At 42.6% G+C, this 57,671-nt stretch carries 58 protein-coding genes and 1 pseudogene (2 of these 59 cut by a window edge); 42 read left to right on the forward strand and 17 right to left on the reverse strand.

Going from position 1 to position 57,671, the window contains the following annotated elements; translation table 11 throughout:
* The 21 genes from coxB to ACK8P5_RS03800 all read left to right on the forward strand — a co-directional run.
* Positions 1-81, forward strand: the end of a protein-coding gene (coxB, locus tag ACK8P5_RS03700) for a cytochrome c oxidase subunit II (protein ID WP_422659642.1). 972 nt of this gene lie to the left of the window's left edge; 81 of the gene's 1,053 nt are visible here — the last part of the coding sequence; its start codon lies beyond the left edge, outside the window; its stop codon occupies positions 79-81.
* An 83-nt stretch (positions 82-164) separates the two neighbouring features.
* Entirely contained in the window at positions 165-2,012 is a 1,848-nt protein-coding gene (gene ctaD, locus ACK8P5_RS03705; protein ID WP_422661363.1) for a cytochrome c oxidase subunit I, read from the forward strand.
* Positions 2,009-2,635, forward strand: coding sequence for a cytochrome (ubi)quinol oxidase subunit III (locus ACK8P5_RS03710; protein WP_422659643.1), 627 nt, complete (start codon positions 2,009-2,011; stop codon positions 2,633-2,635). Before ctaD ends, ACK8P5_RS03710 begins: the two co-directional genes overlap by 4 nt.
* A gap of 3 nt (positions 2,636-2,638) precedes the next feature.
* On the forward strand, positions 2,639-2,962 hold the full coding sequence (locus ACK8P5_RS03715; RefSeq protein ID WP_422659644.1) for a cytochrome C oxidase subunit IV family protein: 324 nt from the start codon (positions 2,639-2,641) through the stop codon (positions 2,960-2,962).
* Positions 2,963-3,158: 196 nt separating this feature from the next.
* On the forward strand, positions 3,159-4,067 hold the full coding sequence (gene ctaG, locus ACK8P5_RS03720; RefSeq protein ID WP_422659645.1) for a cytochrome c oxidase assembly factor CtaG: 909 nt from the start codon (positions 3,159-3,161) through the stop codon (positions 4,065-4,067).
* 18 nt (positions 4,068-4,085) lie between these two features.
* Positions 4,086-4,550: a DUF420 domain-containing protein gene (locus ACK8P5_RS03725; protein ID WP_422659646.1), complete on the forward strand. Its 465-nt coding sequence runs from the start codon at positions 4,086-4,088 to the stop codon at positions 4,548-4,550.
* 200 nt (positions 4,551-4,750) lie between these two features.
* Complete coding sequence (locus tag ACK8P5_RS03730) at positions 4,751-5,476, forward strand: hypothetical protein (protein ID WP_422659647.1); 726 nt, start codon at positions 4,751-4,753, stop codon at positions 5,474-5,476.
* A 61-nt stretch (positions 5,477-5,537) separates the two neighbouring features.
* The gene (locus ACK8P5_RS03735; RefSeq protein ID WP_422659648.1) at positions 5,538-5,945 is read left to right on the forward strand and encodes a GntR family transcriptional regulator; all 408 of its coding nucleotides are present in this window, start codon (positions 5,538-5,540) and stop codon (positions 5,943-5,945) included.
* Positions 5,945-6,847 (forward strand): ABC transporter ATP-binding protein, encoded by a 903-nt coding sequence (locus ACK8P5_RS03740; RefSeq protein WP_422659649.1) that lies wholly within the window; start codon positions 5,945-5,947, stop codon positions 6,845-6,847. The genes ACK8P5_RS03735 and ACK8P5_RS03740 overlap by 1 nt, the downstream gene beginning before the upstream one ends.
* Positions 6,848-6,865: 18 nt before the next feature.
* Complete coding sequence (locus tag ACK8P5_RS03745; protein WP_422659650.1) at positions 6,866-7,768, forward strand: ABC transporter ATP-binding protein; 903 nt, start codon at positions 6,866-6,868, stop codon at positions 7,766-7,768.
* Complete coding sequence (locus ACK8P5_RS03750; RefSeq protein WP_422659651.1) at positions 7,761-9,053, forward strand: ABC transporter permease; 1,293 nt, start codon at positions 7,761-7,763, stop codon at positions 9,051-9,053. The genes ACK8P5_RS03745 and ACK8P5_RS03750 overlap by 8 nt, the downstream gene beginning before the upstream one ends.
* A gap of 218 nt (positions 9,054-9,271) precedes the next feature.
* Positions 9,272-10,912: a nucleotidyltransferase family protein gene (locus tag ACK8P5_RS03755; protein WP_422659652.1), complete on the forward strand. Its 1,641-nt coding sequence runs from the start codon at positions 9,272-9,274 to the stop codon at positions 10,910-10,912.
* Between the two features lie 18 nt (positions 10,913-10,930).
* The gene (locus tag ACK8P5_RS03760) at positions 10,931-11,953 is read left to right on the forward strand and encodes an ABC transporter ATP-binding protein (protein ID WP_422659653.1); all 1,023 of its coding nucleotides are present in this window, start codon (positions 10,931-10,933) and stop codon (positions 11,951-11,953) included.
* Positions 11,954-11,997: 44 nt separating this feature from the next.
* On the forward strand, positions 11,998-12,738 hold the full coding sequence (locus ACK8P5_RS03765; protein ID WP_422661364.1) for an ABC transporter permease: 741 nt from the start codon (positions 11,998-12,000) through the stop codon (positions 12,736-12,738).
* Between the two features lie 35 nt (positions 12,739-12,773).
* Positions 12,774-13,571, forward strand: a complete 798-nt coding sequence (locus ACK8P5_RS03770) for an ABC transporter permease (protein WP_422659654.1) — start codon at positions 12,774-12,776, stop codon at positions 13,569-13,571.
* 24 nt (positions 13,572-13,595) lie between these two features.
* Positions 13,596-14,234: a dTMP kinase gene (locus ACK8P5_RS03775; protein WP_422659655.1), complete on the forward strand. Its 639-nt coding sequence runs from the start codon at positions 13,596-13,598 to the stop codon at positions 14,232-14,234.
* A gap of 103 nt (positions 14,235-14,337) precedes the next feature.
* On the forward strand, positions 14,338-15,000 hold the full coding sequence (locus ACK8P5_RS03780; protein WP_422659656.1) for a hypothetical protein: 663 nt from the start codon (positions 14,338-14,340) through the stop codon (positions 14,998-15,000).
* Positions 15,001-15,090: 90 nt separating this feature from the next.
* Positions 15,091-16,224, forward strand: a complete 1,134-nt coding sequence (locus ACK8P5_RS03785; protein WP_422659657.1) for an HD domain-containing protein — start codon at positions 15,091-15,093, stop codon at positions 16,222-16,224.
* A gap of 285 nt (positions 16,225-16,509) precedes the next feature.
* Positions 16,510-18,240: an ABC transporter ATP-binding protein gene (locus tag ACK8P5_RS03790; RefSeq protein WP_422659658.1), complete on the forward strand. Its 1,731-nt coding sequence runs from the start codon at positions 16,510-16,512 to the stop codon at positions 18,238-18,240.
* A gap of 48 nt (positions 18,241-18,288) precedes the next feature.
* Entirely contained in the window at positions 18,289-19,494 is a 1,206-nt protein-coding gene (locus tag ACK8P5_RS03795; protein WP_422659659.1) for a TraB/GumN family protein, read from the forward strand.
* A gap of 227 nt (positions 19,495-19,721) precedes the next feature.
* On the forward strand, positions 19,722-20,309 hold the full coding sequence (locus ACK8P5_RS03800; protein ID WP_422659660.1) for a YdhK family protein: 588 nt from the start codon (positions 19,722-19,724) through the stop codon (positions 20,307-20,309).
* A 91-nt stretch (positions 20,310-20,400) separates the two neighbouring features.
* Here ACK8P5_RS03800 and ACK8P5_RS03805 read toward each other — a convergent pair whose 3' ends face one another.
* Complete coding sequence (locus tag ACK8P5_RS03805; RefSeq protein ID WP_422659661.1) at positions 20,401-21,594, reverse strand: ROK family protein; 1,194 nt, start codon at positions 21,592-21,594, stop codon at positions 20,401-20,403.
* 273 nt (positions 21,595-21,867) lie between these two features.
* Between ACK8P5_RS03805 and ACK8P5_RS03810 the strand changes: the two genes are divergently transcribed.
* The 5 genes from ACK8P5_RS03810 to rbsK all read left to right on the forward strand — a co-directional run bounded on the left by ACK8P5_RS03810 (position 21,868) and on the right by rbsK (position 26,153).
* A complete protein-coding gene (locus ACK8P5_RS03810) occupies positions 21,868-22,503 on the forward strand; it encodes a chromate transporter (RefSeq protein WP_422659662.1) in 636 nt (211 codons plus the stop codon).
* 26 nt (positions 22,504-22,529) lie between these two features.
* Complete coding sequence (locus ACK8P5_RS03815; protein ID WP_422659663.1) at positions 22,530-23,063, forward strand: chromate transporter; 534 nt, start codon at positions 22,530-22,532, stop codon at positions 23,061-23,063.
* 77 nt (positions 23,064-23,140) lie between these two features.
* Complete coding sequence (locus tag ACK8P5_RS03820; protein WP_422659664.1) at positions 23,141-24,112, forward strand: formylglycine-generating enzyme family protein; 972 nt, start codon at positions 23,141-23,143, stop codon at positions 24,110-24,112.
* 178 nt (positions 24,113-24,290) lie between these two features.
* Positions 24,291-25,271: a LacI family DNA-binding transcriptional regulator gene (locus tag ACK8P5_RS03825; protein WP_422659665.1), complete on the forward strand. Its 981-nt coding sequence runs from the start codon at positions 24,291-24,293 to the stop codon at positions 25,269-25,271.
* A 3-nt stretch (positions 25,272-25,274) separates the two neighbouring features.
* A complete protein-coding gene (gene rbsK / locus ACK8P5_RS03830; protein WP_422659666.1) occupies positions 25,275-26,153 on the forward strand; it encodes a ribokinase in 879 nt (292 codons plus the stop codon).
* Positions 26,154-26,271: 118 nt separating this feature from the next.
* Here the strand turns inward: rbsK and ACK8P5_RS03835 are convergent, their stop codons facing one another.
* The 5 genes from ACK8P5_RS03835 to ACK8P5_RS03855 all read right to left on the reverse strand — a co-directional run bounded on the left by ACK8P5_RS03835 (position 26,272) and on the right by ACK8P5_RS03855 (position 31,455).
* Complete coding sequence (locus ACK8P5_RS03835) at positions 26,272-27,084, reverse strand: AraC family transcriptional regulator (RefSeq protein ID WP_422659667.1); 813 nt, start codon at positions 27,082-27,084, stop codon at positions 26,272-26,274.
* A gap of 75 nt (positions 27,085-27,159) precedes the next feature.
* On the reverse strand, positions 27,160-28,065 hold the full coding sequence (locus tag ACK8P5_RS03840; RefSeq protein ID WP_422659668.1) for an aminoglycoside phosphotransferase family protein: 906 nt from the start codon (positions 28,063-28,065) through the stop codon (positions 27,160-27,162).
* A 408-nt stretch (positions 28,066-28,473) separates the two neighbouring features.
* Entirely contained in the window at positions 28,474-29,577 is a 1,104-nt protein-coding gene (locus ACK8P5_RS03845; protein ID WP_422659669.1) for a Gfo/Idh/MocA family protein, read from the reverse strand.
* Between the two features lie 13 nt (positions 29,578-29,590).
* Entirely contained in the window at positions 29,591-30,268 is a 678-nt protein-coding gene (locus ACK8P5_RS03850; RefSeq protein ID WP_422659670.1) for a ThuA domain-containing protein, read from the reverse strand.
* Between the two features lie 23 nt (positions 30,269-30,291).
* Positions 30,292-31,455, reverse strand: a complete 1,164-nt coding sequence (locus ACK8P5_RS03855; RefSeq protein ID WP_422659671.1) for a Gfo/Idh/MocA family protein — start codon at positions 31,453-31,455, stop codon at positions 30,292-30,294.
* Between the two features lie 193 nt (positions 31,456-31,648).
* On the opposite strand from ACK8P5_RS03855, the gene ACK8P5_RS03860 reads away from it, so the two are divergent.
* The 6 genes from ACK8P5_RS03860 to ACK8P5_RS03885 all read left to right on the forward strand — a co-directional run bounded on the left by ACK8P5_RS03860 (position 31,649) and on the right by ACK8P5_RS03885 (position 37,152).
* On the forward strand, positions 31,649-32,314 hold the full coding sequence (locus ACK8P5_RS03860; protein WP_422659672.1) for a hypothetical protein: 666 nt from the start codon (positions 31,649-31,651) through the stop codon (positions 32,312-32,314).
* A 198-nt stretch (positions 32,315-32,512) separates the two neighbouring features.
* Entirely contained in the window at positions 32,513-33,052 is a 540-nt protein-coding gene (locus ACK8P5_RS03865) for a hypothetical protein (RefSeq protein ID WP_422659673.1), read from the forward strand.
* Positions 33,045-33,512, forward strand: coding sequence for a PspA/IM30 family protein (locus ACK8P5_RS03870; RefSeq protein ID WP_422659674.1), 468 nt, complete (start codon positions 33,045-33,047; stop codon positions 33,510-33,512). Before ACK8P5_RS03865 ends, ACK8P5_RS03870 begins: the two co-directional genes overlap by 8 nt.
* Before the next feature lie 120 nt (positions 33,513-33,632).
* A complete protein-coding gene (locus tag ACK8P5_RS03875; RefSeq protein ID WP_422659675.1) occupies positions 33,633-34,400 on the forward strand; it encodes a MerR family transcriptional regulator in 768 nt (255 codons plus the stop codon).
* A 183-nt stretch (positions 34,401-34,583) separates the two neighbouring features.
* Positions 34,584-35,999, forward strand: a complete 1,416-nt coding sequence (locus ACK8P5_RS03880) for an alanine/glycine:cation symporter family protein (RefSeq protein ID WP_422659676.1) — start codon at positions 34,584-34,586, stop codon at positions 35,997-35,999.
* Positions 36,000-36,138: 139 nt separating this feature from the next.
* Positions 36,139-37,152, forward strand: coding sequence for an anti sigma factor C-terminal domain-containing protein (locus tag ACK8P5_RS03885; RefSeq protein ID WP_422659677.1), 1,014 nt, complete (start codon positions 36,139-36,141; stop codon positions 37,150-37,152).
* On the opposite strand, the gene ACK8P5_RS03890 is transcribed toward ACK8P5_RS03885, so the two are convergent.
* Together ACK8P5_RS03890 and ACK8P5_RS03895 are read right to left on the reverse strand one after the other, a co-directional pair.
* Entirely contained in the window at positions 37,149-37,754 is a 606-nt protein-coding gene (locus ACK8P5_RS03890) for a class I SAM-dependent methyltransferase (RefSeq protein ID WP_422659678.1), read from the reverse strand. The genes ACK8P5_RS03885 and ACK8P5_RS03890 overlap by 4 nt on opposite strands.
* A gap of 76 nt (positions 37,755-37,830) precedes the next feature.
* Entirely contained in the window at positions 37,831-39,246 is a 1,416-nt protein-coding gene (locus ACK8P5_RS03895; protein WP_422661365.1) for an NAD-dependent malic enzyme, read from the reverse strand.
* Between the two features lie 263 nt (positions 39,247-39,509).
* Between ACK8P5_RS03895 and ACK8P5_RS03900 the strand changes: the two genes are divergently transcribed.
* From ACK8P5_RS03900 to ACK8P5_RS03920, 5 genes are all read left to right on the forward strand, one after another.
* On the forward strand, positions 39,510-39,788 hold the full coding sequence (locus ACK8P5_RS03900) for a hypothetical protein (RefSeq protein ID WP_422659679.1): 279 nt from the start codon (positions 39,510-39,512) through the stop codon (positions 39,786-39,788).
* Between the two features lie 452 nt (positions 39,789-40,240).
* The gene (locus ACK8P5_RS03905) at positions 40,241-41,143 is read left to right on the forward strand and encodes an ROK family protein (RefSeq protein WP_422659680.1); all 903 of its coding nucleotides are present in this window, start codon (positions 40,241-40,243) and stop codon (positions 41,141-41,143) included.
* Positions 41,144-41,163: 20 nt separating this feature from the next.
* Positions 41,164-42,162 carry a Gfo/Idh/MocA family protein gene (locus ACK8P5_RS03910; protein ID WP_422659681.1) on the forward strand — a complete coding sequence of 333 codons (999 nt, stop codon included), beginning with the start codon at positions 41,164-41,166 and terminating at the stop codon, positions 42,160-42,162.
* On the forward strand, positions 42,159-43,151 hold the full coding sequence (locus tag ACK8P5_RS03915) for a Gfo/Idh/MocA family protein (RefSeq protein WP_422659682.1): 993 nt from the start codon (positions 42,159-42,161) through the stop codon (positions 43,149-43,151). Before ACK8P5_RS03910 ends, ACK8P5_RS03915 begins: the two co-directional genes overlap by 4 nt.
* A gap of 181 nt (positions 43,152-43,332) precedes the next feature.
* The gene (locus ACK8P5_RS03920) at positions 43,333-43,677 is read left to right on the forward strand and encodes a hypothetical protein (RefSeq protein WP_422659683.1); all 345 of its coding nucleotides are present in this window, start codon (positions 43,333-43,335) and stop codon (positions 43,675-43,677) included.
* Positions 43,678-44,126: 449 nt separating this feature from the next.
* Here the strand turns inward: ACK8P5_RS03920 and ACK8P5_RS03925 are convergent, their stop codons facing one another.
* The 6 genes from ACK8P5_RS03925 to ACK8P5_RS03950 all read right to left on the reverse strand — a co-directional run bounded on the left by ACK8P5_RS03925 (position 44,127) and on the right by ACK8P5_RS03950 (position 50,158).
* Positions 44,127-44,963, reverse strand: a complete 837-nt coding sequence (locus ACK8P5_RS03925) for an undecaprenyl-diphosphate phosphatase (RefSeq protein WP_422659684.1) — start codon at positions 44,961-44,963, stop codon at positions 44,127-44,129.
* A gap of 47 nt (positions 44,964-45,010) precedes the next feature.
* Positions 45,011-45,622: a DedA family protein gene (locus ACK8P5_RS03930; RefSeq protein WP_422659685.1), complete on the reverse strand. Its 612-nt coding sequence runs from the start codon at positions 45,620-45,622 to the stop codon at positions 45,011-45,013.
* 58 nt (positions 45,623-45,680) lie between these two features.
* Complete coding sequence (locus ACK8P5_RS03935) at positions 45,681-47,624, reverse strand: ABC transporter permease (RefSeq protein ID WP_422659686.1); 1,944 nt, start codon at positions 47,622-47,624, stop codon at positions 45,681-45,683.
* A complete protein-coding gene (locus ACK8P5_RS03940; protein ID WP_422659687.1) occupies positions 47,599-48,369 on the reverse strand; it encodes an ABC transporter ATP-binding protein in 771 nt (256 codons plus the stop codon). The genes ACK8P5_RS03935 and ACK8P5_RS03940 overlap by 26 nt, the downstream gene beginning before the upstream one ends.
* Positions 48,370-48,467: 98 nt before the next feature.
* Positions 48,468-49,460, reverse strand: a complete 993-nt coding sequence (locus ACK8P5_RS03945; RefSeq protein ID WP_422659688.1) for a HAMP domain-containing histidine kinase — start codon at positions 49,458-49,460, stop codon at positions 48,468-48,470.
* 2 nt (positions 49,461-49,462) lie between these two features.
* Positions 49,463-50,158 carry a response regulator transcription factor gene (locus ACK8P5_RS03950; protein WP_422659689.1) on the reverse strand — a complete coding sequence of 232 codons (696 nt, stop codon included), beginning with the start codon at positions 50,156-50,158 and terminating at the stop codon, positions 49,463-49,465.
* A 185-nt stretch (positions 50,159-50,343) separates the two neighbouring features.
* On the opposite strand from ACK8P5_RS03950, the gene ACK8P5_RS03955 reads away from it, so the two are divergent.
* Positions 50,344-51,468 carry an NADH-dependent flavin oxidoreductase gene (locus ACK8P5_RS03955; protein WP_422659690.1) on the forward strand — a complete coding sequence of 375 codons (1,125 nt, stop codon included), beginning with the start codon at positions 50,344-50,346 and terminating at the stop codon, positions 51,466-51,468.
* A 96-nt stretch (positions 51,469-51,564) separates the two neighbouring features.
* On the opposite strand, the pseudogene ACK8P5_RS03960 reads toward ACK8P5_RS03955, so the two are convergent.
* A pseudogene (locus tag ACK8P5_RS03960) lies at positions 51,565-53,048 on the reverse strand (sensor histidine kinase).
* Positions 53,045-53,731, reverse strand: a complete 687-nt coding sequence (locus ACK8P5_RS03965; protein ID WP_422659691.1) for a response regulator transcription factor — start codon at positions 53,729-53,731, stop codon at positions 53,045-53,047. Before ACK8P5_RS03965 ends, ACK8P5_RS03960 begins: the two are co-directional and overlap by 4 nt.
* Positions 53,732-53,947: 216 nt before the next feature.
* On the opposite strand from ACK8P5_RS03965, the gene ACK8P5_RS03970 reads away from it, so the two are divergent.
* The 4 genes from ACK8P5_RS03970 to ACK8P5_RS03985 all read left to right on the forward strand — a co-directional run bounded on the left by ACK8P5_RS03970 (position 53,948) and on the right by ACK8P5_RS03985 (position 57,225).
* Entirely contained in the window at positions 53,948-54,718 is a 771-nt protein-coding gene (locus tag ACK8P5_RS03970; protein ID WP_422659692.1) for a pirin family protein, read from the forward strand.
* Positions 54,719-55,017: 299 nt separating this feature from the next.
* On the forward strand, positions 55,018-55,827 hold the full coding sequence (locus tag ACK8P5_RS03975) for a C40 family peptidase (protein WP_422659693.1): 810 nt from the start codon (positions 55,018-55,020) through the stop codon (positions 55,825-55,827).
* Positions 55,828-55,977: 150 nt separating this feature from the next.
* Positions 55,978-56,175: a YwbE family protein gene (locus ACK8P5_RS03980; protein WP_422659694.1), complete on the forward strand. Its 198-nt coding sequence runs from the start codon at positions 55,978-55,980 to the stop codon at positions 56,173-56,175.
* A gap of 288 nt (positions 56,176-56,463) precedes the next feature.
* The gene (locus ACK8P5_RS03985) at positions 56,464-57,225 is read left to right on the forward strand and encodes a MerR family transcriptional regulator (RefSeq protein WP_422659695.1); all 762 of its coding nucleotides are present in this window, start codon (positions 56,464-56,466) and stop codon (positions 57,223-57,225) included.
* A gap of 15 nt (positions 57,226-57,240) precedes the next feature.
* Here the strand turns inward: ACK8P5_RS03985 and ACK8P5_RS03990 are convergent, their stop codons facing one another.
* Positions 57,241-57,671, reverse strand: the 3' portion of a protein-coding gene (locus ACK8P5_RS03990) for a GAF domain-containing protein (protein ID WP_422661366.1). 49 nt of this gene lie beyond the right edge of the window; the window shows 431 of its 480 coding nt (coding positions 50-480); its start codon lies beyond the right edge, outside the window; the stop codon is at positions 57,241-57,243.

The following is a 57,671-nucleotide window of genomic DNA, read 5'->3' on the forward strand; positions in this document are numbered from 1 at the left end:
GCTCCTAAAGATCTCGGATTCAGTGATGAAGAGATTGAGCAGATTGCCGATTACTTGGCCAATTATAAATTGGAGTATTAATACAGCAAGAACTTTTAAAGGGGGTACCAATCTTGGCTCATGCTCATGCTCATAGCCATAGCGTCAAGCGCTACTCAGGGTTGATGGACTGGCTAACGACCGTTGACCACAAAAAAATCGGGGTATTATACCTGCTCGCGGGTGGTTTGTTCTTCGGTATCGGTGGTATTGAAGCGATTCTAATCCGGATGCAGCTGATCAAACCGATGAACGATTTCGTATCCGCGCAAGTGTTCAACGAATTGATTACGATGCACGGAACGACAATGATCTTCCTAGGCGTTATGCCGATTATCTTCGCACTAATGAATGCAGTTCTTCCGTTACAGATCGGTGCACGTGACGTCGCGTTTCCGTTTCTTAACTCGCTCGGATTTTGGACGTTTTTATTCGGCGGAGTCTTACTGAACCTAAGCTGGATTATGGGTGGAGCCCCAGATGCGGGTTGGACGTCATACACGCCATTATCGAGTAGTGATTACAGTACAACTCACGGTGTTGACTTCTATACCATAGGCTTGCAGATTGCAGGTCTGGGTACATTGATTGGTGGTATTAACTTTCTGGTAACGATCATTACGATGCGTGCTCCAGGAATGTCATTCATGAGAATGCCAATGTTCACATGGGCTTCATTTATTACTTCTGCAATGATCTTGTTCGCTTTCCCAGCGGTTACGGTTGGTTTGGTTCTCCTGAGCTTCGACCGAATTATTGGGGCTAATTTCTTTGATGTAGCAGCGGGGGGAAGTCCCGTACTTTGGCAGCATATATTCTGGATCTTTGGTCACCCTGAAGTATATATCCTGATCTTGCCTGCTTTCGGTATCATTTCTGAAGTTATTCCAACGTTCTCTCGTAAACGGTTGTTTGGATATAGCTCCATGGTGTTTGCAACGATCTTGATTGCCTTCTTGGGCTTCATGGTTTGGGCTCACCACATGTTTACAACAGGACTTGGTCCGGTTGCCAATGCGCTATTCTCCATTGCAACAATGTTGATTGCGGTACCAACAGGTATCAAGATTTTTAACTGGCTATTCACCATGTGGGGCGGACAAATTCGTTTCACCAGTGCAAACTTGTTTGCAATCGGCTTTATCCCGACATTTGTAATGGGCGGTGTAACCGGAATCATGCTAGCTTCAGCACCAGCTGACTTCCAGTTCCACGATACGTATTTTGTTGTAGCTCACTTCCACTATGTAATTGTAGGTGGTCTGGTATTTGGACTATTCTCCGGATTGCATTACTGGTGGCCTAAAATGTTCGGTACTTTGCTTAATGAAACGATTGGTAAATGGACGTTCTGGACCTTTGCTATCGGTTTCCATATGACGTTCTTTGTACAGCATTTCCTTGGTTTGCTTGGAATGCAGCGTCGTATTGTCACCTACCTTCCGAACCAGGATCTCGATTTGATGAACTTCATCAGTACAATCGGTGCTTTCCTGATGGGAGTCGGTGTTCTGTTATTCTTGTATAACATTGCTATTACATCACGTAAGCCGAAAGATGCTCCGGCTGATCCTTGGGAAGATGGTCGTACTTTGGAATGGAGTATTCCTTCTCCACCACCAGAGTATAACTTTAAACAGATTCCTCTTGTACGTGGTCTGGATGCTTTCTGGAAAGAGAAGATGGCAGGTAACAAAGAGATGACTCCGGCTGAGCCGCTTGGTCCGATCCACATGCCTTCGCCAACAATCTTGCCATTTGTTATGGGTCTTGGTCTTTTCATTGCAGGACTCGGATTTATGTTCAGTGACGAAAAGTTCACGAACTCATTCATGAGTTTTATCTTCAATAATTATCTTGTTCTGATTATCGGTCTTGTGATAACGTTCGGCGCAATGCTTGTACGTTCTCTGTTTGATGATCCAGGCTATCACATTGATCCTGAAGAACTGGAAGAGGAGGGGAAAGCATGACATCCGCACACGCAGAACATGTAAACGGAGAACTTCCTCACGAGCCTGAAAAAGCGACCTTGGAAGGCCGTAATAAAGTGCTCGGCTTCTGGCTCTTCCTTGGTGGAGAAGCTGTTCTCTTTGGTACATTGTTCGCAACGTTCCTAGCATTACGGAACCAGACGAATGAAGGGCCAACAGCTAATGAATTGTTCTCACTTCCGCTTACTGGGGTGGCGACATTCATCCTACTATTAAGTAGTTTGACCAGTGTATTCGCTATCCAAGCGATGCACCGTCACAATGTGAAGTCTCTAAAGATTTGGCTTGCTGTTACCGTCGCTCTCGGTCTTGCATTCTTAGGTATTGAGATTTATGAGTTCTATGAGTATGTAGTTCATAAGAATTTCGGAATGACAACAAGTGCGTTTTCATCAGCGTTCTTTACGCTGGTTGGCTTCCACGGTGCTCACGTAGCATTCGGGGTAGTATGGATTGGATTATTGATCGGTCAGCTGTTTACTAAAGGCCTTACGGTTGTTACAGCACCGAAGATTTATGTGTCTGCTATCTACTGGCACTTTATCGACGTAGTATGGGTGTTCATTTTCTCAGTAGTATACCTACTTGGAAAGGTGGGCTAAACAATGACTGCAGATCAACAGCAATCAGAACTTCATGGGGTTAAGCATCGTCATCGTCATGAAGGACCACAGAAACATGTTATCGTATTTATCTTCTCTATTGTGTTGACAGCGATCGCCTTTGCGATGGTTGCTGCCGGTGGGATAAACCCAGTCTTTACGGTAATACTCCTTTTGGTGATGGCCGTACTGCAGGTGTTTGTACAGATGGGGTATTGGATGCACTTGAAAGATAAAGGTCATCTCATGCCGATCCTGTTTATGGTTGGCGGATTCTTCGTCGCTAGTACAGCTATTGTCATGGCATTGTATTGGGTTTGGTGGTAAAATAAGAAGAGGTGGGCTTTGCGCCACCTCTTTTTTTCGAAATATTAAATTGGCATGAGACTCAGAATCAGTGGGCTGATGCTTCCCTTAGAAACGGTTACCGTCTGCGATTTGGACGGACAAACCGTTTCTCTCTGTTAGAAGGCCCTTGTCACAATTTAGACAGAATTTCCACCCATTAGGGGAGGTTTTTGGCATGCTGGGTTTAGAATATTTTTCGTTTGCAGCAAAATGGAGTCCGCTGTTTCTTGCATTCATGTTAATCGTAACAGCAGGTTACTTCTTAATTACGGGTCCGCTTAGTAATCGATTTAAGGGGAGTGAGCCTGTATCCGCTGGCAGAAAGACACTCTTTGTTTTTGGAATGTTAACGATGTATATGGCTCAGGGTGGTCCGATAAATCTATTGGGTCATACGATGTTCTCATTTCACATGGTGAGTATGGCGATGTCTTATTTAATGGCGACACCGCTATTGATCCTAGGCATTCCGGTATGGTTATGGCGTGAGATCGATCGGAAGAATCCGTTTAAGAAGCTTGCTTTTCTGACGCGTCCGATTGTGGCTGCAGTCGTATTTAACGGCTTATTTTCGTTCTACCATATCCCTGTTATCCATGACTTTGTCATGTTGAACTTTTGGGTTCACCGTTTGTACTATTTATTACTGTTTATTACATCGATCACAATGTGGTGGGCGATTATACAGCCAATCCCTGAGAAGGACAAGACTTCGGGCCTGATGAAGATGGGATTTATCTTCTTAAACATGGTTCTTCTGACTCCAGCATGTGCATTGATTATCTTCTCAAGTGAACCGATGTATGCAACTTACAGTGATCCTAACACATGGGCTAAAGCAATGGGGTATTGTGTGCCAGGAGATCCCTCCATCTTGCTGGAACAGTTCGGTGGACCTTCCTTTTTTGGATATTTGGAGCCAGGGATTGACCAGCGGGTCGGCGGAATCATCATGAAGTTTTTCCAAGAGATCATCTTTGCATCTATGCTGGCTTATGTATTCTTCCATTGGTATAAGCGTGAAAATAAAGAGGATGATCCAATGCCAACGGAGTTGCCAGTTAGTCGTATCAATCAAGTGTAATTTTTAAGGAGGATGTTCATGGATTTATTCTTTCTGTTTCCTACCATCAGCACCACATTTATCGTAATTAGTGCTGTGCTTGTAGCAATTGGATGGAGACTAATCATCAAAGGCAAGAGAGATGAACACAAGAAGGTGATGATCTGGGCTGCCATTGCAGCGATTATCTTCTTTATCATTTACTCATCAAGAACAGTGTTCATTGGAAATACAGCGTGGGGTGGACCGGATAACTTGAAACCATATTATCAGGTATTCCTCATCTTTCATATTACGCTGGCTACGGTTGCTGCCGTATTTGGGATCACGACACTTGTTCTTGGGTTCAAGGAGAAGTACTCGAAGCACCGTAAATGGGGACGTGTAACCGCGACGATCTGGTTCTTTACTGCGATTACCGGAGTTGCCGTGTATACATTGTTATACCTATTGTACCCAGGCGGTCATACGCAGCCGGTATGGAAAGTTATTTTTGGAATGTAGCATTAAAGGCTAGAGAACATAGGAGAGGCTCTTCCTTCTGTAGAGAATTCTACAGCTGGACGGCCTCCTTTTTTATGCGCAAATTTGGAATAATTAGGGTTGACAACGATAAAACAGGACTATATACTGTGTATAAAGATATACACAGTAAGCACAGATAAGCACACCTATATACACACCGAATGAAAGGGTGAACCGTGTTGCAGACCGTCAGCCAAGCGATGAAGATCATATCTAAAGATTTAAGGAACGACAAACTGCAAATCGTGTGGACCATTATATTTATGCTTTATATGGCAACGGTATTAAGTTTTTTTGTGAACAGTATGTTTCAAGAGCCTGAGTTTGTAAATCCTTTTGCGGACTTTTTGATGCTTGTATTCATTCCAATGCTTGGATTTATCTTCTCACGTAGATCATTTAAATACTTAACTGAAGATTCATACACACAGATGCTGTTCTATTATCGAAGTATTCCAGTGCCTACAGGGGCCGTTATTATGAGCAGAGCGCTTATGGGGTTAGGTGCTTTTATCGTGAATGGAACTATTTTTTTCGGAGTTACTTACGCGATTGCATCTGATCTAAGGGCCAACATGAGTCTGGCAAGTTATGTGGCTTTTGGACTTACATGGATCGGTATTGGAATTTTGATTAATGGGTCTTATGTATACTTCGAATGTATGAAGAATGGAAAATCATATTTCTGGACTAACTTTTTATTTACGCTGGTGTTTGCAATTAGCATTCTAGGATTGTTTTTGGTAGGGTTCCGATTTAGTCTGTTTAACTATCTAATAGACGTATCAGGTAAGTGGAAGCTTCTATCTCCCTATATGTGGGGGTCACTGATCATAGGTATTTCAGGATATGCACTGATGTGTCGTCTGACTTACAAGCGGATTAGGCTTAGAGATCTGTCATGATGAATGATTTAGGAATGCATTGCAAGTCCATGGAATATGTAGACAAGGTGAGGTGAAATAGGTGCGAATCCCGATTCAAATTAACGAGCACAGTGCTGAGCCCCTGTATCACCAGATTGAGACGCAATTAAGATCACTTATTATAAGCGGACAGATCGAGGAGGGGACACTCTTGCCATCGATAAGGGAGTTTGCCAGCGGACTGAATTGCAGTGTCATTACAGTACGTCGGGTATATCAGGATTTGGAAGGCGAAGGATTGCTGAGAACAAGACAAGGTACGGGGACATTTGTTGCCGGAGTAGGCGATCAGACGCGAGAAAGATTTAAGAGAGAAACGATTATCGAGGTTCTAGAAGCTGCTGTCGAAACGGGACTTTCCGTGCATTGCAGTGAAGAAGACTTGAAAGCCATGTTTATGGAGATTGTACAGCGTAAATATCATAAGCAAAAAGGTGGTGAAACTTAGTGGAACCCCAATTGATTGAACTACGTAATGTCACAAAGCGGCGGCGTACTAAAAATATAGGTCCGATAGATCTTTCGATTCCAGAAGGATATATTATTGCGCTAGTAGGACCGAACGGATCGGGAAAGAGTACGATCCTTAACATGTTAATTCAGACCGTGCTCCCAGATGAAGGTGAGATTACTTGGTTTGGCGAAACCAATTCTAATGGCCTTTCGATAGATATCCGTCAACAGATCGGCTTCGTTCCAGAGCAGCTAAGTACCGAAGAGAAGTATATGACAGCCGAAGAAGCAGCGGGCTTCCGATCCAATTGGTATAACAGTTGGGATGGTTATTATTTTGATGAGCTATTATCCAAGTTTGAGGTACCTCGTAGTGTGAAACTGCACAAGATGTCCAAGGGAGAACGACGAAAGTTCGAAATTGCTGCAGCTCTAGCTCCTAGGCCGAAACTTCTACTCTTGGATGAACCGTCATCGGGGCTTGACCCTTTTGCATGGAAGTTAATGATCGATCAGCTCCGAAACTGCATGAAAGACGGAAACACCACTATTGTATTGTCTACTCATGTAGTTGACGAAATCCGTAGGTTAGCTGATTTTATTGTCCTCATGCATCATGGGAAAATGCTCGGTATGGTAGAAAAGGATGGACTGCTAGACAACTGGAAGGAATGCTGGGTAACGGGGGACTCTTTATTGGTAAGTGAACTGCCGGGCATCGTGAGTTTTAAGCAAGAATCAGCAACCACGGTATCTTTTGTCACAACCGAATGTTTGGAAGTGGAGGAGATACTACAATCTGCTGGAATACCATTTATACAGACACGTAGTTTGGAGTTAGATGAAGTTCTAGGCTTGTGGATCAACGGGAATAAACCTGCCGGCGTGCGGGATTAAGAGAGAGGAGATCATACAATGCAACGATTGAAATTAGAAAACGTGGTTAAGGTTTATGCTGACAAAACAGCAGTCAATCAGATTTCACTTCAGGTGGAAGAAGGGGAAATATACGGTCTACTCGGAGCGAATGGCGCGGGGAAAACGACAACGATGCGTATGGTGCTAGGGCTGATCTACCCTGACGAAGGAACCATTCTATACAACGGACAGCAATATAGTAAAGATCTGCGCCGCATCATGGGATATCTTCCAGAGGAGCGTGGATTGTATCCCAAAGTAAAAGTAAGTGAACAAATTTCGTACTTGGCTCAACTGCGTGGGATGTCCGCTAAAGATGCAGATCAGAGTCTTCGTTACTGGCTTGAACGCTTTGAAGTACCGGAATATTACAATAAGAAAATCGAAGAGCTTTCCAAGGGGAACCAGCAGAAGATGGGCTTCATTGCTGCAGTTGTTCACAATCCAGAAATATTGATTCTTGATGAGGCGTTTAGTGGGCTAGATCCCGTGAACGTGGAATTGCTGAAGTCAACAGTGAAAGAGCTTCGTGACAAGGGTACTAGCATTCTATTCTCTACACACCGGATGGAGCATGTTGAGGAGCTGTGCCAGAACATTACGATTTTGCATCGTTCTAACACGGTCGTAAAAGGTAGTCTGAAAGAAATCAAGTCCCGCTACCCGCGTGAGGAAGTGGTGCTAGGTACTTCTAATGAAGTAAATGGGCTGGAAAAACTGCCAGGTGTAACGGGAGTTAACCGCACAGAGGATGGCTATTCTGTTCGAATCAATGATGTGAACGCAGCACAAGCCATTCTGAATACAGCGATGTCACAAAGTGTAATCCACCGGTTTGAAGTGAAGGAACCAACGTTAAACCAAATATTCATTAAGGCGGTAGGTGAATCCAATGAATAGTATGTGGACTGTAATTCGATTTACATTTATGAATAAGGTAAGAACGAAGTCTTTTATTGTCTCGACGCTAATTTTTGCACTTCTTATTACCATCGGTATTAATATTCCATTCTTCATTCAATTGTTTAGTGGTGATAAAGCAGAAGGACCAGCCAAGATTGGTCTTGTGTATGAACAACAACAAACTTTAGCCGAAGATCTGACCCAAGCGATGGGTGGTCTTACAACCAATTTCGAGCTGGTGGAATACGATAAGCTGGATGAAGCTGCCTTGAATAAAGATGTAGCTGATGGAGTTATCGAAGGGTATATTCAATTTCAAGCACAAGAGGGAAGTAAATTCCCGGCTGTAATTTATAGTTCAGAAGATGATGTTATTAGTCCAGAGCTTCAATCTACACTGCAAGCTGCGCTCCAAGGACCTAAGACCCGCAGTGTAGTAGAAGGGTTGACCCTCACAGATGAGCAGATTAAAGAGATTAATACCCCTGTTCAGATTAATGCTCAAAGTGTCAGCGGTTTAGGTACTGGAGAAGAGAACGGTACGCCTGCTGAAAAAGCAGAAGATGAAGCCATCAATTACGTAGTTGTATATGCACTGGTTATTTTGTTCTTCGTCACGCTGATGGGAACAGGAAACATGATTGCGTCGGAGGTTACAACGGAGAAAAGCTCCCGTATTATGGAGATTCTCATTACAAGTGTATCTCCACTAAGTCAAATGTTCGGTAAAGTCATCGGAATGTTCTTACTCGGACTTGCACAGATTGCTGCTTTTGGTGTGGTTGTCGCTGTGAACTTGATGCTTCCGCACAATGTTGATGCATTATCATCCCTGAATTTAGATTTGAATGCTGTTGATCCAATGTTACTCGTATTCGGGCTTATCTTCTACATTTTTGGATATTTCCTGTATGCCGTTATTTACGCAGCTGTTGGTTCCATTGTGAGCCGTACAGAAGATCTTGGTCAAGCGATTATGCCAATTACGATGCTGTCGCTTGCAGCATTCTACATTGCAATCTTCAGTCTCGGTGCACCGAACTCTACGCTGATGAAGGTAGCATCATACATTCCATTCATATCGCCAACGTCGATGATCGTCCGTATCGGTCTTGGGGAACCACCACTGTGGGAAATTCTCGCATCCCTTGCGATTCTGATCGTATCGATCTTACTCTTGGGTTGGTTGTCAGCGAAGATCTACCGCACCGGTGTTCTCATGTACGGTAAGCGTCCTAGCTTGAAAGAGCTTGGTAAAGCGATGAAAGCTTATAAGATGTAGAACATTGTGTGATGTTATGGTTAGATTAGTGAGAAAAGTGTACTAATAATTGAAAATTCAAAATATATGAGAAGTTATAGCAAATACACCAGATGCAATATTGCTCTTAATCAAAATCCCCATGTCTTTTGGGGATTTTTTTATTTTGAAAGTATGTAATTACAAGAAGAAAAAGAGCAAAAGAAAATATTAACTTTTATTTGAATGATAGTCTTAAAATGACAAAATTAGTAGATAAGTATAATTTATTTCGATTTACCATTAGTAAATATTTGGATATAATAGTATTCAAATATAAAAAAAGAAATAAAAAGGAAGTTATATGGGGGGTAATTATGAATACTCTTGAGGAAAAAGTAATGCTGTCATTAGTTAATAATCGTGCGGATGAGTTGCTTGAAATTAATAAGTACAAAATTGAATGGAGCAAGATGGAGGGAATCCTTAACAATCACAAGTTATTACCATATTTTTATCAGGATTATAATCAGTTTGTACCTCATGAACAAAAAGAAAAATTTGAAGATTTATACAACATACATTGTCGTAAAATAAACGAAATTTATCACACCTTGTCGGCCATTTCTGCAATGATCAGTGATGATAACTTAAATGCTGTAATTATAAAAGGTATCGTTTTGTCTAATATGTTACATAACAATCTTTACACTCGTAGTTGTTCGGACATCGACATTTTAATAGATATTAAAGATGTGTCTAAAATGCATACATTACTAATTGAAAAAGGTTATTTTCATGCTTGTGGTAAAAGGTCTGCTTTTGATTTTAGCGATGGATACAGATATCTTAACGTACCGATGAGGAAAGATTATGACCACCATGAATACTTTGAATACTATTACTATTACGAAAAGGATAAATATATAAAAATTGAATTACAAGTTAGTATTCACAAATCAATAATTCTTCCCGAGCTAATCAGTGAATTCATGAGTAATACCGAAGAAGTGACAGTTAAGGACCTTACTGTTGTGACTTTAAATAAGAATTACACTTTATTGTACTTACTTGAGAGTGCTTACAATGATGCGGAATGGTTTCATAGAGGACCTCGGTTAAATAAATACCTAGATATTTATTTGTTAACCAAGAGCATAGAAGTTAATTGGGATGAGATATTGAATTTATCTTATAAATATTCAATTACACTTTCAATACAAAGCGCCTTAAAAGCTATGAATGAAATTTTCGAAGATTTCATATCTGAAGATATTATTAGTAAGTTTAGTTCATCTAACAATATGCTTCAAATCAACTGGGAGATCGGAATAAAAGAACGCCTCTTTGAAGAGAATCAATTAAGACAAAATAGGCTGTTGAGGAATTTAAAACAAATTTGCTATAGCGAGAGTAACATCAATTGGGGCAGTCCATTACATGTTCAGGATAGGCCGTGTTTAATGGTGTCAGATGCTAAATATAATTTTAATAACAAATGTTATATAGATGGATCCGCGGAAGATACCCTTACTTTTATATTACAAATAGACCCTTTAATGATGAGTAATGTGGAAGATTACCAATTGGTTCTGAATTTTATCGATCCCACACTTGATTCCAATGAATTTTACTCAGTAAATGTAGAAATTTCATTTGAGTCTGGATATTACATACAAGTGGAGGAGCAGGGAAATGTTGAACATAAATATGACCTGGTGATTAAGAATAATACAATTGAAATTAAAATACCAAAAAAATCGATTTTAACAGTTGAGGGCAAGGCTGCATTTTCGATTATGTTAAAAGAGAAAGTTCATGAAGGTATTTTTCATTGGTTAAGCCCGTACTGGTTTGGAGATAAAAACATTTGGCGTACTGCTACTCTGCTCAAATTATAGTTATGTATAGGGGGATATATGATACAAGTCCAGAATTTACATAAAGAATATAGGCAATCTAAGCGTTATTCAGGTTTTTGGGGGGTATGGAGAACATTAGTAACAAAAGAATATACAAGTATTAATGCGGTGAAGAATATTTCTTTTACTTTAAATCAAGGGGAGTCAGTTGGATATTTAGGTCCAAATGGAGCAGGGAAGTCTACTATGATTAAGATGCTAACAGGTATACTGGTACCAACATCAGGGATTGTTGAAGTTAATGGACTAGATCCTTGTAAACACAGATTAGAAGTAACGAAAAAAATCGGGATTGTCTTTGGACAAAGAAGCCAGTTGTGGTGGGACATACCTGTCAGGGATTCTTTTGAAATACACAAAAAAATATATAAAGTATCTGATAGCCTATACAAAGATACCTTAGACATGTTTATTGAGTTGCTTGATATGGATTTTATTGACAAGCCGGTAAGGCAATTAAGTTTAGGACAAAGAATGAGGGCTGAAATAGGATTAGCTCTTATACATAATCCAGATATTCTTTTCTTGGACGAGCCAACAATTGGCTTAGATGTAATTGCAAAAGATAATGTACGGGGTTTCCTGAAACAGATTAACACAGAGAAGAAGGTATCCATTTTATTAACTTCTCACGACTTAAAGGATATTGAAGAGGTTTGCCCTCGATTGTTAATCGTGAATAAAGGGGAACTGATTTACGATGGTTCAATAAGGAAGTTAAGTTCTTTAGGGACTGAAGGAAAGTATATCACGATTGAGTTTTACAAGGATCCGGGAATTATACATTATGAAAATGTCACTGAGATAGCAAACATGGGTAATAAAAGGACATTTAAATTTAAGAAGGATGTTAATAACATAATTGATTTTATACATAATCTATCTAAGGAACATGTTATTGTTGACTTTTCTCTAAATGATTCTGATATCGAAGACGTAATACGTAACTATTACAATAGTTTGAATTCTTCAAAGAATAATTTGGTGGAGACAGAAAGGGCAAGTTTGGTGAGTATATGATTCGGTACTGGATAATTTCAAAAAAATCATTCAAATCTAATATGATGTATCGATCAGATGTATGGCTGCGTATTATAGGGAATTTTGTTTTCATACTCATACAAACATCAATATGGAAGGCAATATTAGGGGATAGAGTAGTCGAGGGAGTTCAACTTAACGAAATGATAACGTATTCAATATTGAATACAGTGATTTCTATTTTGCTAATGGATAATATTTTAAGAGTCATCGATACAAAACTTAAGACGGGTAATATTGTAAGTGATTTAACTAAACCTATTAAACTACCAGTAGTGTTATTCTTTCAAGAGCTGGGAAATGTAATGTTTCAAATTGTTTTTGTTTTAATACCAACTATTACAATATCTTTACTTTTATATGATATGAGTTTGCCCAACAACTCAATAACTATTTTTTATACACTTCTAAGTTTATTTTTCACACTGATGATTTCTTTTTTAATAGGCTACATAATTTCGCTTATTGCTTTTTGGTTTCTGACAACATTTGCGTTGGAATGGATGATTGGTGCTCTTATTGTGACATTCTCTGGTTCATTTCTTCCTCTATGGTTTTTTCCAGAAAACTGGCGAGTAGTTGCAGAGATACTTCCCTTCCAGTTTTTGAATTTTGTCCCGTCTGCAATATATCTCGAGAAGATCACTGGGACAGGAATAATAAAGGTGCTAGCAGGAGGTATGTTATGGATTCTCATTCTAGGAGGATTAGCAAAATTCTTATGGTATAAGGCAACGCGGAGATTAATAGTCCAAGGAGGCTAACAAATTGCTAGGAACTAAGTTGGGAGTGTAAAAATTTGAATTTAAGCCTATTTCTTCACTTTGTTAAATTGATCATTAAATCCCAAATGGAGTATCGGGCAGACTTCTTATTGGGTGCGTTAGGGCAGGTCATTGGTTATGCCGCTAAATATTTAGTTATTTGGTTATTAATCAGTACGTTTGAGGAGATCAATGGCTGGGGATGGAATGAAATCGCGTTCTTATACAGTTTTAATCTGTTAGCATATGCCTTAGGAGCATCTTTTACATATACACCGATGGGGTCCCTAGAACAATTTATTATTAATGGAAATTTTGACCAATATTTAACCAAACCATTGCCTCCTTTCATATATTATCTGGCACGTTTGTTTAACATTGGGTATGTGGCTCACATATTTATATCATTAGCTATTATGATATGGGCTATTTCACAATCTCATGTAGATTGGTCAGTAATAAAAATAGGTTATCTTGTTTTAGCTATAATAAGTGCTTCCTTTTTACATGGAGCTATTATTACTTTTATTGGAGCAATGTCATTTACGTTTATAAGAGTAAAATATCTATTCAGTATATACAGTAAAATGAGAGAGTTTATTGCTTATCCTATTTCAATATATGGAATTGCCCTTCAATTTATTCTCACCTGGATTGTTCCGTTGGGGATGATTAACTACTATCCAAGCTTAGTCTTATTAGAAAAAAGCGAACAAGGGATATCAGCAGATTTTTATGGCATAATCGCCATTATTTTAGGTCCATTGTGCTTTTACATTTCTTACAAGTTATGGAATAGAAACCTGAAAAGATATGAAGGTGCAGGCGGTTAAAACTAAACTAGAGGAGGCACTTTGATGAGAGGAAAGTTTGTAGTAATGATTGGTATGGATGGAAGTGGAAAGTCGACGGTTTTACAGTCTTTAATAGAACGAGGTTTAAAAGTTGCGGACTGGAAAGATCTCCGTGAATATGAGGAAATTAGTTATTCGGCTCCAGAAGAGCCTCATACAATAAGAAATCGTCTAAAACCACTGAGCAGGTCTTTATTTGTTGCAAGTCATATTGTTGCAGAATACGAGTATCTTATTGAACCAATCATTAATAAGGGAATATCAATTGTATTGGATTCTTATTACTACAGATCATTGGCTAAAGAGGCCATTTACGGGAAGAATGATCCCATATTTCATACAATCTGCACATCATTGCCACAACCAGACTATATCATTGATTTAAAAGTGGACCCGGAAATTGCCTTTGAAAGAAAAGTAAAGGCTAGAGCAGGAACTTTAGGAGTAAGTGAGTTTTTTAATGAACCAACGTTGAGTGATTTTATTAATTTTCAAAAAAGAGTGAGAGATTTGATTAGTATCTACACTAATAGAATTCCAATCATGGAGATTGATTCAAGTAAAAAACGTGAAGAAGTGCTAAGAGAGGTTATGAGCTGCTTGGGGGGAATTGGTTTTTCAGAGAGCTTAATTGCTACTTAATCATAATCATATACATAATGTTGACTATTGAAAGGAGGAGTGCTGTGGAAATTTAATATTATCTTTAATAACTTAAAACTAATATTAGGGAGTGTTTTAATTTATGATATGGGATGAATTTATAAGTAGGCTTGAGAATGAAATAGACTGGGATAATACAACATTGGAGGAATGTCAAAAGCTTGAAGTAATTCTGAAAGAATTTTCTCGTTTTCCTGAACAATTAGAATTGAGATGTAATGAGATTATCCATAATGATGAATTGTTTGAAGCATATAAAAGACATATGGAATATCCTCGTATTACAATGGACAAGTTTATACTGCATATGGACAAGGATGACAGATTTAGAGTTAGGTTACATAGAATAAAGGCAAAGAAGCTCAATGGAGATACAGTGGCCAAAGTACATAGTCATAAATGGGTATACTCAACAATAATATTAAAAGGATCATATTTAGAGAATACATGGGATGTTATATCCACGGATGATTTAACAGAAGAGGCTGAGTTAAAGTACACAGGAAGTAAAGTGCTTAAGGTAGGAGATACCAATTCCGGGCTTGTTAATGTTGCACATCAAACTTTAAATGAAAGTGATGATGAGCATTGTATCTCTTTATTTGTTAGAGGTAGATCTTTAGAGGATGCAGCGAAAATATATAATTTGGAAAACAACACCTTTTATTACACTTATAGTCCAGATGAATTTGTGAAGATGGGACTGGGTTATATCGGGAAATTAAACGCTGAATTTCATGGATAAATCAAATGATTAATTTCGAGGGTCAACCGATAATGGTTGGCCCTTTGAGTCAATAAAACTATACATATAAATTTAAAGAGGAGCAAAGAATTGAGAAAATTCAAGGATGTAATTCATGGGACTATTAATATTTTCGATGAGGATATATATGGTTTGATACTAACAAAACCCTTTCAGAGATTAAAGCAGCTGAAACAACAAGGGAACACATTTTATAAACTGAACGGAGCAGTACACGATCGTTACTATCACTCTCTTGGAGTATACGAGAATATGAGGAAGCTCATTAAAAACTTGAAGAGTAATGACGCGATCGATATCACTTTATATGAAGAAAAAGCTGCTCTAGTTTCAGCATTATTACATGATCTTGGTCATGGCCCCTTCTCTCATTGTTTCGAAAACATAACAGGAATATATCATGAAAAATGGTCCTTAAAAATCGTAGAAGAATGTAGCGATATTAAAAATATTCTTCAGAGAACGCCAGGTCTGATTGATGATGTTCTGTCAATAATTGCTCGTACTGATTCTAAGCCATTGATTCAAGAATTATTATTTTCCCAAATTGGTGTTGATAAATTGGACTATCATCTCAGGGATTTGTATTATTCAGGGATTAATTGCGAATCTTACAATCTAAATAAATTAATTAATGGACTTCGAACACATAATGATTTATTGGTTATTACGCCGGAAATAATTCAGGAAGTCGAAAAATTAGTAACGATAAAAAGGAGACTATTTGAAGAAGGTTTCGGTCATCCTGACGTAATGGGGAAAGATGTTCTATTAAAACTCCTATTTAATAGAGCAAACGTTTTATTTAGTCAAAATAAACTAGTTAGGATATCAGCTCCCTTGCTTCCACTGATTGAGGGGGGAATGTGGCCTATCAATGATTATCTGAGCTTAACAGATCAGACTATCGTTGATCTAGTTGAAGAATGGAAGGAAAATGATGACAGCCTTCTTTCGAATTTATGTAAGAAATATTTGCTACAAGATTCTATCGGAATATCTTGGATCGAGCTGAATGAGTGGCGAAAAAATACAGTTTATACAATTACAGAAGTAGTCACTCAGGAGTTAAAGTATGGATTCTATGAAGGGGGGATCAAGGTTCTTCAATCAAATGAATTGGCAGATATAGAGGAATTGTCCAACATAGTAAGAAAATATAAACATGAAGAAGTGAAAAGTTATTTGTATTATTTACAGTAGTGCATGTACTTGTATCCGTTACCTTTTTTAATGATTTTTTGAAATTCGTGGTGAACCATAATAAATCATAGATTAATAATATTGTTGGGTGGAATACATTAGAATAAAATACTAAGTGGTATACTATATACTAGCCAAACATGAAGTCTTATAAGTAAATCGCATCCGTCTGATGAAGTTTTTGTAATTGATTTTTAGTGATTTGGAATTAATTATAAAAAGTGAGAATGGCGATAGTTAGATTAGGTACCGTTGAAATAAAACAAGATCCTGGAGGGATTTTGCTTGTTAAAAAAGTGTTTTCTCATCTTTAAGTGGTGGATTGTTGCTTATATCGTTTTAGGATTTTTTCTGCAGTTTTGTAATACCTACGGAATAATGGTTTTTCAAAAAATACTAGATAAGGTATTGGTGGTCAATCAGCTTGAAGAACTTATGCAACTGCTTATTCTTTACGGGGTATTGCTTGGTGCCTCCACGATAATCAGTTATGTTGTTGAGTATCCCCAAGTGTACTTATCGAATAGTATTTTAGAGCGTCTTAAAGTCATGGCATTAGGCAAAGTCTCAAAAATTGATTACCGCTCCTATCAAAATATAGGTACTGGAGAAATGATCAAGGTAATTGATAATGGAGCCTCTGCAGGGATGAACATGATTTATTCCTTCTATTTGAGGATATTTCATGAGTTATTGCCAACGATCATTTTCAGTTTATTATTTATCAGTTTTTACAATATCAAGATCATGTTCGTTATTGCTTTTGGCTATCTTGTTATTTTTGTGCTTACCAATATACTGTTGAAATTCTTATACAATATCAAATCATCCTTACTAGTCAGCCAAGAGAAGATGTCAAAGTATTCCATAAGAGGCTTCATGGAGCTTGTCGTCTTTCGAGTGAACAAAAGATATGAAAAAGAAATCAATCGCCTGAATATGACGGCAAATGATATTGTTAAGAAAAGTGCTCAAATCAGAATGATTCATGAATCATTCTTTGCTATCTTCGCTCTTTTGGTGAACATCATTAAAATTATTGTGTTGATTGTCGGCGTGAATAATATTTTAGCAGGAAATGCTTCGATTGGTATGATCGTGGCACTGATTATGTTTATTGATAAAGTATATATGCCAGTTGCGATTTTCAATGTCATCTATGTCGATTACAAATTGAATAAAGTGACCTACAACAGATTTGAAGAATTCTTAAACTCACCTGAAGATAAAAACTTAGAGTCTGGAGAGGAATTAAAAAGTTTCTCTGGTGCAGTTAAATTCGAAGATGTGACATTTAGTTATGGAGATACCAATTTCCTCAATCATATTTCTTTTTCAATAGACAAGGGTAGTTCTGTAGCGATAGTAGGGTTAAGTGGAAGCGGGAAGTCGACGATTGTTAAATTAATGTTAGGGCTTTTGAAGAAGTCATCTGGGAAAATATTGATTGATAATCATGACATTGATAATGTTAAACTTAACAGCTTTTACGATCATATTTCATATATCTCTCAAGAAGCGCCGATATTTGACACTTCCATACGCAGCAACATTATTTTTGATGAGAAGATACCTGATGATGAAATATATGAAATAATGGATAAAGTTCATCTTAAAGATAAAATCCTGAGCTTCCCAGAAAAGCTTGATACATTAGTTGGCGAAAAAGGAATGAAGTTATCGGGTGGCGAAAGACAAAGATTAGCATTTGGTAGAATCATTGCACAGAGAAGAAATTTAATAATCCTTGATGAGCCAGTATCTGCGCTTGATAATATAACGGAAAAAAGTATTATGGATACGATTTTAACGCTTTATAAGGAGAAGACAGTAGTCATTATTGCGCATAGACTTGGTTTTGTGAAGAATGTAGATAAGATTCTACTTGTCAGAGATGGAATGATTGTTGGAGAAGGCAACTTTGATCACCTCTATAACAACAATAGTTATTTCCAAGAACTATGGAATAAAGATTCCAAGAACGAAGACGATAGTGAGTTGTTATCGAGGGTTTAATGTTATGCATTTGAAACTCTATTATGGGAAGATGAAGGAGAGTCTAATATGAAACATTGGAAAAGATCACTCTTATCGCTCATCATTTCTGCAGGCATGCTCGTATCAGCAGCTCCTGCATGGGCTGCTCCACAACAGATGGCATTGAAAGTGAATAATCAAAACGTTGAGTTTACGATGAATGTACCAATCGTTGATCAAGGTACTACCATGGTCCCTTTGAGAACAACGCTTGAGGCAATGAATGTCAAGCTGACGGGTGTGCAGGATGGAAACATCTCGGTTGTTATTAACGGCAAGAAGATTACGTTAAAGAGTAAGACCAAACAGATTAATGGCGTAACCTATGCACCGATTAGAATCGTTGGTGAAGCTGCTGGCTACGAAGTGCGCTGGGACCAGAAGTCCCGCACAGTGCTCCTGCTATCGAAATCAGTTAAGGAAGGCGCACGTGGCTTCATGTGGGAAGTGAAGAATAACGGGAATACCGTTTATCTTGTCGGATCGATTCATATTGCTGACGATAGCTTTTACCCTCTGCGTTCTGCCTTTGAAGAAGCTTTTGCGGAAGCGGATTATCTCGGAGTTGAGATTGACATCAGCAAAGCGGCAGACAAAGAGCAGCAGCAACTGATTATGAATAAGGGGACGTATCAGGATGGTACGACACTGAAGGATCATGTTTCCAAAGATACATATGCGAAATTAGGAGAAATTCTTAAACAATACGAGATGCAGCCTAATGCCTTGGACGCGTTTAAGCCATGGGTAGTTGAGACGACCATTAGTAGTCTGAAGTCGATGGCAGCTGGCTACAAAGCCGAAGCCGGTATCGATTTATATTTCATCCAGAAAGCGATTGAACGCAAATTGCCGGTCCTTGAGCTGGAGTCCTATCAATCCCAACTGAGCATGTTCGATGGCTTCTCCAAGGAGCTTCAAGAGAAGAATCTGAAATCTACATTGGATAATTTCGACACGCTGGATGACAGCGTAGGGCAATTGACGGATATGTGGAAATCAGGGAATGATCAACTGTTGCTCGAGTTCACAAACAGCATGGCCGTTGACCCAGAGTATAATAAAGCGATGCTGATTGACCGGAATCTAGGCATGGCTGATAAAATCGATGGTTATCTGAAGAGCGATAAGAAAGCAGAGTATTTTATCGTAGTTGGCGCAGGCCACTATCTGGGTGAACATGGAGTTATCAAATTGCTGGAGGACAAAGGGTATGCCGTCGTACGTAAATAGAGGAGAGTACAACCTTTATTAAGATAGATTTAAAAACCTTGATGACCAGACAACAATGGGTTATCAAGGTTTTTTTGTGGGGAAATATTGAACGCGCGTTATTACTAATCAATCGCTCAGAGATAAAGAGACAGCATCTCTTTTGTTCAAAAAGCACTAAAGCGGGTACTTACATTTAGTTGGTAAAGAGATTTATGATCTAAATTGGAGCAAGAAAGGTGACGAGGATGCGAAATTCAAAATTTTTAACAGGCATTATTTCGATAGCTGCTGTCTTTACACTATCTGCATGTGCAGAAAACGGTGATCATACACATACTCCTAATGAAGACTCGACAAATATTGAAATGAATGAAGGACATGGATCACATGATGGTATGAACCATTCTGGATCAGGGGAAGTGCCGAAGGATTTAGCTGTTGCTGAGAATCCAACCTATCCGGTGGATAGCCAGGCGATTATTCAGACAGATCACATGAAGGGGATGCAGGGAGCCGTTGGGATTATTACAGGTGCTTATACCACAACGGTATATAGCGTATCTTATACACCTACTACGGGTGGTGAACAGGTAAAGGATCATAAATGGGTCATTCATGAAGAGATTGACAAGCATGGAGAAGAACCTTTTAAAGAAGGAGACGAGGTTACTTTAAGAGCAGACCATATGGAAGGGATGGATGGCGCTACCGCGGTCATCGATTCTGCTGAGGCAACAACTGTTTACATGGTGAATTACAAGGATACGGAATCTGGTGAGGAAGTTACGAATCATAAATGGGTGACAGAAGCGGAGCTATCACCTGTTGAATAAGAGGGAGACACCTGAACTCATTAAGCATCTAAGTATCTAAGTATCGTACTTTTGTACAAGAGAGCTTGTATAAGAGATCAGGTGAACGTGTCTACAACTCCATAGCTTTCCATACATTCAAGGCGGCCCCGGTAACGACGGCGGCCTCTTTGAGTTGTCCTTTAGAGAATTGTGGGGTGTACTTGGGGTAGTAGTAGGCATTTTTCATAGCAATATCCGTAGCTGTCTCGAAATACATCTGACTAGAATTGATCAATGCTCCGCCCAGAATAACCTTCTCTGGATGAAAAATATTAATCAAGTTAGCTAGTCCAATGCCGAAATAAGTGGCAGATTGGCTGAATAGTTCCTGCGCGTAGGAATCACCCGAACGCTGAGCCTGCAGCAGTAGATCGAAGTTGATCTGCTCTGGCGGGACTTCTTTATGTTGAAGCAGAGGGAATCTACCCATCTTCGCTTGTGTCTGTGCTTGCTTCTCCAATGCTTCTATGGAGGCATAGGCTTCGAGGGCCCCGTAATTGCCAGAGTTGTTTAACCTTGGTCCATCCGTCTGAATAATCATTTGTCCAATGGAGCCTTCCATATCCATGGTTCCATGGACGATTCTTCCGTGTGACATCATCGCAGAACGCAAGCTGACTCCGGCATGAACATATAGTGCATGCTGAATATTCTCATGGCGAAGCGCCCATTGTTCGCCCATTAATGCAGCATTAGCGCCATTCTCAAGGCGAGTTTGCCATCCTGTTTCTTTCTGAAATAAATCACAAATCTGAATATGAGACCAACCCTTAGCTGGGAAATACAAAGGATCGAGAATAGTACCAGCCGAACGATCCAAGGGACCTACAGCTCCAATTCCAAGGCCGAGTACTCTCTCAGGTGCAATGCCATGATCTCTAAGAAACATTCGAATTTGACGAATGGTGTATTCGAAGAAACGCTCAGGGGTCATTGCTTCATCCATACGCCAGTGAATGAGTGACTTCGGGTTCAGATGCATATCAAACAGCCCAAGCGATGAATGAATCCTCGATACTTCGAGTCCGAAAATATATCCGTAGTCAGCATTAATTTGATACAAGATAGGTCGTCGTCCACCTCGGGATGGGCCTAAATCAGCAGCTTGAATCAAACCTTCCTCGATCATTTCCTCAAGCATACGGGTTAGAGTACTGCTGGTGAGATTCGTATATGCTAGCAGGTCAGCTTTTGCTGCCGTTCCCTTTTCAGCGATGAAAGAATAAATGAGTTTTTTAGACGATGGAATGTTTTCATTCTGCATTCGATTCTCCTGATTCTCCTTGAATTGAATTTGCGAATTGTTATCCTGATTATAGCGGATGAATAGTGCTTTTTCCACGGCTTACTTAATACCATATTAGTATAAAGTGCGATGAGTATAACAGTTAGTTATGTGAAATAGAATTTACATCATTTGTTTGATAGCCTTTTTTATCCATTTATTATATTTTGAGATCTGATTTTACTAAAGTTTATTCCAAAATGAAATAAAGGTGGTACAATGGAGTTAACGAATGAAAGGAGGTGGAGATTGATGAGTATGACGCGTGATAAATGGAGCATGGTTTTGCAGCTGTTTGCGACCTTTTTTCGGATCGGTCCTTCAACTTTTGGTGGCGGCTATGCGATGATTCCAGTCATCGAGAGGGAAATCCTAGAGAAGAAACAATGGATTGATGAGAAGGAAATGGCGGACATGGTTTCACTGTCAGGATCGGCACCAGGAGGTGTAGGGGTGAACGCAGCCGCATTTGTTGGATATCGAAAAGCTGGATTAGCTGGCGCTGTAGCAGCCGTTGCAGGAATTACGCTTCCGACATTTTTGATCGTAATAGCACTAAGCGTCTTCTACCTCCTCTTCCATGATAATCCTAAGGTCGAAGCGGCTTTGCAAGGGGTGCAAGGAGCAGTTATTGCCTTGATCCTTATGGCTGCTTATCGGATGGCGAAACAAGCGGTGTTTGATGTGGCAACAACTTTCATGGCGGTTAGTGTCGTCTTAATTTTGCTGCTGGTCCCAATCAGCCCGATATATATGATTGTGTTCGGCTTACTAGCGGGTATTGTGTTGGTTAAAGGAAAGGAATGGATCGGACTTAAAGTACGCACGGAGAAAGAGCATAAGTCTGTATCCAACCAAGAGTCGATCTATCCGGAATACTACATTTAATGGACTTATTGGAAAGAAGGAGAGTTATGCTCTGGGAATTATTTATTACCTTTTTAAAAATCGGCTTCGTTTCTTTTGGCGGGGGATATGCGGTCATTCCATTGATTCAATATGAGGTCTCTGGTAACGGATGGTTAACCATGACAGAGTTCCAAGAGGCAGTCTCACTTGCGGGTATGGCACCGGGACCTATCGCCACGAATAGTGCCACGCTGATTGGCTACAAAGCTGCTGGACCGCTTGGAGCGATCATGTCGACCTTGGGGATGGTACTTCCATCTCTAATTATTATCATCGGACTAGCGGCGCTTTTTTTTCGCGTGCAAAATAACAAATGGGTTAAATCGTCTTTTTATGGGCTAAGGCCTATTGTAACGGGGCTTATTGTCTATGCAGCTATTCACTTTGGTTTTTTGGGAAAACAGGAATCCGTTATTTCCTGGGTGAGTATCGGTACTCTCCTGATCTGTGGGGTTAGTATATTCCTCTTGTTAAAATATAAATTTCATCCATTTATGCTTATTCTTGCGGCAGGGGCCGCAGGCATCGTATTATTTTAATAGATTGAATTTATTTCGTTACTTTCAAAAGTTATGAGAGAATTCAGTGTACTATAACGATCCTTGGAGGCATTCAAGTGAACAAACCAACATCCTGCTGTGCAGGTACCAGAGAACAAGTCACATTGCAAAAATCGGGGAACACGCAGCAAGATGCAACGGTGGTTGAAGATGTGAGCAAGCCGAGTTTAGATCACATGGTAACGATTCCTGGCGGGTCTTTTTCGATGGGAACAGATACGAAGGAAGGATTTCCAGCGGATGGTGAGGGACCTGTTCGTCAGGTTGAACTGGATTCTTTTCAGATTTCTCCGTATGCGGTTACAAATGCAGATTTTAAGCTTTTCGTGGATGCCACGGGATATATAACAGAAGCAGAACAATTTGGCTGGTCCTATGTCTTTCATCTGCTAGCTTCAGAACAGATCAAAGAATCGGTTGCGAATGTGCCTCAGGAAGTGCCTTGGTGGCTCGTAGTAGAGGGGGCTTACTGGCGTACGCCAGAAGGTCCGGATTCTCATATTTTGGACCGGATGAATCATCCTGTTATCCATATATCTTGGAATGATGCAGAGGCTTACTGTAAATGGGCAGAAGTTCGACTTCCAACGGAAGCGGAATGGGAGTATGCAGCTCGAGGAGGGTTAGAGCGGAAGACATATCCTTGGGGAGACCTGCTAAAAATGAATGGCGAGCATCGTTGCAACATTTGGCAAGGGAAGTTCCCAACCCATAACAGTGCCCTTGATGGATATATTGGTACAGCTCCAGTTGATGTCTATGGACCGAATGGATATGGACTATATAATATGTCAGGGAACGTATGGGAGTGGTGCAGTGATTGGTTTAGTCCTGCTTATCACCTTAAGACAGCGGCACATAATCCAGAATATAAGCAGGCAACAGGAAGACGATCCATGCGTGGAGGCTCTTATTTATGTCATAGATCCTATTGTAATCGTTATCGAGTAGCAGCACGAAGCTCGAATACACCAGATAGCTCAACAGGTAATTGTGGGTTCCGAGTGGCTCGGTCGCTGACTCCATAAGCAGTGAGTTTGGATTACAAGATAAGGAGGAGTGCAGTATGATGAGTCTGCATTCCTCTATTTCTATAGGAAATTACATTAATTGTTCTTATTCCTCTCATAGAAATACTTGCAACAAAAAAAATGATATGATAATGTATATGTGTAACCGGTTACACATGGATAAGGAGATATGATCATGGCGACAATTAAAGAGGTAGCAATCACCGCAGGTGTGTCTGTTGCGACAGTTTCAAGAGTACTGAACCAGAACGGATACGTACACGAAGATACTCGCAAGAAAGTAGATGAAGCGATTCGTCAGCTGAATTATACACCGAATGAAGTGGCGCGTTCTTTATATAAGAGAAAGTCGAAGTTAATTGGATTGCTGCTTCCGGACATTACGAATCCATACTTCCCACAGTTAGCTCGGGGTGTGGAAGACCAGATGCAGGAGAACGAATACCGTTTGATCTTCGGGAATAGTGATGAAAGCCTGCAGAAAGAGATGGACTATATCCAGACCTTCGTACAAAACAATGTCGTGGGTGTTATCTCCTCAACGAACGATCCTGATGCTGACATTTACACCGGGTTAAAGATACCGGTTGTATTCTTAGATAGAACCTCGAATGATCGTCCTTCCGTCTACGCCGATGGTCGAGAAGGTGGCGGGATCGCTGCTCGCGAGATTGTACAGCGTGGTAGTAAACGGATCATTGTATTGCAAGGCCCAGCGCATGTGCGCCCCGCTATTGACCGTTTTGAGGGAGCAATTGAGGTTCTGGATAAACAAGGTGTTAACTATAATGTGCTTGAAACGACATCCTTTTCTTTAACCGAAGCCGAAGATTGGGCTCAGGAATTATTCCGTAAGTACCCAGACACGGATGGCATTATAGCGAGTAATGATATGGTTGCATCCGCTGTATTGCAGGAGGCGCATCGGTTAGGGAAAAGGGTGCCGGAAGATGTACAGATTATTGGGTTTGACGATATTCCGTTAAGCAGACTGCTCGCCCCATCCCTATCTACTATTCATCAGCCGGCTTATGAAATGGGGCGCGAAGCAGCGCGATTGCTCATTCAGCTTATTGAAGGCGAGCATGTAGAACGAAACAGTATGAAATTCCCTGTGGAGTTTATAGAACGACAGACAACAAGAAAGGTTGATTAAGAGATGACGAAAATAACGGTAGTAGGCAGTGCTTCGATGGATTTGGTGGTATCTTCAAATAAACGTCCCGTTGCAGGGGAGACCGTGCTTGGTAATAGCTTTAAGACAGTCCCTGGAGGTAAGGGAGCCAATCAAGCTGTTGCTGCAGCTAGACTTGGCGCAGAAGTAACGATGATCGGGTGTGTTGGCGATGATCATCTGGGAAACTCGATTTTGGACAACTTCAAATCAAACGGTGTGATCACAGATTATGTACAACCGATTGCTGGTATGGAGAGTGGCACAGCTCACATCATATTGGCTGAGGGAGATAACAGTATTGTAGTCGTTAAAGCTGCCAATGATTGTGTTACACCGACTTATGTTGATCAAGCAGAAGAGGCTATTAAGGGATCGGATATCGTCATGATCCAGCAAGAAATTCCCGAAGAAACCGTCGTTCATGTCAGCGAAATGTGCGCAAAGTATAATGTTCCGCTTTTGCTGAACCCTGCACCTGCTCGATTCGTACCGCAGTCTGTTGTTGAACAGGCCGCTTATATTACGCCGAATGAACATGAAGCAGCTATTCTATTCGGTGATGAGCCGCTGAGTGATGTATTGCGCCGCTATCCGAATAAGCTGTTAGTAACAGAAGGTAAGAACGGAGTCCGTTATTTTGATGGTACAGAGGAAGTTGTCGTGTCTGGTTATACCGTAAATGCAGTGGATACAACGGGTGCGGGTGATACGTTTAATGGAGCATTCGCAGTGGCATTAGCAGAAGGAAAGAGCCTGAAAGATAGCTTGAAATTTGCGAATCGTGCAGCATCACTGTCGGTTACGAAATTTGGTGCCCAAGGCGGCATGCCAACCCGCAGCGAAGTTGAAAGTAGTCTCTAAGAGATACACATGAATTTTGGGTCACAACTTGAATGAAAACAGCCTGCTTTCCTAGATATTGTCTAGGGAGAGCAGGCTGTTTTATATTGGAAGATGCCGCGCATGCATTGTGATGACTTTAATCTCCCTTGCGTAGATGGGAGGGAGGGCGTCCCTTTAACGATTTATATACTCGATTGAAAGTTCGAATACTTGTGAAGCCGCATTCCATTGCAATGTCTGTAATGCTTAATTCTGTGGATTCCAGTTTGATTTCAGCGAGAGATATACGAACGGTGTTCAAGTATGTCTTAAAGTTGAACCCAAGTGTGGACTTAAAGGTTCGACTGAAATGATGGGGATCCATATTGAAATGCCGGGCAATCGATTCAAGTGTTATTTCTGAGCAGCAGTTGTTTTCTATATAGGACAGGATTTTCTGCATCCGTGCTCTTTGCTCATGAGGCTCCTTATCCTTGGGAAGTGTAGGGATGTATCTTGGAAGGGAGCCACATAGCTGAAGCAGGAGACCCTTAATGACCATGGTATATCCAGTCTGGGTGTCCTTATTCTCTTGAAGAATCGAATACATGAGATCAACTAAATAGGCTGTTTCCGCACTTTGCGACAAGTAAGGAGTAGCGAACTGGAAGTCGCCAGGCCATATACGCAAGGAACCAAGCAATTCCGGTTTGAAGATCAGGATAAGTACCCTTGAATCTTTACCCTTGTCATGTTCAAAGTAATGGATGTCATTGCTACCACATACGACAAACCCACCTTCTCTGACAAGCTGTTTCTCTTCGTTCACTCCGATCCATATTGATCCGGATTCTACATAGATGAGTTCAACTTCCGGATGACAGTGGGAATGGTAGCTGATATTGTTCTGAGAAATGACCGTGAGCGGCAATTCGCTCTCGAAATGCCAATCCTGATAAAAAAACTTCATACTACATGTTCACCACCAGACATCATAGGCATCAAAGGAAGTATTCCTTCCGGCAATTTTATCATAGATATGCATCTAGTTGTCCAGAAGTAAGGGCTTTATTCGCTCCTTTATATAGTCATAGCTCGGTCTGGCATCCTGCTTCGCATAAAAGCGGAGTGCATCCACCGCTTTGAACAGCATGTAGCAGCGAAGTCTTTCCTCGAAATGAGGAATATCTATATCGTGTGACCTACATATGTCTCGTACTTTTTGAGGGAAATCCAGAGCAGGCCACCAAAAGTGCAGACCGGCAACGTCAAGCATGAAATCACCATGCATAGCCATTTCCCAATCTACGATACCTGTAACCTTGTTACCGTCTGACAGCATATTTCCTAAATGAAAGTCACCATGCACGAGGAGCGGGCTCTTTGGAGCATATTGAAGCAGTTTCATCATCGCCGAGAAGCCCTCCTCGAATAGGGGACGCTCCAAGAAACTCTCGTCATATAGCCGTGTCCAATCTTGATAAAATCCGTCTGGGTCAATCGCAAAAAACTTTTCGATGGTCTCGGTCCAAGAGGTAGATGTGGTACTGCCATCTGGCCCGATCCAGCCATAACCTTGGATATGGTTCATGTCCAACTGTCCAAGTTTAACCAGTTGTCTGGCAACATCCGTTAGTATAAATTCTTGCTGGGATGGGGCAAAGGTACTTATCGGATTTCCGATAGCTTTCTCTGTGATCGAGAAGAATCCGCCGTCTATTTCTCCAACCTTGATGACCTTGGGAATGGGGAGACGCGAACCATAGGCTTCATACATATAGTTTGCTTTCACTAATGAATCTTTGTTTTCTTTAAAATGGGCAACGTACGCTTGCCCCTCCCATTCGAAACTGAACACTCTGCTAAGTTCCCCCATCTCTATAGGGGAGAGATTAGCTATGGTGCTGCCAAGAATAGCTGTTAAATATTCCTTAGCGTTTTGAATGTCCATACTTAATTTAAACGACTTCACAAGATCATCTCCATTCAAGTAGTGTGATGAACTCGGTCAAAAGAACGCAAAAAAGTCGTGACGAACCCTACATAGGATCAGTCACGACTTTGAACCGCTTTTAGCAGTATACACTAGCCCTGCTAAGGCGGTACATTCCAATCGCAGTTATGATGATCGAGTTCTTCTAAGCATCTATGCTTGAGCATGCCATGAGAAAGAAACGTCTACGGACGTGTCAAAAATCTTAGAGCATTCGTATCAAGCATAGGCGTTATTCAATTATTCATTATTGAATAACTGCCAAGAACACGGTCATCATCATCATGATTGGAACACCTCCGTTGATTAATTAGGTTATATTGTAGTTCAACATATCTAGAAATACAATACCTGAAATCAAGCACTTTACAGAGTAAAAGGCCGTCCGACCAGTGGCTCGGCAGGTTCACATTTGCTCTTCATGTCATAGTAACTGCCAGAATCAGAAGAGAGATGGAATGCCCACATGGCCTCCAGCACATGATAAGCCACATGGCCGCTGGCACGGTGTTTGCGTTGCAACAGCAGAGCTTCAGCCATATCCGCCGGGCCGATTCCTCGGTTATTGCCATCATATCCGTGAATTAAAGGCTGCTTTGTCCAATCGGATTCTCCAGATTTACGGTACATGACTGTGCCACCAAATCCATTGGGGTCAGGCACAAGTAGGCTGCCTTCAGTACCATGAATTTCGATATGAGGAAGTGAACTGCCTCCGAAAATATCGAAGCTGGTAATCATCGTTGCGACAGCACCATTATGAAATTCCATCGTACCCGCGACATGGGTTGGAACGGTTACAGGAATGGGTTGACCATATTTTTTCTCACTCGTAATGATCCGCTCTGGTAGAGCTTTACTCGTAATACCAGCCACTCTTCGAATAGGTCCGAGTAACTGAACCAGTGCGGTCAAGTAATAAGGGCCCATGTCAAACATCGGTCCGCCGCCATCTGCGTAATAAAATTCAGGGTCGGGATGCCAGGACTCATGACCGCGGCTCATCATGAACGCAGTAGCCGCCACTGGTCGACCAATGGCCCCTTCAGTTATTAATTTCAGAGCGGTCTGAACTCCAGCTCCCATAAAAGTATCAGGTGCACTTCCAACAAGCAAACCATTTTTCTCGGCTGTCTCAAGCACTGCCTGTCCTTGTTCGAGCGTCAAGGCTAAGGGCTTCTCAACATATACATGCTTACCTGCTTCCAGCACCTGCAAGCTTACCTGAGCGTGAACGGCCGGAATAGTAAGGTTAATCACAAGTTCAATCTCTGGATGGGCCAACAGCTCTTCGGCCGTGCAAGCCAAAGGGATATCATACTTATCTGCCTGAATTCTGGCTTTATCCAGATCAAGATCGGCACAGGCGATGAGTTCTAAGGTGCTGAATTTTTTGCCGTTTTCCAAATAGATCCCACTGATATTTCCACAGCCAATAATACCTGCTTTAATGGTTCGTTGTGTATGCATATCGTTATCTCCTCTATTTCTTCTCAGCCATCTTGAAGCCTTCTGCGGCCCATAGCAGTCCGCGTGCCATTAATTCCTTAACGCTCGGCATTTCAATAATGCTCGCCTGATGGCCAAGTGAGTTGTAATATACTCTTCCATGCCCCCAACGCTTTGTCCAGATTACAGGCATATCTACAGCCTTATTGAATCGGTGAGGGCCGTCCGCGATCGGGAAGCGGGTTGTGGCAAGTACCTCGACTGCTGGGTCTACGTGCAGATAATATTGCTCTGATACGACAGTGAAATCTTCAATTCCCTGAACAATCGGACTAGAGCTCTGTTTGATCTCCACCGTATACTTCACGTTGTCATTGCCGGGATGTGCAACCCACTGGCCTCCGGTCATGAATTGCCAATCTACATTGTTGCGGAACGAATCACACATCCCACCATGACATCCTGCGAGTCCTGTACCGCCCTGAACAGCAGCAGATACGTTCTGTACATATTCCTGAGGAATTTCGCCCATCGTCCATACAGGAATGATTAGATCTAATTCCTTCAGCTTCTCCCCATCGGCAAAAGCATCAAGTGTATTCGCAACCTCTACGTGGAACTGCTCTTTTGTAAGCATATCTGAAAAAATTTCAGCAACCTGTTGCGGTTCATGACCATCCCAGCCGCCCCATACAATCAGTGCTTTTTTCATGGTAAGTACATCTCCCTTTGTTGTTATAATTCTGAAATCTTCACCCAGCGTCGTTCTTCTATGGAACACTCGACCGCTTCAAGTACTGCCTGACATTGAACACCGTCACGGAAATTCGGCTCGGGCTGTCTGTCTTCTGCAATAGCGGTCGTGAACTCTAACATTTCGTGTATAAAAGTATGTTCGAAGCCAATGGTGTGACCTGGAGGCCACCAAGCTTCAGCGTAGGCATGGGGAGGATCTGTTGCCAGTACGCGGCGGAATCCCTGCACATCCTTATCATCTGAAGTGAAGTAGACATCAAGCTCATTCATACGCTCGAAATCAAATTTCACACTGCCAAGACTGCCATTAATCTCAAAAGAATTCGTGCTCCGGTGTCCGGCTGCAAACCTTGTTGCTTCGAAGCTACCGAGGGCTCCGCTTTTGAACCGAGCCATAAATAAAGTGGCATCATCCACGGTTACTTTGCCTTTTGGAGCATTCTTATTACCCTTGGCACTTAGTCCCGTCATTACCTCTGCCAATGGCCGCTCTTTAATGAAAGTTTCGCTCATTCCGATCACCTCGTCTATTTCACCGACAAGATAATGGGCAAGATCAATCAGATGGGCGCCAAGGTCTCCGTGAGAACCGGAACCAGCAATATCCTTTTGTAATCTCCAGACAAGTGGGAACGCCGGGTCCATGATCCAATCCTGCAAGAACCAAGCCCGAAAATGATAAATGGTTCCAAGTCTCCCGCTCTCGATAAGTTTTTTGACAAGCTGAACAGCAGGGGAGAAGCGGTAGTTAAATCCGGTCATATGCTTAATTCCTGCTTCTTCTGCGGCGACTAGCATATCTCTAGCATCATGTAGGCTTAGTGCGAGAGGCTTTTCACAGAAAATATGTTTACCTGATTTTGCGGCGGCAAGCGCGATCTCCTTATGTGCATTACTAGGTGCATTGATATCAATGACATCAATATCATCTCTTGCAATCAGCTCTCTCCAATCGGTTTCTGTACTCATCCATCCGAACTGGGAAGCGGCAAGTTTAACAGCATCTTCATTACGACCACATATCGCCGTCATTTCCGGTTTTACAGCATCAGGGAAAAACATAGGCAGGGAACGGTAAGCGTTGCTGTGTGCCTTCCCCATAAATTTGTATCCGATCATACCGATGCGAAGTTTTCTCATCATAACCTCCCAAGTTGAAGAAATGGTGTAGCGCTTACATAGAAAGATTCTTTCATTATAAAAAACAATTCAATATTCCTCTCGCCAGTTTATGTTTCTTGGTGGACAAAAATTGTTGTAAAGGCGTTATTTTTTGATTATAGGGGTACATAAAGATTGAAGAGAGAACGACTAGAAGCTAAAGGGGGATGTTTAGTTGGATTCTGTATTGTACCTAATTATTACGGGGTTATATGTCGTATTGTTTGGTGTTGGGATCGTTTTGTGGAAACAGGATTCCTCTCACCCGATCCGTTATTTGTTGTTTATCGTCACAGCAGCGCTCATATGGGATAACGGTATTATGGGTATTGGGAAATGGATTGGAGAGGGGGAAATGTTAGAGCGTATGAACCTACTCCGTTTCTGGTTGCATGCCTTCTGCACACCACTACTGACTGTGATCTCACTAGGTCTGATGCAGCGATCTGGTATCCAATGGGCTCAAAGAGGTATAGCCATTTGGGGATCTTGGATTTTCACAATTGTACTTATTGTGCTAGAGCTGGTTACGGAAACTTTTTCTTTAGCGATTAAGCCTGTATTGGAGTATGGAGCTTTGCGTTATGTGCCCGTAGAGAAGGGGAGTGGTCCTCCGCTTATGGTTCTTCTGATCTTGATTCCGTTGTTTATAGCAGGAGTTACCCTCTGGAAGAGAAGGGTCACTTCTGCGTTGTTCTGGGGGACACTCATTATGACCATCGGTAGTGCCGTTCCTATACCGGTAGCTAGCTCTGCAGCAACCAACATATTTGAGTTGGTGCTGATTGCATCACTGTGGCTTTCTATTCACAAAACAAATACACGCTTGGCAATAAGCTAAAGTACTGCCATACATGATCCTGTTAGGTCTCATAGACTTAGCAGGATTTTTTGTTTTTTTGTACAGAGGGGATTGGCTTTCAGCAAACACTCAGCGGGGCCTAAGGGTGTCATAATCCTGCCCTAAGTTCATCCTCAGGTTAGGGTTCTATACTTCGATATGTAAGACAAAACAAATCTAAGGAAAGGAAGAGAGATTATGAAACAGAAGCGGGGATTGTCATGGCTCTTGATAGGCTTATTGGCAATTGTCATCCTATGGCTTGGTATTAAAGCAGTTAGTGTGATCGGTCATGTAGGGCATAACGAGTTGTCTCGCGGATTTGCGCGGGGGCATGAGTTTGGACATAGAGGTGGTATTTTCAAGGCTAGACCTCATCTCTTTATGGGACCGATGAGTATACCAGCACTCGTTATGGTATTCATAAAAGTCTTCTTACTTGGAACATTTGCTGTCGTATGGGCGAAGGGACGAGGACTGCTTAAATGGGCAGGAGCTCTGCTCACTGGATTGTCATTTATGAGCTTAATGACACCATTTTGGGGACTTGTTGTCATGATTTTGTTGTTCCTTGCACATGGCAGAATGAACCGATTGAAAGAAAATTATGGAGACATGCCTGTTGTTGTAGTGGATCATTCTGTAACTGGGATGAACATGCCTATGACATCGTCATACGAACGCGGAAGAATGCTTGATGAATGGGAGAAGCGTAATCATAAGGAGGAGAATGAATAATGAGTATTTTCGGAAAGCGGAATTAGCGATTGAACGTAACGAGGAGTCTATTGCAGAAATTGCTGTACAGGACAAGCTGTATCATCAGCGCTTAGTACAGGAATATGAAGGACAAAGAGAAGTCATACGTCAGCAGGCTAATACGCTAAGAGAACAGATTGTACAGTTAACGGATATGCATCAAGATCTACAGAATCGTTTATTCTTTCTTGAGTCACGTCTTCAAGCTGCTCAAAGTGTAAAAGCTGCCTCATCCACCATTGGAAGTCTTGATCAAGAAAAGTTAGCAAGAGGCTTTACACGAGTGGAGGAAAGGCTCCGTTATTTAGAGATGGGTGTCCATTCGCAGCAAAATGGTTCAGCTGCGTTAGATCCGGCAGGAAAGCTTGATGCTTATGAATCACAAGAAACAATCAAAGCTGAACTTAACAGAATTAAAGAGTCCCAAGGAAAGAAATAAAGACGATTAACTAAAATCGATACCCATGTTGGGGTATCGATTTTTTGTATTAAAGGGAAAATAAATATTGACCTTAACGTTACGTGAAGGTGTAGAGTGAAATTGTCAGGAGGTAAACTCATGGAATATACCGTTCAGAAACTTGGAGCGCTTGCAGGGATAAGTACGAGAACACTTCGCTACTATGATGAGGTTGGAATTCTGAAGCCGACTAGGCTAAGTACAGCTGGTTATCGTATTTATGGGGAGGCAGAGGTAGACCGATTACAGCAAATTTTGTTTTACAGGGAACTAGGGCTGCCGCTAGAGCAGATTAAAGAAATCATGTCCTCTCCTTCTTATGACAGTACCGCCGCCCTAAGGCATCACCGTGAGCTGCTTCAGGACAGACGAAGACAGTTAGATCTGTTAATTAAGAATGTGGACAAAACCATTGCTTCAAGAGAAGGGAGAATGAGTATGAGTGACGAAGAGAAATTCGAAGGATTTAAGCAGACGATGGTCGATGAGAATGAGAAGAAGTATGGCAAAGAGATTCGTAAAAGTTATGGTGATGATGCCATTGATCAAACGAATGCCAAGCTGAAAGGCATGACTGAACAGCAATATGAGGAGGTTACTCGGCTTGAGCAAGAAGTAAAAGCAGTTCTATCGGAAGCTTTCAAGCAGGGAGATCCAGCAAGTGAGCTTGCACAAAAGGCAGCAGAACTTCATAAGCAATGGTTGACGTTTTATTGGGATGAATATAGTAAAGAAGCCCATGCAGGTCTAGCTCAGATGTACGTCGATGATGAGCGATTCACAGCATACTATGATGCTGAACAGCCTGGAACAGCCGAATTTCTAAGAGATGCCATCCTCATCTATACAAATATCGAACAGTCCTAGAAATATGATGAAGAACTTTAGGCCATCCTAATTGATAATGATCAATAGGGATGGTCTTGTTGTATATCAATCCCTGTACATTTACCACAAATAACCACTTGTTTTGTAGGGAAGTTTACAGGTTATAATATGATTTTCAGAATGTTATTTTAGGACTAGATTATACAACGAGAGGAACATCATATGGAGCAGGCAATTCAATATTTTATTGATACTATTAATGACTTTATCTGGTCGAAACTGTTAATTGTGATGCTGATCGGTGGTGGTCTGTATTTCACTTTTAGAACGCGATTTATGCAGTTTCGTCTATTCCCAGAAATGCTTCGTGTCATAAAGGAATCCAAGGATAGTGAACCTGGTAGCATTTCTCCTTTTCAGGCGTTTGCCATTAGTATGGCGGCCCGAGTAGGTACAGGAAATATTACCGGTGTTGCGCTCGCAATATCACTGGGGGGACCTGGGTCCGTATTCTGGATGTGGATTATTGCGATTATTGGATCGGCATCGAGCTTTATTGAGAGTACTTTAGCGCAGATATACAAGATTAAAGATCATAAGACAGGCGGTTTCCGCGGAGGTCCAGCGTATTACATGCAGCTAGGATTGAACAAACGCTGGATGGGGGCGCTTTTTGCGGTGCTCATTACGTTGTCCTTCGGTCTTGTGTTTAATGCGGTTCAATCGAATACGATAACCATTGCATTTGAGAATTCATTCGGTGTTAATCGATTCACGCTGGGGATTATTATGGCTGTGATTTTCGCGGCTATCATTTTCGGTGGTGTGAAGCGAATTGCGAAATGGTCCGAGCTGATTGTGGTAGTGCTGGCTGTAATTTATGTTGGTACAGCATTGTTTATTGTTCTCATCAACATAACCAAATTGCCAGATGTACTTGCACTTATCGTGAAAAGCGCGTTTGGTTTCGAGCAAGCTTTCGGTGGAGCTGTAGGGGCTGCGCTTATGAACGGGATCAAGCGTGGCTTGTTCTCTAATGAAGCGGGTATGGGTAGTGCGCCGAACGCTGCTGCCACTGCAACGACAAGTCATCCGGCCAAGCAAGGGTTAATTCAGTCTTTGGGTGTATTGATTGATACGCTGGTTATTTGTACAAGCACCGCGTTTATTATCCTGTTCACAGGAGCTTATAAACAAACTGGACTGGATGGAATCGAACTCACTCAAGCAGCGTTAGGAATGCAGCTTGGTCCATGGGCTTCTGATTTCCTAGCGATCATGATCTTCTTGTTCGCGTTCAGTACCCTGCTAGGAAACTATTATTATGGTGAGACGAATATTGAGTTTCTTAACTCCAAGCGGATTTGGGTCTGGATCTACCGAGCGTGTGTGCTTGGTATGGTTATCTTCGGCTCTGTGACGAGCGTGCAGCTGGTGTGGAATATGGCTGATTTGTTTATGGGATTGATGGCCATCGTCAATCTGATCGCAATAGCCTTACTTTCCAAATTTGCCTTTGCGACCCTTAAAGACTATATGAAACAGAAGAAAGCAGGGCTTGACCCTGTCTTCACTAAGAATAACATCAAAGGTCTCCACAATGTGGAGTGCTGGGATGAACCAACAGACAATAAATAATCATATGAATGATTAACCATATAAACGCTGTATTCTGTAGCTGATTGCTGCGAATACGGCGTTTTTTGTATTGTAACAACTAACTTATTCATGAAATAGGTGTTATACAAGTTGAACAGGATGGAGGGATGACCTAGATATGAAGGATCATGATAATGATGAATCAGTGGGGTTCACGGCAGATTTAATGGTACAGAGAAAGAGAAGGATTAAATGGAGAAATAGGATAAGAATTAGTATGAGGCTTATAGCGATTTTCTTTATCGTTTCTTTTGTATTCTTAATATACAGCTGGGGAACCTATTTTTATTATGAGAAGTCCGGTAAGAATTTTCAGTTCGAACGTGCTGTCGTTACCTTGACCGAGTTGAATGGACATAAGATAGATAAAGAACTTGGATTAGTGAGGTTAAGCCCGATGCTTAAACAATCGGTCTCCACTAAAGTATACCGACAGATCGGAGAGCGAAGAAGGATCGTAGGTGAGCTGCACGCGGAACAAAGCTTGTTTGGTGAACTGAAATATACTGTGAAAGGTATTTCACAGTATTTGGACAATAGCGGATTAGACCTTTGGATGCCGATGACAGTTATTTATGGTGGCGGAGATACGGATCGTAAAAGGGAGAAGGAAGATAAGTTAGAGCAGTTAAGTCATATCGAGGATGGATTTGTAGCAGAGATGAGCTTCACCTTAAATAAAGCCGTGCCACCCCAGCAGCTTGCCGAGCTTTTGGCTGACTATAATCTGTGGATTACGGGGATGGCTATGTATTCAGGAGAACTTCAAGAAGTGAAAGTATCTAATTATTCCTCAGCAGGAGATTCGATTAGTGCACCTCACCTAACGTTAAGGCCCTTTTTCAGTTACTCGGAAGATGGATTAGGAAGAGTAGAAAGCCTTAGTATTACGAGCGATGATATAGATCTCGCGGTAGAGCAAATGCTGAAGGATCTGGAGTGGCTGACAGCACATGTAACCTACAATGGAGTTCTTGAGGATCAACAGCGCCTCGCTTTTATAAAGAAACACGGTGTCCAAGTATATGGTGCAGTCGTTACAGGTCCGGTTAGAGAGCTGGAAAAGTTAAAGGATGTACCTGAACTTAGCAACTTTGGACTGGGCCAGATCGAAGTGTGGAATTGGCATTAAGTAGATCTTGCCCATATCAGATGAACCATCCCGCCATAATAGCGCTCAGTCTTCATTAATTCCACATCAGAAGAGCGAATAATACCTAGAATATCTCGATTAAAGTGACATCCAGATATACGGCGGGCAATCGGATTCAAGATATTCTGTGTTGTACCAAGCAGCTTGTTGTGGCTGATTCCATGCTCAAGAAAGCAGATTTCACCACCCGGTTTACACCACTGATTCATTTTATTTACGACGTGTAAGGGATCATCATATCCGCAGAGTGACAAAGTGGACACAACAGCATCGAAGGATCTTTCGGGTAGTTGAAGCTTCTCGATGTCTTGCTGCTTGAATGTCACCTTGAGATCTAGCTTAGAAGCCATTCGTTGTGCACTTCTTAGCATTTCAGGACTAAAGTCAACGGCAGTTAGATCGACCGTATCCGAATTGTAATAAGGAAAGTTAGCTCCAGCGCCGACTGCAAGCTCCAGCACGTTTCCATCTAGATGTTGTAGCAGACGGCTTCTCCATACGCCGAGCGTACGTTGTCTGCTATTGCGTTCATACATGGCGGCCTGTTTGTTAAATTTACGAATCAGTGCGTTTTTATCCAATGGGAAGACTCCTTGTTATCAAGACATAAGAAGATCGGATGCAAGAAGGCATCCGATCTTTTGAATCAGCTCTGTTTTATTCTCGCGGAAGTCGACGAGCGACACCGGAGCTGATCGCTGCTTTAACAACGAGCTCACGGATCGCTTTTACAACGTTCTGGTTAAATACACTTGGTATGATATATGAAGAATTGCGCTCTTCATCCGAGACCGCAGAAGCGATAGCCTCTGCAGCTGCAAGCTTCATTTCTTCGTTAATGGTCGTAGCTCTGCAGTCTAATGCTGCACGAAAAATACCCGGGAAGCAGAGTACATTGTTAATTTGGTTCGGGTAATCAGAGCGCCCCGTAGCAATAACGGACACAATATCCTCTACTTCTTCTGGACGTATCTCAGGTGTTGGGTTGGCCATAGCAAAGACAATCGGATTATCCGCCATAGACTGCACATCCTCGCGTTTTAGCAGACCACCGGCTGAAAGGCCAATGAAGACATCGGCTCCTTTAATGACTTCCTGTAAGGAACCATGAGTCCGGTTCGGATTGGTGTTCTCAGCATACCACTGCCACATGCTATTGTTGTAGGTGTTTCCGGATACTAGAGCACCTTCTCGATCTACACCGATAAGCTCTTTGACTCCGGCTGACAGCAGTATTTTGCTGCAAGCAACACCTGCTGCCCCAATACCACACACGATAATCTTCACTTGGTCAATGGACTTGCCAGCGACTTTTAATGCATTGATCAGTGCTGCATACAGGACAACAGCAGTTCCATGCTGATCGTCATGAAAGACGGGAATATCAAGCTCATTACGAAGCCGATCTTCAATTTCGAAGCAGCGTGGAGACGCGATATCCTCCAGGTTAATCCCACCAAAGGCGGGTGCGATTGCTTTAATGCAGGAGATAATCTCTTCGGTATCCTGTGTATCTAGACAGATAGGAAATGAATCGACACCGGCGAGCTGCTTGAATAGCATCGCTTTTCCCTCCATAACAGGCATGGCGGCATAGGGGCCTATATTACCAAGACCTAATACCGCGCTTCCATCGGAGATAACGGCTACCGTATTTCTTTTGATGGTTAAAGTGTAGGCTTTCTTTGGATCCTCATGAATAGCCGTACATACCCGGGCTACATCGGGTGTATATACACGCGACAGATCGTCACGATTTTGAATCTTTATCTTGGGTTGAGTTTCGATTTTGCCTCCCAAATGCATAAGGAAGGTACGGTCTGAAATATTAACTAGACGAACACCTTGCAAGTTCTTGACAGCAGTAGTGATCTTACCGATATCAACGCTATCGGTTACCGTGATCGTGATATCTCGTACAGTGGTATGTCCGCTTGCTGATATGACATCGATGGCGACCATATCGCCACCCGCATCAAAGATCGTCGAAGCGACCTGTCCGAATTTAATTTCCTGCGTGTTCATTTCAAGCCTGAGAATGATGCTTTTTCCCCCGAGTCCAGTGTTCTCCATGGTTACCTCCATCATTGTATTCAGATAACTTGCACTAATCAGTTCGTGATTGAGCATACGGATTCCTCTATTTAGCTTATGTAGAAGGAGTCTGCTAATTTAATGCAATTGTCTGTGTTTGTATCGAAATTAGGCATGATAAGCCTTAGTACTGAGGATGTTATAAGTGTTACCATTTAACATGTATAGATGCAATGACATTTATCAGTGTGGCTCTTTCTGTGATACAATGACGGTAACATATGGACTAGGAGTTGAAATCGATGGACAAAACATTAAACGAGCAGGAGCTTGTCGACTATATTGTAGGACAGACAAAAGCGACTCCACAGAACATTCGCCTTGTGATTAAGCATGAACAAGCGTTTATAGAAAATGCACATAAAGGTGCCAAAGGCGATATCGACATCGACAGCGATGATCTTGTGGATTATGTAATGAGCCGCAAGGATGTTAAGCTGGACGAGCTTACGGTAGAGAACATCTTGGATGCGGAGATGGAATACCTCACGAAAAAAGGCTTTGTAAGCTATATGGATTAAGCGTTATGAATGAAGTAGGTTCATGTCTTCCCTGGTGGGGTTGCATGGGCCTTTTTTATATTTACATAATCTACGACTTGGACTGACATTGTCCGAATGTTCGAAATGTACAATGATATAAAAAGGGTCTTAGCCAGCGGGAGTCACATGGTGTGCGACCTCATCGGTATACACTGCTTCGGGCGTACAATGAGCGAAACCGTGAGCAGAGCGGAGGTGCACCGTGGAGCAGCGACCGCTAATCGAGATAAAGACTGTCTTATAAGCAGAAGAACCTGTATAAGACAGTTTTTTTGTTATCTAATAAAAGAGGTTTAGTAATTCATAGATGGATCTTTTGTTAGCGAATAAATAAGGTATAATGTTGGTAATGAAAGCGCTACTCATTACTTGTTCATAATCGCGGTGCAATGAAGCAGCATTATTCTACTTAAGAAAAGCGAGGTTGCAGAATGAAACGTTGGATTGGAATCGACATTGGTGGAACAGGAATCAAAGGAGCATTGGTGGATACGGATGGTAACATGACAGAGCCGATAGAAGTGAGGACTCCAGCTCTGGAAGGTAGTGAACGTATTTTGGAAGCGGCTACAAATGTAATACGTGCACTTGAACAACAAGCTGAAGGCGCTGAAATTATCGGAATTGGTATCGGTACTGCTGGCCGAGTAGACCGTACGACGGGGAGCATTATTTACGCAACAGATAACATGCCAGGCTGGACGGGTACAGAAATTAAGAAAGAAATGGAGAGTCGCTTTCCCTACCGTGTTTCCGTTGAGAATGATGTGAACGCGGCGGCTTGGGGTGAGGCATGGCTTGGTTCAGGTAAAGGGGTCCATTCTTTTATGCTCGTTGCGCTAGGCACGGGGATTGGTGGAGCTTTCGTTTACGAAGGAAAGGTACTGCCAGGTCTGCGCGGTGGATTTGCAGAGATTGGTCACCTCATCGTGGATAAAGATGGAGCTGCATGCACTTGCGGCCAACAGGGATGCTGGGAGACCAAGTGCTCAGGTACAGCGCTTAGCCGGATCGCGAAGTCTGTGAATCCCGAGTGGAGCAGCAGATACCTCGTACAAGCTTATGAAGAAGGTAATCAGGAAGCTACTGCAGCGATGGACGTATATTTGTCCGATCTGGCAAGGGGACTCATCTCTGTTCAGCAAGCATTTGATCCAGAAGCAATTATTCTGGGCGGTGGGGTATCTGACGGTTACCTTTCGTGGAGTAAGGAACTAAATGACAAGCTTCAAGAGATGTGTGTGCTGCCTGTACGTCTTGCCAAGGCGGAACTAGGAAACCGGGCTGGTATCATCGGTGCTGTGAAGTGGGCTATGACGGATCAAGCAAATTAAGAAGAGAAGGAGAGGTTTGCATGAATGTTGCTATTATCGGCTGCGGAACCATGGGTACGACTCATGCTCACAATCTAGGTAAAATGCCAGGAGTGCAGGTGTCCGGAGTTGCAGACTTGATACAAGATCGTGCCAATCGAGCGGCGGCTGTGAGCGGGGCTAAAGCTTACACGGACTGGGAAGAGATGCTTGAGAAAGAGAAACCCGAAACGGTTGTTGTATGCGTACCCTCATTTTTGCATAAAACTTTTGTTCTTAAGCTTGCTGAGCGCGGACTGCATGTCATCTGTGAAAAACCTGCTGCGCTGTCGCTCGAAGATGCCAAGGAAATGGAAGCAGTATGTAGCAAGCAGGGCGTACGGTTGTTTATCGGACATGTGGTTCGCTTTTTCCCGAATTATCGAAATGCCTATGATCAGGTGCAGTCCGGTAGCATCGGTGAGGCCAAAATGGCACACTTCAAGCGTTGTGGTTCTTTTCCGCAAGGGGTAGATCAGTGGTACCATGATCACACCAAGAGTGGTGGTGTCATTATGGATTTGATGATCCATGATATCGATTATGCGAGTTGGTTGTTTGGTGATTTAGAATCTGTGTATGCATCGATTACGAAATCATCCAAAACGGAAATGGAATATGCTCAGGTAACGATGAAATTTGTAAGCGGGGCCATTGCCAATCTGACAGGCTATTGGGGTTATTCAGGACCATTTACGACTCAATTTGAGATCTCAGGCAAAGAGGGTATCATCCGTTTTGATAGTAATCAGATTCAGGCTGTTGATGTACGAAGAGCTTCTAGAAAAGGTGGACAGAATTCAGCTGTTCAGGTACCATCCAGCCCTACGCTTCACGATCCTTATTACGATGAGGTACAGCACTTTATTCAGTGTATTCGGGAAGGTAGTGAGCCGATTGTCAGCGCAGCCGATGCTTGCCGAGCTGTTGAGATCGCCTTGGCTTGCGAACAGTCAGCTAGTACAGGACAACCTGTTCGTATGGGAGGGGTAACGTCATGAACAAAATGAAAGTAGGGTTTATAAGCTTTGCTCATATGCATGCTGTAAGTTATCTGAATGCCATGCTTCAGAGAAATGACGTTGAAGTCATTGGCATTGCGGATGAGAATGCTGAACGTGTTGCTCCATTTACGAATCCCCGTGGAATCGCATATTATGAGGACTATAACGAGCTGCTTGCACAGGATGTGGATGCCGTTGTGATCTGTTCAGAGAATGCCCGTCATGCGGAGATTACGCTTAAAGCAGCTGAAGCTGGCAAGCATATTCTTTGCGAGAAGCCGCTTGGCTTATCGGAAGAAGAAATGCTTCAAATGATTCAGGTATGTAAGGATCAGGGCGTTCAGTTGATGACGGCATTTCCCTGTCGCTATCTGACATCTGTTCGCCAAGCGAAGCAGGCGGTTGATGTCGGCCTAGTCGGAGAGATTGTGGCGATGAAGGGGACGAACCGCGGCACGATGCCTGGTGGATGGTTCCTTGAGAAAGAACACTCCGGTGGAGGAGCTGTTCTTGATCACACCGTTCATGTTATGGACTTGATGCACTGGTTTACAGGGAGTGTAGTAGAGGAAGTTTATGCTCATGCTGAAACGCTGTTCCACGATACGGATATTGATGATGCAGGTATGGTGCATGTGAAATTTGCTAATGGCGTATTTGCCGTACTCGATCCGAGTTGGTCCCGTTCCCGTAGTTTTCCGACCTGGGGAGACGTGACTCTAGAGATTATTGGAACCCAAGGCAGTCTCACCATCGATGCTTTTGCTCAGAAGAACGACGTATACAGTGATGCTGCGATGAAGGCGAACTGGAGTTATTGGGGAGACGATATGGATATCGGACTCGTGAACAGTTTTGTGGATAGTATTATTCAAGGTAAGCCTGTTCAAATATCAGGTGAAGACGGTTATCTGTCTGCTCGGGTGGGGCTTGCTGCTTATGAGTCTGCACGTACGGGTAAACCGGTCCAATTAAAGACGTTGTAAGGCTAACAGAGGGCCTCCATATTTATATTTAGATATCTCATTAAGAAGAGCATTCGTGAAGCAGTTAGCTTTATGAATGCTCTTCTTTCTATGTTGTGAAAGGTAAAGCGGCTGTAATTATTGCATAATGTAGGCAACTTTGAACTCGCTGGCTGCGTTTTATATGAAAGGGGGGAAGCCCATGATTCGAAAATTGATCTTGCTTGCGCTAACCAATCTGCTCGGAGTCACTTTACTCACGGGATGTGATAAATCCAGTTCAGAAGCTTGCTACGCAGGTGTCCTGACCATAGACGACCAAGAATATCTGTTGAGTGGCGATGTAGATAACAAGGACTTCACAGTCGGAGAAAAGTTAGGAGAGGTACAAAAGAAAGTAGATCCCGATGTTTTCCCGAAAGAAAGTTTCTCATCTAACATCTTAGCAGTCGGTGAAGAGATCTATTCCTCGAATGAGGATAGCACTATTCTGATCGCGAAGTGTGAGAATGGAGAATACTTAAAGTTCCAGCGGCGGGGTGATTAGTGTTTGATAGATGACGTAGTTGTTGATATTCAGAGCACCTTTGACTGTTTCACTGAATAAAGCGCTAGAAGTGAAGCGAGTGAGAAAAGAATCTATACTTCCGGTGAAACTTTTTAAAAGATATCCTATCTTTTGGCGAATGCTATGATTATTGCTGTTAACATGATGAATTAACTCGCAGCAGCGGAACGAACGAAACAATTCCGGAGAAGCGTTAGCGGTCGCCTTAAAGCTTTCTGAAAGAAAGCTACTTCGGAAGCATAATCTGTCCCTGAGTTTATACAGTTTGAAATAAATTCAAGGAAACTCGGGGACAACAGCGATTGAAGGAATGTTTCGATCGAGGAGCGCTCTCCCAAGCAGAAACATAACAAAAAAACAAAAAGGACGCCTCCCCGGCCAATGATCTGACCATAGGAGACGTCCTTTTTTAACTTAATACTAAGGCATTAGAACCAAACGAGATAAATCACAGCCGCTAGCACAATACGATAGATCGCAAACGGCACGAGCTTGACCTTGTTAATCAGCTTCAGGAAGAAGCGGATGGAAATAAGAGCGAATACGAATGCACTAATAAATCCAGCGATAAAGAATGGCAGTGCGCTTACTGAGAAGTACTCTAAGTTTTTTACAAGTGACAATAGACTTGCACCGAACATAATAGGTACGGCCATGATGAACGTAAAGTCCGCTGCGGCACGGTGGCTCATCCCGAGCATAACACCACCGGAGATCGTCGATCCCGAGCGTGAGAAGCCTGGCCATAGGGATAAGCACTGGATAAGACCCACACTGAAAGCTTTCTTGTAAGTAATCTGGTCAACCGTTACGATACTCGGCTCTTTTTTGCTGAACTTGTCCGCAATGATCATGAAGATCGCACCGACTACAAGGCCGATTAATACCGTCTCAATTGAGAATAGATGATCATCGATATAATCCTCGAACAATACGCCAAGGATACCTGCTGGAATTAATCCAACGATAACTTGAGTCAGTTTCAAACGACCGGTTCCGGCAGGAGCACCTTGATCTGGCTTTTTGCGTTTGATGTTCAGCAGATCGAGGAAACGGTCTTTGAACACGACGAGTACGGCGAGAATGGAACCAAGCTGAATGACGACTTTAAAAGTATTGGCAACATATTTAGTTAGGAACTCTTCAGATTGCAGCCACATATCGTCGACGATAATCATATGGCCTGTAGAGGATACAGGAGCGAATTCGGTCAAGCCCTCCACCATACCGAGAATAATGGCTTTAATAAACAAAATAAAATCCATAAACACGAACCTCTCCCTTATATCAAATAATAGTGCACATCCTAAACTTAAGCAGATCTTCTTCGTTTGCGGATAAAGAGAACAACGAATACAACAGCTGCTATGGCAATAACGGCATAAGCTATATTAGAGTATACATCCATGAAGGCCAGTATGTCTCCCCAAGACTCCCCGAGAATAGCCCCAAGCGTGACGAGCAGTACGTTCCAGATGAGCGTCCCTAGCGTTGTGAACAATAGAAACATACCAAATTTCATATTGGACATCCCTGCTGGAATGGAGATTAGACTTCGGATCAAGGGAATCATACGGCAGAAGAACACTGTCCAATAGCCATACTTGTCAAACCACGAATCCGCTTTGTAAATATCCTCTTTTTTTACTCTTAAAATATGACCCCAGCGGTCGATGATCTTCTCAAGTCTTTCTACATCAAGAAGTAATCCTATACCGTAAAGTATAACAGCTCCAATCACGGAACCAATAGTAGCTGATAGAATGACACCGGGAACCGTAAGATCCGTGTAAGTGGTCATGAACCCACCAAAGGTCAATATTACCTCAGATGGAATCGGCGGAAATACGTTCTCCAGTGCGATCATCAGGAGGATACCGAAGTAACCGAACTGCTCCATAAAATGTGTAATCCAGTTTTCCAAGTAAGTACACCTCTTTCAAATGTTTAACCTATCCATTCATGATCCATATGAATTGTTTTTAAATCAGCGCCTTTTTCAGTTTGCGCAGGTACTGGCTTCGAATGAAGAGGAAATATAGGACCTGTGCAATAAGAAAGCCAACAAGCACAATGCCCATCTCTGCTGCAATCGATAAGAAGAAGTAGCTTTGAAGAGCTATAAAAGCGAAGATACTATGAAGTATCGCTGTGCCAATCGGTACGAAGAACAGGAGGGCTAGCTGCCCTGTGACAATTCGGCTGAACTCTCGATCTGTCAGTCCCATTCTGGACACCGTGGCATAGAATCGGAAGTCATAATCCAAATCTGCATATAAGCGGAAATATAAAAAGCTTCCTGCGGCTATGAAGAATACAGTTCCCACTAGTAAGGCAGCAAATAACATCATACTATATAAGCTGCTCTTTAAGGCAAATAGCGTTCCGCTAACCGTAAGGGCATACGGCTGATCCATTTCATAACGAACGGCTCCTCTTGTAGAGATGTGAGAGGCAATGCCTTCCGTTTCTTGAAAATCTTCTACATAGAAGCCTGTATAATGATCCGTTCTCAAGGGCGAGGAGATTTGACTGAACCGTAAGTCGCTAACAACAAGTCCACCGAATAGAGAATCCTCATCCAGCTCAGGCAGCAAGTATTCAGGAATCGCGACATAGCGAGTATAGCCAATCTCATTAATCTCAGTTTCCGAGTCCTGGAGCATATAGGTTGCTTGTGCACGCTCCCGGATATGAGTTCGGTTATTTTGCGAATTGACAAGTACAAGAGCATCGTTTCCACTTAAAGGTTCTTCGTCAAAGGGGAATCCAGCCATGACGGCGGCTCTACGGTAGTCAGAGAATGACACCAACGGCAACTGCTCTGGTGGATCCTTCATCGTTGATGATTCGACGCCGACATATTTAACGGGCAGTGACAGCGACTCGAACGATATGTGTCTTTCTGTTAGGTCATGCCGAATTTCTTGCAGATGCTGTTGTTCCATCGAATCACCTGCTTTAGCCATATAGCCAATGGCAGCAGGATAGTCCTCATTAAATTGTTTTGTCAGCACAGGAATGGAAGCGAACACGCCTACGGAACAGAAAGATACAGCTAACACGGTCGTTACCATAAATAACATCTGAGCATTATCCTTTAAGCGAAAGTCCAGGCTCGAAAGGGAGATTAACCGAGTTCGGTTCCAAGTGAAACGCCTGCTGTGCTTGAGCAATCGGATCAGGAAAATACTTAGCTGTGTATATAATAAGTAGGTTCCAATTATGGTCATTAAGGTCACGGGAAACATGCGATACATTAATGAAGCTGCAGTCGTGGTTGCTGCCAAAGTATAACTGATCAATAAGAGTGCTGCAGCAACCAATGACAAGAGTGGTGATACTTGTGCTTCAGGCTTCGGCTTAAGTCCTGACTGAAATAGTTCAATGAGTGTATCTGGCCGAAGTATGAGAGATGTAAAGAGAGAAATCATAACGAACAGCAGCATGTAACCTCCTACCGTTAACCCTATGGCTTGCAGTGATAGGTGAAAAGGTAGCGGCGGGACACTTAGAAAGACGGAGCCTGCCATGAGAAACAGCTTGCCTGTAATGATCCCGGATATGATTCCGGTTAAGATGGAGCCGATCCCGATAATCATATTTTCTAGAAAGACCATGATATTGAACTGACGCTGCGTCATCCCGTGCATGAATAGAACGCCAAACTCACGTTTTCGTGTTTTGAGAAATGAGCTTACTGAATACAGCACGAAAAAAAACGAGAATACGTACATGATCAGCTCAGCCCCAACCATAGCTTGCAGCACCACAGGATATAACATCTCATCACGGATCTCCGGATTAAAGATGAACAAGGCGCACACAAAGAAAATCATGACCGAAAAGGAGCTGCTCAGAAAATAGGCGGCATATGTACGCTTGTTCCTGACAACATTCCTAAAAACGAATTGCCGAAAGGTCATGGTTTCCTCCTCCAAGAAGTGCAAGCATGTCGATGATCTTCTGGAAGAAAGCCTGACGGTTATCTCCGCAATAGATCTCATTATATAACTGGCCGTCCTTAATGAACAAGACACGATCACAGTAGCTAGCAGCTACGGGATCATGTGTCACCATAAGTACAGTGGCCGAAGCCTCTTTGCTCATGCCAGACAGGGCCTGCATTACATCCTTGGAAGCTTTGGAATCTAGATTACCTGTCGGCTCATCTGCAAGAATAAGGGAGGGCTGCTGAATCAGTGCCCGTGCGATAGCAGTTCGCTGCATTTGGCCCCCTGAAATTTCATAGGTACGTTTGTTTAAAATGGACTGGATTCCGAGCTTTTCTGTAATCTCGCTCAGCTTTCTGTCCATTTCACGCAAGGGCTCACCATCTAAGGTTAAAGGGAGAACAATGTTCTCAGCTACCGTCAGCGTATCGAGCAGATTGAAATGCTGAAACACAAACCCCAGCTCACGCCGGCGGAACAGCGCAGCTTCCTTACGATCCAAAAGATGCGGGTTTCGTCCATTGATATTTACTTCACCAGCTGTCGGTTGATCGATGGTTGCGATTAGGTTGAGCAGTGTTGTTTTTCCACTACCGGATGGCCCCATGATGCCCACGAACTCACCTCGTTCGGCGGAAAAGTGAATATTATTCAGCGCTTGATGCGCCACCCGGCCTTCGTAAATTTTGGTTAGATGCTGGACACTTAGGATGGCCATCCTCGTTCACACTCCTTGCTTTGTATCTTTATTGTAGGACAGTGCATGAAGCTAACGCCATGGTGATAACTTACAGTTACCTTACAACTCTGTAAGGTTCAAGTATTGCGAAACAGAATACGGACCGTAGTTCCCTCGCCAACCGTAGATTCTATAGACAGATCATGGCCAAGCTTGCTGCAAATCTGCTTCACCAGATATAGCCCCATACCGGTAGATTCCTGATAACGTCGTCCGTTCTCCCCAGTAAAATAAGGATCAAATACACGCGGTAGGTCGCTTGCAGGAATACCGATTCCTTCATCTCTAATTTCTAATATAACGTCTGTATCTTGGCGGTAGCCTTTGAAATAGATTTTTCCCCGTTCAGATGCGGTGTAACGAACGGCATTCGTAATCAGCTGGGACAGGACAAAGGACAGCCATTTTTCATCGGAAGTCACAGATAGGTCTGCTTCGATATCTATGGAAGGGAAGATTCGGCTGCGGATAAACAATCGTTTCTGCTCTGATGCGGCTGACCTTACAATCTGCTCCAGAGGTATTGTTTCTACATAGAAATCTCGCTCGAAAGTATCTAGACGAGCAGTATGAAGCACAAGGTCGAGCCCTTTCTTAAGCCGATCCAACTCGTCCCCGATCGCTGTTGAATCCGGGTCATCCTTCTTCTGCAGGATCAGATGAATGACGGATATCGGAGTCTTCATCTGATGAGCCCATTGATTGATAAACTGGATATGAGATTCAATTTTATGTTTATAGTTGTGCAAATCGGTGGTGTAGTGCCGAAATTGGCTCCGAAGCACCTGCTGCAGTGCTTCGGCGAGCGGGGTCTGGGAAGGATCACCTGAGAATTCTCCCTGAAACGGTTCAGGGGAGGCATGAGGATGTTCCAATCGGGTGTAGAAAGATCGGTTAGCGATGTAGCGGAAGACAAGATAGCCGATGAGCAGACAGCCACTGATCAAGCATGCATAGATGCTGACCTCCATATTTCGGAATCCGTCCAGCCAATAAATAAGAGTGATGATAAGAAGCTGAGTAATGTATACAAAGATCAAAGGACGCTGTTCACGCAAAAATAACTTCATATCTACACACTCCAATTCGGACTAAGGCGATACCCTCGTCCTCTGATTGTCTGAACACCATCTTCAATACCAAGCAGAGCGAGCTTCTTACGTACACGGGTGACGTAAACGTTAAGGGTATTGTCATCGACAAAGGCTTGATCATCCCATATCTTCTCAAGTAAACGGTCCCGGCTTACAACTTGTCCGGATCGCTGCATGAGCTCATCCAGTATTTTAGCTTCGGTGTGGCTAAGGTCAGTCTGGGCATTGCCGAGGGTTATAGAGAGTCGTTCAACATCCAGTGTCAGACCGTCAATGGTCAGTGTTCGATCATTATTGGTAGCAGCGTATGAGCCGTAGGCTCTCCGGAGCTGACTTTTGATTTTGGCCATCGCAATTTCGTAGTCAAAAGGTTTGGTTATATAATCATCGGCACCATTCTCAAGCGCCATTACCTGATCCATCTTGCCATCGCGGGCAGAGATAAAGATGATGGGGCAGGTGGAGATGCTACGGAATTGGCGGCACCAATAATAGCCATCATACTTAGGAAGATTGACGTCAAGAAGAACAAGCTGGGGGTCATAGGCTTCGAATTGACTGCGTATAGTCTCGAAGTCGTTTACAGACTGTGTGATGTAACCGAATTTATGAAGATGCTCTTTGAGTAGGCTGACCAGGTGAACGTCATCCTCAACGATAAATATTTTGAACATATCGAAAATCCCCTTCTTCAGGCATTAACAAGTGTATTTGACTGTAATTGTACCAAATTGTCGATGACAAAGGAAAAACGTCACCTCTAAGAACGAGTTACCGTTTCTCGTGATTGAATATTTGTAAGTTGTTTTATAGAATCATGTAACAGAAGTGGAGATTAGAAAGAGGAGAGGATCAGGTAATGAAAGAACAATATAGTCAGCTTTTCGAAGTATTGAAACTGAAGAACGGCATCGAGCTCAAGAACCGAATTGTTATGGCGCCGATGACAAATTACTCCTCGAATGAAGATGGAACGGTATCTGATGAGGAAATTAACTACTATATTCGCAGATCGGACGGAGCAGGTATGGTCGTTACTGCATGCACATATGTTACGGAGAATGGGAAGGGATTCCCAGGGGAGTTCGCAGGAAATTCAGATGACATGGTTCCGAGCCTGCGCCGTCTAGCAGAAGCTATTCAAGGTCAGGGAGCGAAAGCTGTTCTACAAATCTTCCACGGTGGACGTTCCTGTCCGCCAGAGCTAGTACCGGGCGGTGATGTGGTAAGTGCGAGTGCCGTAGCTTCAGTAGAGCAGCCAGATGTGCTACCACGTAGTCTTACGGAATCTGAAATCGAGGGCATTATCCGAGACTTTGGGGAAACAACCCGAAGAGCGATTGAAGCTGGTTACGATGGTGTTGAACTTCACGGTGCGAACGGATATCTATTCCAACAGTTCTTCTCGCCTCATTCTAACCGTAGGGAAGATCGTTTCGGTGGAAGTGTAGACAAACGAATGACCTTTGCCTTAGCGGTGGTTAACGAAGTGAAGCGGGTTGTAGCAGAGCATGCCAAGACACCTTTCATTATAGGATACCGTTTCTCTCCGGAAGAGCCGACAACACCTGGCATTACGATGGATGACACCTTGAAACTGGTGGATACATTATCAGATCAAGGACTGGATTATTTACATGTTTCTCTGATGGACTATAGATCGAAGCCAAGAGTGGGAGCGGATGAGAGTAAGTCCCGCCTCGAGTGGATCGTTGATACTGTTCGGGACAGAGTACCCGTTATTGGTGTAGGTGGTGTTCATACACCGGATGAGGCTGTAGAGGTGCTGGAGACAGGCGCTGTGCTTGTCGCACTTGGTCGTGAATTGATCATGGAGCCTGATTGGGTATCCAAGGTAGCTGAAGGACGAGAGTCTGAGATCAAGACCACGCTGAGTAGGGAAGACCAAGAACGGTTGGTCATACCTGATCGGTTGTGGCACTACATTATGGTTCGGACGGGATGGTTTCCGGTCGAGAAGTGACGATTATTATAGTGAAATAAAGCCGCGGATGAGCGATAATAGCTCTTCCGCGGCTTTTTTACTGTGGTTGTATTTATAAAGACAGTCCTTCATTGGTTAATGTAATGGAATGGAGACGCGAAACATAGAGCCTTCGCCAAGCTTGCTATCTACGTCAATCGTACCGCCATGGGCGATTGTGTGATTGCTAGACCAAGACCCGAACCTCCGTATTTGCGACTTCGAGAATGATCACTGCGATAGAAACGTTCAAACAGATGGGGCAGATGATCGGCAGGTATGCCAGGTCCATTATCATGTACGGCCAGAATGACCTGGCTGGCGTTGTTGGTTAAACGAATCTCAATCCTCCCCTTCACAGGATCGGTGTGCTGGACTGCGTTATGAAACAGGTTCAGGATTACTTGCTTGAATTTGTCCGGATCGCATTGGCACACCAAATCTGGCTTCAGATTAAACATGAGCTGACGATCACCCGCGAGCATTTCCATATGAGGCTGCAATTCCCTTACGAGCAGATCAAGTTGGATATCTTGCTGCTTAAGTTCAGGAGCGCGGTCAAGCTTGGCAAGAAGCAGCAGATCCTCGATCAATTTCTTCATTCGCTTCGACTCTCCGTGCATACTGCGCAGAGCTGCTTCCAGCTGTTCAGGATGATTGGCGGCTCCGCGGAGCAGCACCTCTAGAAAGCCGTGAATAGAAGTTAGTGGGGTCCGAAGTTCATGGGATGCATCTGCGATAAAGCGACGCATTTGCTCTTTGGATTCGCGCTCTGCACGAAAGGATGCATCTAAACGTTCCAGCATGCCATTGAATGACTCCGCCAGTCGGTCGATCTCCACCTGACCTTGATTTGTTGGAAAGTGGTCTGCGAGATTCTCCGCATCCGTTCGTTTTACGGTCTCTACCATATTATTGAGTGGATTTAAGGTTTTACGCAAAATGGGTAGATAGAGTAGAAGACCTCCGGCCATGGCGAGTAGGGCAAGTATAGTAAAGGTTAAAAGCTGACGCAGGATAACCTCTTTAATGGGAGCTGTGTCTTTTCCCATTTGCAGTAATCCCACGGAATTTGAAGGACTGCCCGCAGGGAGAAAGACAAGTAACTGCTCCCCCTCATTAGGGTCCTTGGCTACACGGTACGTTGCGGGTTTTCGTTCCTTTATCTCATCTATAATAGAATTATAGGTAGCACTGTCCAGTTGAGGCGCACTCCGTCCTGAAGTGATCTGCAGGTCATTGACATGGCCGTCCGAATCTACGAAAGCTAGGGAAGTGTCAGGCAGGAAGAACAGGGGCCTTTCTTTATTATCAGGTGTTCTATCCTGATCTTTGTTATTTATCTGGCTCGTATGCTGCTTCTCCAGTATATTTCTAGAATTATTCCAGACGTCTCTTGGCACAGACCGGAGCTGAGTAATCATTGCATCAGCCTGACTACGGTACATTACATTTTGCATCAATACATATTGCAGGAATCCGATCAGAATGAGAAGAATAGCAAGAACGAGCAGAGACCTGGATAATAGTTGAATTCTCAGCGAACTTGGCTTTTGAAATAATCTCCTTATGCCTTTCATGGAAGGTCTACCCGGTATCCAGCTCCCCGAAGAGTACGGATAAGGACATGTTCCTTATCACCCAGCTTTTCACGAAGTGAGCGGATATACACCTCAACAATGTTGTCCTCCCCACCAAAGTCATAGTCCCAGACGATATTGAGAATTTTGCTCTTGCTTAACACGGTACCATGTTTGGTTACTAATAGTTTTAGAAGATCGTACTCCGTGGGTGAGAGAGTAAGTGCCTGTCCCAGATACGAAATTTCTTTCTTCCGGTCATCTATTTGGAATGGTCCAATGTTTATCTCTCCAAAAAGATACGGGAATTGATTGCGGAGCCTTGCCTGAATTCTAGCAAGCAGCTCCTCGAAGCTGAAGGGTTTGATCATATAATCATCTGCGCCTGTTGTCAGCCCTCGCACGCGGTCATCCACCTCATCCTTTGCCGTAAGCATGATAATAGCGGCCTCGTGCTTCTTCTCCTTTAATTGCCGACATACTTCAAACCCATCGATTCCCGGCATCATAATATCAAGGACAATGACATGAGGATTGAACCGCTCAGCCAATTGAATAGCACTTATACTATCCGTCGACGATTCAACAATAAATCCTTCACTTCGGAGCCCAAGTTCGAGGAATTGAAGAATATTCGGCTCATCATCGATTATCAAAACTTTAATACCTTCTATATTATTCACTTTATATGCCTCCGTCATGATTTCAGCTCTAAGATTTTAAGACAACTAACAACTATGATACAACGCAAGTCTGAGGATTTCCTAAAAGTAAACTGAATGCAAGCTGAAAAGCAGTCCAAATAATACTAGTATAGCCATACTTGATAATATCTTAAAGTTGTATATTATGAGTTCAAGAGACAGAAATCATACAAAATTGTAAGGAGGAGACAGGACATGAGAGGGATGCTATATCCGCCCGAATTGCAAGTCAAGGGTTTTATCGATGGGAGGAAGATTTCGGAGTTGAAGCCAATCGGCTTATCGGGAGAGGGCTCTGCTATTACACGGGTAGGTCCTTTATTTTACTGGTCCTGGTTTTACACACCTCTTGAAGGCTATGTAAGATTGCACTCGCATCAAGGATTTGAAATTATCACCTATATGATACAAGGCAGGGCAATTCATATAGATAAACTCGGCACGAAAAGCGAAATAGATGCCGGCGGCTTACAGTTAATGCGTTCTGGTTCTGGAATTCAGCATGAGGAACGGTTTATTGGACCGGATGCTGAGGGATTTCAGATATGGTTTGAGCCTCTTCTCAGAGATGCATTGAAGCAAAATCCATCTTTTCGACAATATCGACACTGCGATTTTCATATCAAGCGTGAGGATGGTATCGTTCTAAAGACAGTCATCGGTGATCGATCTCCTGCTGATGTATCTGTGGACGTAAGAATGTACGAGGTTCAACTTCATGCTGGCAAAATGATAGACTATTCCTTGCAGACTGGGCGTATATTAAGCGCACTTGCCATCCGAGGTAGTGGAAGTTTTAGTGGACAAGCGGATGGGGAAGAGTTAAAGTTTCGCCATGAAGACGTTGTGCTCCTCAGTTCCGATACCGAGGAATCCATCCAGCTGACGGCCGCTGAGGATTTACGAATGATTTTAATTGATGTTCCAGAGAATCCGGGTTACTCACTTTATGCTAAGAGGCCTTAAAGCGATAAATGAACCAAAATTACATTTAGAGGATCGCCTCCACATCTTCGTGGGCAGGCGGTTCTTTTTTTATATTCCATGGAAAATATACGAAAGTATCATTTCAAGAATAATCCTATATACCCACCATTATGTGCGATTTGCGACAAAAGTCCTAGTTAATTACAAAATTTGGAGGTCTTTTTTGTGAGAATGGGAGCATGCCGTCCCGGTTTTAGCCTGTCTATAATGGGGGACGGGAAGACGAAGATCATTATTTCGACATCCTAGAATCTTTACGACATCAGGAGGAAAACATCATGATGAGAATGAATTGGAAAAAAGTAATGGCTGGGGCGATGTTGTCTGCAGCAGTTATGAGTTCTTACACATACGGATCAACAACGACTTATGCAGCAACATCAACTGCTCAGGTCACTGTACAGCAGGGACAAGCGAAAGGGAATGTTAATTTAAGAAGTAAGCCATCTACATCGGGTAAAATTGTTGCGCAGATTAGAAAGGGCGAGAAAGTTGAAGTTATCAACAAAACCAGCAGCTCTTGGTATGAAGTAAAGACAAGCACTGGGAAACAAGGCTATGCTTCTTCAAAATACATCACAGTGAGCAGCTCCAACACTGGAAACGGTGGAAGCTCATCTAACGATAATAGCAATTCGAATACGAATAGCTCTGCTGTTATCGAGAAGGTTATCCAGACAGGTATGAAATACTTAGGCACACCATATGAGTATGGATCGGACCGTAATAATACCAAAACGTTCGATTGCTCAGACTTTGTCCGTCAGGCATACTTGGAAGGGGCTGGCATTAAATTACCGAGCAATTCCCGCACCCAAGGTGCTTGGATCAAAGATAAAGGAACAGATGTCAGCAAGATCAGTCAGTTGAAGCGTGGCGATCTAGTCTTCTTCATGAGCTATAAGGGCTCCTCTGCATCTAATTATGCAGGTATCGACAAGTCCAAAGAACGTATTACCCACGTAGCTATCTACTTAGGAGATAACAAGCTCTTACACACGTACTCCCAGAAATCGGGTGGTGTATTGGTCGGCGATTTCAGTAGCTCTTGGAAGAATCGTGTCCTCTTCGGTGGAAGCGTACTTTAAAGCTATAGCAATATATATTAAACGCGGAAGATCAGGTTTAAACACCTGTTCTCCGCTTTTTTTATATTTGCAATTGTGGATATAATTTCGTATGGTGTAACTTAATCATAATCCAATCAACGAATGTTGGATAAATAGGAGTGACATCTTATGAATGGACAGAATCGTTCCGATATTAAACCGGGTATTGAAGTCGATATTGTATTGAAGCAAGATCAGCGGACAGGAAAGCTGACACGCGGTATAGTGAAGGATATACTCACTAACTCTCCTCGACATCCGCATGGCATTAAGGTCCGTTTACAGGACGGACAAGTCGGTCGTGTCCAAGCAATTCATACCACATAACCCACTAAAGGACATCTTACGAGATGATCCTTTTTTTTATGTGGAATGATAGTTACATACATACAAGGTTTGGTTTTTTGTTGTTAAACATATGGGGGATAAAGGAATGGAAGATTAACAAGTAAATGTAAAGTGAAAAATTAAGATCCATGGAAAAATAAAGGGTGATCTTATGTTTAATTGATCCTTAAAACGGTTGAACCTTATATATATTAGTAATAATACATGTCTCTAATAAATGAAATCAAACAGGATTTAGATGATTAGATGGATGGAGGTGGAACATAGATGTCGTATTCGGTAGAAGAATTATCGCGCTTGTCAGGTGTCAGTGTAGAAACATTGATTTACTATGATGAGATAGGCCTGCTGAGTCCGATCCCAACAACCGTGACCGCAAACGGATCTTCGATATATGAGGAGAGTCATCTGTTAAAGTTGCAGCAGATTATGCTTTGCCGTGAGGTAGGTTTAACCGTTGATGAAATTAGAGCACGGATAGGACAGAAGATGGATAATACCGATAAGTTATCGTTCCACAAAGAGCGACTGCTTGGCAAGCAGTACCGTATTCAGGTGTTGATCGATACAATTAATTATACGATTGATTATTTGAAGCGAGGAAACGAGCTATCCCATCAGCGGCTTTATGACGGCTTCGATTTAACGTTGCAGGATCAAGAGAGAACCCAGACACCTTACAATAACAGCACGAAGCCGTCAACCACTGAGCATTCGGAGGAAGCTAACCCCAAATGGTCCAAAGATGATTATCTAAACACCCAAAGAGAAGCGGATCGGATCTATATCGATCTGTGTAATGCTCTGGAAAAGGGTGAGGATCCTGGTAGCCCATCCGTCCAAATGGTCATCAAGCGTCACTATGAATGGGTAAGTCACTTCTATACCCCTACCAAAGAAATCTATAGCGGGCTTGGTGAGCTTTATGTGGATCATGAAGATTTTAAGCAATTATATGCTGGCTACCATCCTCAACTAGCACAGTATCTACGTGATGGCATGAAGATCTATGCGGAGCAGCAGATGTAATAACATGTGGAGAATTTATAATTGTTCCTCTAAAATGTGTACAAACTGTTCAAGGAATTGTTGGTCCTCTTGATCAAAACGGCTCTTTAGCGGACTGTCTATGTCTAGCACGCCATATAATTGTCCATCTTTTAAGATAGGTATCACAATTTCGCTATTGGATGCGGCATCACAAGCGATATGCCCTGGAAACTGATGGACATCATCGACAACAAGGGTACGAAGTTCACCAGCTGCTGTTCCACATACACCACGATTCATGGGAATACGAATACAAGCGGGCAGTCCTTGAAACGGACCAAGTACAAGCTCTTTGCCGTCATAAAGGTAGAATCCAACCCAATTGATATCTGTTAGAAAATGATTAAGCAGTGCTGACGCATTGGCTAGATTAGCCACGGCGCTAGGCTCATCGTGAATAAGTGCTTTAAGCTGTTGAAGGACTT

The sequence above is a fragment of the Paenibacillus sp. EC2-1 genome, from assembly GCF_049311625.1.
Lineage (GTDB): Bacteria > Bacillota > Bacilli > Paenibacillales > Paenibacillaceae > Paenibacillus_AQ.

Coding starts and splice junctions, on each gene's coding strand:
- ctaD (WP_422661363.1), top strand. CDS start 165: ATGGACTGGCTAACGACCGTTGACCACAAAAAAATCGGGGTATTATAC.
- ACK8P5_RS03710 (WP_422659643.1), top strand. CDS start 2,009: ATGACATCCGCACACGCAGAACATGTAAACGGAGAACTTCCTCACGAG.
- ACK8P5_RS03715 (WP_422659644.1), top strand. CDS start 2,639: ATGACTGCAGATCAACAGCAATCAGAACTTCATGGGGTTAAGCATCGT.
- ctaG (WP_422659645.1), top strand. CDS start 3,159: ATGCTGGGTTTAGAATATTTTTCGTTTGCAGCAAAATGGAGTCCGCTG.
- ACK8P5_RS03725 (WP_422659646.1), top strand. CDS start 4,086: ATGGATTTATTCTTTCTGTTTCCTACCATCAGCACCACATTTATCGTA.
- ACK8P5_RS03745 (WP_422659650.1), top strand. CDS start 6,866: ATGCAACGATTGAAATTAGAAAACGTGGTTAAGGTTTATGCTGACAAA.
- ACK8P5_RS03750 (WP_422659651.1), top strand. CDS start 7,761: ATGAATAGTATGTGGACTGTAATTCGATTTACATTTATGAATAAGGTA.
- ACK8P5_RS03755 (WP_422659652.1), top strand. CDS start 9,272: ATGACAAAATTAGTAGATAAGTATAATTTATTTCGATTTACCATTAGT.
- ACK8P5_RS03760 (WP_422659653.1), top strand. CDS start 10,931: ATGATACAAGTCCAGAATTTACATAAAGAATATAGGCAATCTAAGCGT.
- ACK8P5_RS03765 (WP_422661364.1), top strand. CDS start 11,998: ATGTATCGATCAGATGTATGGCTGCGTATTATAGGGAATTTTGTTTTC.
- ACK8P5_RS03775 (WP_422659655.1), top strand. CDS start 13,596: ATGAGAGGAAAGTTTGTAGTAATGATTGGTATGGATGGAAGTGGAAAG.
- ACK8P5_RS03780 (WP_422659656.1), top strand. CDS start 14,338: ATGATATGGGATGAATTTATAAGTAGGCTTGAGAATGAAATAGACTGG.
- ACK8P5_RS03795 (WP_422659659.1), top strand. CDS start 18,289: ATGAAACATTGGAAAAGATCACTCTTATCGCTCATCATTTCTGCAGGC.
- ACK8P5_RS03800 (WP_422659660.1), top strand. CDS start 19,722: ATGCGAAATTCAAAATTTTTAACAGGCATTATTTCGATAGCTGCTGTC.
- ACK8P5_RS03805 (WP_422659661.1), bottom strand. CDS start 21,594: ATGCAGAATGAAAACATTCCATCGTCTAAAAAACTCATTTATTCTTTC.
- ACK8P5_RS03810 (WP_422659662.1), top strand. CDS start 21,868: ATGAGTATGACGCGTGATAAATGGAGCATGGTTTTGCAGCTGTTTGCG.
- ACK8P5_RS03815 (WP_422659663.1), top strand. CDS start 22,530: ATGCTCTGGGAATTATTTATTACCTTTTTAAAAATCGGCTTCGTTTCT.
- ACK8P5_RS03825 (WP_422659665.1), top strand. CDS start 24,291: ATGGCGACAATTAAAGAGGTAGCAATCACCGCAGGTGTGTCTGTTGCG.
- rbsK (WP_422659666.1), top strand. CDS start 25,275: ATGACGAAAATAACGGTAGTAGGCAGTGCTTCGATGGATTTGGTGGTA.
- ACK8P5_RS03835 (WP_422659667.1), bottom strand. CDS start 27,084: ATGAAGTTTTTTTATCAGGATTGGCATTTCGAGAGCGAATTGCCGCTC.
- ACK8P5_RS03840 (WP_422659668.1), bottom strand. CDS start 28,065: ATGGACATTCAAAACGCTAAGGAATATTTAACAGCTATTCTTGGCAGC.
- ACK8P5_RS03845 (WP_422659669.1), bottom strand. CDS start 29,577: ATGCATACACAACGAACCATTAAAGCAGGTATTATTGGCTGTGGAAAT.
- ACK8P5_RS03850 (WP_422659670.1), bottom strand. CDS start 30,268: ATGAAAAAAGCACTGATTGTATGGGGCGGCTGGGATGGTCATGAACCG.
- ACK8P5_RS03855 (WP_422659671.1), bottom strand. CDS start 31,455: ATGATGAGAAAACTTCGCATCGGTATGATCGGATACAAATTTATGGGG.
- ACK8P5_RS03865 (WP_422659673.1), top strand. CDS start 32,513: ATGAAACAGAAGCGGGGATTGTCATGGCTCTTGATAGGCTTATTGGCA.
- ACK8P5_RS03870 (WP_422659674.1), top strand. CDS start 33,045: ATGAATAATGAGTATTTTCGGAAAGCGGAATTAGCGATTGAACGTAAC.
- ACK8P5_RS03875 (WP_422659675.1), top strand. CDS start 33,633: ATGGAATATACCGTTCAGAAACTTGGAGCGCTTGCAGGGATAAGTACG.
- ACK8P5_RS03880 (WP_422659676.1), top strand. CDS start 34,584: ATGGAGCAGGCAATTCAATATTTTATTGATACTATTAATGACTTTATC.
- ACK8P5_RS03885 (WP_422659677.1), top strand. CDS start 36,139: ATGAAGGATCATGATAATGATGAATCAGTGGGGTTCACGGCAGATTTA.
- ACK8P5_RS03895 (WP_422661365.1), bottom strand. CDS start 39,246: ATGGAGAACACTGGACTCGGGGGAAAAAGCATCATTCTCAGGCTTGAA.
- ACK8P5_RS03900 (WP_422659679.1), top strand. CDS start 39,510: ATGGACAAAACATTAAACGAGCAGGAGCTTGTCGACTATATTGTAGGA.
- ACK8P5_RS03905 (WP_422659680.1), top strand. CDS start 40,241: ATGAAACGTTGGATTGGAATCGACATTGGTGGAACAGGAATCAAAGGA.
- ACK8P5_RS03910 (WP_422659681.1), top strand. CDS start 41,164: ATGAATGTTGCTATTATCGGCTGCGGAACCATGGGTACGACTCATGCT.
- ACK8P5_RS03915 (WP_422659682.1), top strand. CDS start 42,159: ATGAACAAAATGAAAGTAGGGTTTATAAGCTTTGCTCATATGCATGCT.
- ACK8P5_RS03920 (WP_422659683.1), top strand. CDS start 43,333: ATGATTCGAAAATTGATCTTGCTTGCGCTAACCAATCTGCTCGGAGTC.
- ACK8P5_RS03925 (WP_422659684.1), bottom strand. CDS start 44,963: ATGGATTTTATTTTGTTTATTAAAGCCATTATTCTCGGTATGGTGGAG.
- ACK8P5_RS03935 (WP_422659686.1), bottom strand. CDS start 47,624: ATGACCTTTCGGCAATTCGTTTTTAGGAATGTTGTCAGGAACAAGCGT.
- ACK8P5_RS03940 (WP_422659687.1), bottom strand. CDS start 48,369: ATGGCCATCCTAAGTGTCCAGCATCTAACCAAAATTTACGAAGGCCGG.
- ACK8P5_RS03945 (WP_422659688.1), bottom strand. CDS start 49,460: ATGAAGTTATTTTTGCGTGAACAGCGTCCTTTGATCTTTGTATACATT.
- ACK8P5_RS03950 (WP_422659689.1), bottom strand. CDS start 50,158: ATGTTCAAAATATTTATCGTTGAGGATGACGTTCACCTGGTCAGCCTA.
- ACK8P5_RS03955 (WP_422659690.1), top strand. CDS start 50,344: ATGAAAGAACAATATAGTCAGCTTTTCGAAGTATTGAAACTGAAGAAC.
- ACK8P5_RS03970 (WP_422659692.1), top strand. CDS start 53,948: ATGAGAGGGATGCTATATCCGCCCGAATTGCAAGTCAAGGGTTTTATC.
- ACK8P5_RS03975 (WP_422659693.1), top strand. CDS start 55,018: ATGATGAGAATGAATTGGAAAAAAGTAATGGCTGGGGCGATGTTGTCT.
- ACK8P5_RS03980 (WP_422659694.1), top strand. CDS start 55,978: ATGAATGGACAGAATCGTTCCGATATTAAACCGGGTATTGAAGTCGAT.
- ACK8P5_RS03985 (WP_422659695.1), top strand. CDS start 56,464: ATGTCGTATTCGGTAGAAGAATTATCGCGCTTGTCAGGTGTCAGTGTA.